This is a genomic window from Massilia sp. Soil_C_3, from assembly GCF_057657035.1.
In genome coordinates this window covers 171670-228465 of record NZ_JBDGJG010000004.1, presented here as the reverse complement: position 1 = coordinate 228465, position 56796 = coordinate 171670, and the positions used below count along the sequence as shown (strand labels likewise).

At 64.1% G+C, this 56796-nt stretch carries 50 protein-coding genes and 2 pseudogenes (1 of these 52 only partly in view); 20 read left to right on the top strand and 32 right to left on the bottom strand.

The window, feature by feature from the left end; genetic code table 11:
* Nucleotides 1-123: 123 nt before the first annotated feature.
* The gene (gene pdxR, locus AC3A6F_RS09215) at nucleotides 124-1560 is read right to left on the bottom strand and encodes a MocR-like pyridoxine biosynthesis transcription factor PdxR (protein WP_487680000.1); all 1437 of its coding nucleotides are present in this window, start codon (nucleotides 1558-1560) and stop codon (nucleotides 124-126) included.
* Between the two features lie 241 nt (nucleotides 1561-1801).
* Here pdxR and AC3A6F_RS09210 point away from each other — a divergent pair, with 241 nt between their 5' ends.
* Both AC3A6F_RS09210 and AC3A6F_RS09205 read left to right on the top strand, forming a co-directional pair.
* A complete protein-coding gene (locus AC3A6F_RS09210; RefSeq protein WP_487679998.1) occupies nucleotides 1802-2362 on the top strand; it encodes an EF-hand domain-containing protein in 561 nt (186 codons plus the stop codon).
* Nucleotides 2363-2406: 44 nt separating this feature from the next.
* Nucleotides 2407-2727: pseudogene (locus AC3A6F_RS09205) on the top strand (winged helix-turn-helix domain-containing protein); the annotation flags it as partial.
* A 48-nt stretch (nucleotides 2728-2775) separates the two neighbouring features.
* On the opposite strand, the gene AC3A6F_RS09200 reads toward AC3A6F_RS09205, so the two are convergent.
* Complete coding sequence (locus AC3A6F_RS09200; RefSeq protein ID WP_487679996.1) at nucleotides 2776-4308, bottom strand: HD domain-containing phosphohydrolase; 1533 nt, start codon at nucleotides 4306-4308, stop codon at nucleotides 2776-2778.
* Nucleotides 4309-4318: 10 nt separating this feature from the next.
* Nucleotides 4319-4777, bottom strand: coding sequence for a carboxymuconolactone decarboxylase family protein (locus AC3A6F_RS09195; RefSeq protein ID WP_487679994.1), 459 nt, complete (start codon nucleotides 4775-4777; stop codon nucleotides 4319-4321).
* A 244-nt stretch (nucleotides 4778-5021) separates the two neighbouring features.
* Between AC3A6F_RS09195 and AC3A6F_RS09190 the strand changes: the two genes are divergently transcribed.
* Nucleotides 5022-5834, top strand: coding sequence for an SDR family NAD(P)-dependent oxidoreductase (locus tag AC3A6F_RS09190; protein WP_487679992.1), 813 nt, complete (start codon nucleotides 5022-5024; stop codon nucleotides 5832-5834).
* 15 nt (nucleotides 5835-5849) lie between these two features.
* Here AC3A6F_RS09190 and AC3A6F_RS09185 read toward each other — a convergent pair whose 3' ends face one another.
* From AC3A6F_RS09185 to AC3A6F_RS09130, 12 genes are all read right to left on the bottom strand, one after another.
* Entirely contained in the window at nucleotides 5850-6599 is a 750-nt protein-coding gene (locus AC3A6F_RS09185) for a flagellar brake protein (RefSeq protein ID WP_487679990.1), read from the bottom strand.
* Nucleotides 6592-6951, bottom strand: coding sequence for an EscU/YscU/HrcU family type III secretion system export apparatus switch protein (locus AC3A6F_RS09180; protein WP_487679988.1), 360 nt, complete (start codon nucleotides 6949-6951; stop codon nucleotides 6592-6594). Before AC3A6F_RS09180 ends, AC3A6F_RS09185 begins: the two co-directional genes overlap by 8 nt.
* Nucleotides 6944-8077 (bottom strand): flagellar hook-length control protein FliK, encoded by a 1134-nt coding sequence (gene fliK, locus AC3A6F_RS09175; protein ID WP_487679986.1) that lies wholly within the window; start codon nucleotides 8075-8077, stop codon nucleotides 6944-6946. The genes AC3A6F_RS09180 and fliK overlap by 8 nt, the downstream gene beginning before the upstream one ends.
* A 15-nt stretch (nucleotides 8078-8092) precedes the next feature.
* Nucleotides 8093-8422: a flagellar protein FliT gene (locus tag AC3A6F_RS09170; RefSeq protein WP_123069766.1), complete on the bottom strand. Its 330-nt coding sequence runs from the start codon at nucleotides 8420-8422 to the stop codon at nucleotides 8093-8095.
* A 14-nt stretch (nucleotides 8423-8436) separates the two neighbouring features.
* Nucleotides 8437-8889, bottom strand: coding sequence for a flagellar export chaperone FliS (gene fliS / locus AC3A6F_RS09165; RefSeq protein WP_487679984.1), 453 nt, complete (start codon nucleotides 8887-8889; stop codon nucleotides 8437-8439).
* 22 nt (nucleotides 8890-8911) lie between these two features.
* Nucleotides 8912-11536 carry a flagellar filament capping protein FliD gene (fliD, locus tag AC3A6F_RS09160; RefSeq protein ID WP_487679982.1) on the bottom strand — a complete coding sequence of 875 codons (2625 nt, stop codon included), beginning with the start codon at nucleotides 11534-11536 and terminating at the stop codon, nucleotides 8912-8914.
* Between the two features lie 179 nt (nucleotides 11537-11715).
* Nucleotides 11716-12072: a flagellar protein FlaG gene (locus AC3A6F_RS09155; protein ID WP_487679980.1), complete on the bottom strand. Its 357-nt coding sequence runs from the start codon at nucleotides 12070-12072 to the stop codon at nucleotides 11716-11718.
* Nucleotides 12073-12159: 87 nt separating this feature from the next.
* A complete protein-coding gene (locus AC3A6F_RS09150) occupies nucleotides 12160-13611 on the bottom strand; it encodes a flagellin N-terminal helical domain-containing protein (RefSeq protein WP_487679978.1) in 1452 nt (483 codons plus the stop codon).
* 242 nt (nucleotides 13612-13853) lie between these two features.
* Complete coding sequence (fliB, locus tag AC3A6F_RS09145) at nucleotides 13854-15083, bottom strand: flagellin lysine-N-methylase (protein ID WP_487679976.1); 1230 nt, start codon at nucleotides 15081-15083, stop codon at nucleotides 13854-13856.
* A gap of 59 nt (nucleotides 15084-15142) precedes the next feature.
* Nucleotides 15143-16723: a GGDEF domain-containing protein gene (locus AC3A6F_RS09140; protein ID WP_487679974.1), complete on the bottom strand. Its 1581-nt coding sequence runs from the start codon at nucleotides 16721-16723 to the stop codon at nucleotides 15143-15145.
* Nucleotides 16724-16856: 133 nt separating this feature from the next.
* A complete protein-coding gene (locus AC3A6F_RS09135) occupies nucleotides 16857-17504 on the bottom strand; it encodes a response regulator transcription factor (protein ID WP_320475992.1) in 648 nt (215 codons plus the stop codon).
* Nucleotides 17501-18607: a sensor histidine kinase gene (locus AC3A6F_RS09130; RefSeq protein ID WP_487679972.1), complete on the bottom strand. Its 1107-nt coding sequence runs from the start codon at nucleotides 18605-18607 to the stop codon at nucleotides 17501-17503. Before AC3A6F_RS09130 ends, AC3A6F_RS09135 begins: the two co-directional genes overlap by 4 nt.
* Nucleotides 18608-18717: 110 nt before the next feature.
* Between AC3A6F_RS09130 and greB the strand changes: the two genes are divergently transcribed.
* Both greB and AC3A6F_RS09120 read left to right on the top strand, forming a co-directional pair.
* Complete coding sequence (gene greB, locus AC3A6F_RS09125) at nucleotides 18718-19284, top strand: transcription elongation factor GreB (protein WP_123069760.1); 567 nt, start codon at nucleotides 18718-18720, stop codon at nucleotides 19282-19284.
* 28 nt (nucleotides 19285-19312) lie between these two features.
* Complete coding sequence (locus AC3A6F_RS09120) at nucleotides 19313-19912, top strand: biliverdin-producing heme oxygenase (RefSeq protein WP_487679970.1); 600 nt, start codon at nucleotides 19313-19315, stop codon at nucleotides 19910-19912.
* A 142-nt stretch (nucleotides 19913-20054) separates the two neighbouring features.
* Here the strand turns inward: AC3A6F_RS09120 and AC3A6F_RS09115 are convergent, their stop codons facing one another.
* The 4 genes from AC3A6F_RS09115 to AC3A6F_RS09100 all read right to left on the bottom strand — a co-directional run bounded on the left by AC3A6F_RS09115 (nucleotide 20055) and on the right by AC3A6F_RS09100 (nucleotide 24409).
* A complete protein-coding gene (locus AC3A6F_RS09115; RefSeq protein WP_487679969.1) occupies nucleotides 20055-22301 on the bottom strand; it encodes a RelA/SpoT family protein in 2247 nt (748 codons plus the stop codon).
* A 78-nt stretch (nucleotides 22302-22379) separates the two neighbouring features.
* Complete coding sequence (rpoZ, locus tag AC3A6F_RS09110) at nucleotides 22380-22583, bottom strand: DNA-directed RNA polymerase subunit omega (protein ID WP_123069763.1); 204 nt, start codon at nucleotides 22581-22583, stop codon at nucleotides 22380-22382.
* A 77-nt stretch (nucleotides 22584-22660) separates the two neighbouring features.
* Nucleotides 22661-23308, bottom strand: coding sequence for a guanylate kinase (gmk, locus tag AC3A6F_RS09105; RefSeq protein ID WP_487679966.1), 648 nt, complete (start codon nucleotides 23306-23308; stop codon nucleotides 22661-22663).
* 213 nt (nucleotides 23309-23521) lie between these two features.
* Nucleotides 23522-24409 carry a YicC/YloC family endoribonuclease gene (locus AC3A6F_RS09100; protein ID WP_487679964.1) on the bottom strand — a complete coding sequence of 296 codons (888 nt, stop codon included), beginning with the start codon at nucleotides 24407-24409 and terminating at the stop codon, nucleotides 23522-23524.
* A gap of 94 nt (nucleotides 24410-24503) precedes the next feature.
* Between AC3A6F_RS09100 and AC3A6F_RS09095 the strand changes: the two genes are divergently transcribed.
* From AC3A6F_RS09095 to hemW, 5 genes are all read left to right on the top strand, one after another.
* Nucleotides 24504-25511 (top strand): serine/threonine protein kinase, encoded by a 1008-nt coding sequence (locus tag AC3A6F_RS09095; protein ID WP_487679962.1) that lies wholly within the window; start codon nucleotides 24504-24506, stop codon nucleotides 25509-25511.
* 2 nt (nucleotides 25512-25513) lie between these two features.
* On the top strand, nucleotides 25514-26440 hold the full coding sequence (locus AC3A6F_RS09090) for a PP2C family protein-serine/threonine phosphatase (RefSeq protein WP_487679960.1): 927 nt from the start codon (nucleotides 25514-25516) through the stop codon (nucleotides 26438-26440).
* A gap of 13 nt (nucleotides 26441-26453) precedes the next feature.
* Complete coding sequence (rph, locus tag AC3A6F_RS09085; protein ID WP_487679958.1) at nucleotides 26454-27185, top strand: ribonuclease PH; 732 nt, start codon at nucleotides 26454-26456, stop codon at nucleotides 27183-27185.
* A gap of 309 nt (nucleotides 27186-27494) precedes the next feature.
* The gene (rdgB, locus tag AC3A6F_RS09080; protein WP_487679956.1) at nucleotides 27495-28085 is read left to right on the top strand and encodes an RdgB/HAM1 family non-canonical purine NTP pyrophosphatase; all 591 of its coding nucleotides are present in this window, start codon (nucleotides 27495-27497) and stop codon (nucleotides 28083-28085) included.
* Between the two features lies 1 nt (nucleotide 28086).
* Complete coding sequence (hemW, locus tag AC3A6F_RS09075; RefSeq protein ID WP_487679954.1) at nucleotides 28087-29322, top strand: radical SAM family heme chaperone HemW; 1236 nt, start codon at nucleotides 28087-28089, stop codon at nucleotides 29320-29322.
* A 3-nt stretch (nucleotides 29323-29325) separates the two neighbouring features.
* Here the strand turns inward: hemW and AC3A6F_RS09070 are convergent, their stop codons facing one another.
* From AC3A6F_RS09070 to AC3A6F_RS09050, 5 genes are all read right to left on the bottom strand, one after another.
* Nucleotides 29326-30168, bottom strand: a complete 843-nt coding sequence (locus AC3A6F_RS09070; RefSeq protein WP_487679952.1) for a zinc-binding metallopeptidase family protein — start codon at nucleotides 30166-30168, stop codon at nucleotides 29326-29328.
* A gap of 97 nt (nucleotides 30169-30265) precedes the next feature.
* The gene (locus AC3A6F_RS09065) at nucleotides 30266-31387 is read right to left on the bottom strand and encodes a PepSY-associated TM helix domain-containing protein (protein ID WP_487679950.1); all 1122 of its coding nucleotides are present in this window, start codon (nucleotides 31385-31387) and stop codon (nucleotides 30266-30268) included.
* Nucleotides 31387-33762 (bottom strand): TonB-dependent siderophore receptor, encoded by a 2376-nt coding sequence (locus AC3A6F_RS09060; RefSeq protein ID WP_487679948.1) that lies wholly within the window; start codon nucleotides 33760-33762, stop codon nucleotides 31387-31389. The genes AC3A6F_RS09065 and AC3A6F_RS09060 overlap by 1 nt, the downstream gene beginning before the upstream one ends.
* A gap of 77 nt (nucleotides 33763-33839) precedes the next feature.
* Entirely contained in the window at nucleotides 33840-34829 is a 990-nt protein-coding gene (locus tag AC3A6F_RS09055) for a DUF4880 domain-containing protein (protein ID WP_487679946.1), read from the bottom strand.
* 6 nt (nucleotides 34830-34835) lie between these two features.
* Nucleotides 34836-35321, bottom strand: coding sequence for a sigma-70 family RNA polymerase sigma factor (locus AC3A6F_RS09050; protein WP_123067730.1), 486 nt, complete (start codon nucleotides 35319-35321; stop codon nucleotides 34836-34838).
* A 234-nt stretch (nucleotides 35322-35555) separates the two neighbouring features.
* Between AC3A6F_RS09050 and AC3A6F_RS09045 the strand changes: the two genes are divergently transcribed.
* From AC3A6F_RS09045 to AC3A6F_RS09025, 5 genes are read left to right on the top strand one after another with little or no spacing between them, the layout of a single operon-like run.
* The gene (locus AC3A6F_RS09045) at nucleotides 35556-36710 is read left to right on the top strand and encodes a type VI secretion system Vgr family protein (protein ID WP_487679944.1); all 1155 of its coding nucleotides are present in this window, start codon (nucleotides 35556-35558) and stop codon (nucleotides 36708-36710) included.
* Nucleotides 36711-36736: 26 nt separating this feature from the next.
* Entirely contained in the window at nucleotides 36737-38299 is a 1563-nt protein-coding gene (locus AC3A6F_RS09040) for a DUF2345 domain-containing protein (protein WP_487679942.1), read from the top strand.
* Between the two features lie 27 nt (nucleotides 38300-38326).
* A complete protein-coding gene (locus AC3A6F_RS09035; protein ID WP_487679940.1) occupies nucleotides 38327-40069 on the top strand; it encodes an esterase/lipase family protein in 1743 nt (580 codons plus the stop codon).
* On the top strand, nucleotides 40066-41457 hold the full coding sequence (locus AC3A6F_RS09030) for a T6SS immunity protein Tli4 family protein (protein WP_487679938.1): 1392 nt from the start codon (nucleotides 40066-40068) through the stop codon (nucleotides 41455-41457). Before AC3A6F_RS09035 ends, AC3A6F_RS09030 begins: the two co-directional genes overlap by 4 nt.
* Nucleotides 41450-41710, top strand: a complete 261-nt coding sequence (locus AC3A6F_RS09025) for a PAAR domain-containing protein (protein WP_487679936.1) — start codon at nucleotides 41450-41452, stop codon at nucleotides 41708-41710. The genes AC3A6F_RS09030 and AC3A6F_RS09025 overlap by 8 nt, the downstream gene beginning before the upstream one ends.
* Before the next feature lie 113 nt (nucleotides 41711-41823).
* Here the strand turns inward: AC3A6F_RS09025 and AC3A6F_RS09020 are convergent, their stop codons facing one another.
* From AC3A6F_RS09020 to AC3A6F_RS09010, 3 genes are read right to left on the bottom strand one after another with little or no spacing between them, the layout of a single operon-like run.
* Complete coding sequence (locus AC3A6F_RS09020; protein WP_487679934.1) at nucleotides 41824-43272, bottom strand: efflux transporter outer membrane subunit; 1449 nt, start codon at nucleotides 43270-43272, stop codon at nucleotides 41824-41826.
* Nucleotides 43269-46427: an efflux RND transporter permease subunit gene (locus AC3A6F_RS09015; RefSeq protein WP_487679932.1), complete on the bottom strand. Its 3159-nt coding sequence runs from the start codon at nucleotides 46425-46427 to the stop codon at nucleotides 43269-43271. The genes AC3A6F_RS09020 and AC3A6F_RS09015 overlap by 4 nt, the downstream gene beginning before the upstream one ends.
* A 22-nt stretch (nucleotides 46428-46449) precedes the next feature.
* Nucleotides 46450-47748 (bottom strand): efflux RND transporter periplasmic adaptor subunit, encoded by a 1299-nt coding sequence (locus AC3A6F_RS09010; RefSeq protein ID WP_487679930.1) that lies wholly within the window; start codon nucleotides 47746-47748, stop codon nucleotides 46450-46452.
* A 193-nt stretch (nucleotides 47749-47941) separates the two neighbouring features.
* Between AC3A6F_RS09010 and AC3A6F_RS09005 the strand changes: the two are divergent.
* Both AC3A6F_RS09005 and AC3A6F_RS09000 read left to right on the top strand, forming a co-directional pair.
* Nucleotides 47942-48115, top strand: a pseudogene (locus AC3A6F_RS09005) (TetR family transcriptional regulator); the annotation flags it as partial.
* A gap of 33 nt (nucleotides 48116-48148) precedes the next feature.
* Complete coding sequence (locus AC3A6F_RS09000) at nucleotides 48149-48559, top strand: TetR family transcriptional regulator C-terminal domain-containing protein (protein WP_487680445.1); 411 nt, start codon at nucleotides 48149-48151, stop codon at nucleotides 48557-48559.
* A 177-nt stretch (nucleotides 48560-48736) separates the two neighbouring features.
* On the opposite strand, the gene tal is transcribed toward AC3A6F_RS09000, so the two are convergent.
* From tal to zwf, 5 genes are all read right to left on the bottom strand, one after another.
* On the bottom strand, nucleotides 48737-49666 hold the full coding sequence (tal, locus tag AC3A6F_RS08995; protein ID WP_487679928.1) for a transaldolase: 930 nt from the start codon (nucleotides 49664-49666) through the stop codon (nucleotides 48737-48739).
* Nucleotides 49667-49786: 120 nt separating this feature from the next.
* Entirely contained in the window at nucleotides 49787-50287 is a 501-nt protein-coding gene (locus AC3A6F_RS08990) for a GAF domain-containing protein (protein ID WP_487679926.1), read from the bottom strand.
* A 28-nt stretch (nucleotides 50288-50315) separates the two neighbouring features.
* Nucleotides 50316-51290, bottom strand: a complete 975-nt coding sequence (locus tag AC3A6F_RS08985; protein WP_487679924.1) for a hypothetical protein — start codon at nucleotides 51288-51290, stop codon at nucleotides 50316-50318.
* Between the two features lie 110 nt (nucleotides 51291-51400).
* Nucleotides 51401-52255 (bottom strand): SIS domain-containing protein, encoded by an 855-nt coding sequence (locus tag AC3A6F_RS08980; protein WP_123067741.1) that lies wholly within the window; start codon nucleotides 52253-52255, stop codon nucleotides 51401-51403.
* Nucleotides 52256-52274: 19 nt separating this feature from the next.
* Entirely contained in the window at nucleotides 52275-53744 is a 1470-nt protein-coding gene (gene zwf, locus AC3A6F_RS08975; RefSeq protein ID WP_487679922.1) for a glucose-6-phosphate dehydrogenase, read from the bottom strand.
* 455 nt (nucleotides 53745-54199) lie between these two features.
* On the opposite strand from zwf, the gene AC3A6F_RS08970 reads away from it, so the two are divergent.
* From AC3A6F_RS08970 to AC3A6F_RS08960, 3 genes are all read left to right on the top strand, one after another.
* On the top strand, nucleotides 54200-55060 hold the full coding sequence (locus tag AC3A6F_RS08970; RefSeq protein ID WP_487679921.1) for a DUF3667 domain-containing protein: 861 nt from the start codon (nucleotides 54200-54202) through the stop codon (nucleotides 55058-55060).
* Nucleotides 55061-55202: 142 nt separating this feature from the next.
* On the top strand, nucleotides 55203-56654 hold the full coding sequence (locus tag AC3A6F_RS08965; RefSeq protein WP_487679919.1) for a methyl-accepting chemotaxis protein: 1452 nt from the start codon (nucleotides 55203-55205) through the stop codon (nucleotides 56652-56654).
* An 88-nt stretch (nucleotides 56655-56742) separates the two neighbouring features.
* Nucleotides 56743-56796, top strand: partial view of a catalase family peroxidase gene (locus AC3A6F_RS08960; RefSeq protein ID WP_487679917.1) — the 5' end (the start) only. The gene runs 1020 nt beyond the window's last position; 54 of the gene's 1074 nt are visible here — the first part of the coding sequence; the start codon lies at nucleotides 56743-56745; the stop codon falls past the right edge of the window.

Here is a 56796-nt window from a genome sequence, read left to right as displayed (position 1 = left end):
AAGATCGGCCCTGGCGGGAATGCGCAGGCCTTTAAAAAGATGCCTCAAAGATACGAAATAGGAGCGGGGTGCGGCAATACGCCTTTGGGTAGAGCGGCGCGCGCCGCCCCCTGCGCCAAGCACCTAAGGCAGAGGCGCGTCCATCGCCTGCGCCACCCGCCGCGCCAGTTCTTCGGCCTGGGCGCCGCTGGCGACGTTGGCGAAGTTCATCAGGAGCGCGCTGCGCGTGGGCGTGCCGGCATAAAAATCGGCCAGCGCCACGGGCGCCAGGCCGTGCTCGCGCAGGCGCGCGGCGAGCAGGCGATCGGTGCCCGGCGCGACTTCGGCCATCAGGTGCAGGCCGCCGGCCTGGGGCAGGATGTTGGCGCGGGCGCCGAACGCCGGGGCCAGCGCGCGCGCCGTGAGCTCGCAACGCTCGGCATACAGGCGGCGCATGGCCTGGACGTGGCGCACGAAGTGGCCGTCCTGCATGAACTCGCACAGGATGGACTGGGTGAGCGCCGGGCAGCCGTTGCTGAGCAGGCTCGCGGCATCCTCGAAGCGCTCGACCAGCTCGGGCGGCACCACCACGTAGGACAGGCGCAGCCCCGGGAACATCACCTTGCTGAAGCTGCCGCTGTAGATCACACGGCCGGCGCGGTCCATGCTGGCCAGGGCCGGCAGCGGCCGTCCGCTGTGGCGGAACTCGCCGTCGTAATCGTCCTCGACGATCCAGGCATCGTGGGCGCCGGCCCAGTCCAGCAGGGCCTGGCGCCGCGCCGGCGGCATGCTGACCGTGAGCGGGCACTGGTGGCCCGGGGTGACCACCGCCATGCGTGCCCCCGGCGCCAGCAACGCGGCGCGCGCCACGTCCAGGCCGTGCTCGTCGACCGGGGCTGGCCGCGGCACGTAGCCCAGGCCCGCCAGCAGGTGGCGCGTGGGCGGAAAGCCCGGCTCCTCGGTCCACACCATGTCGCCTGGAGACAGCAGGGCGTGTGCAATCAGTCCCAGGACCTCGCGGTAGCCGGCGCTGACGAATACCTGGCATGGCGTGCAGTCGATCCCGCGCGAGAGCTTGAGGTAGCTGGCGATGGCGGTGCGCAGGGCGGGCGCGCCGAAGCTCGATTCCTTCAGCAGGTGGCGCGTCTGCAGCGAGCGCGCGGTGCGCGCGGCCATGCGCGCCCACACCTTGCGCGGAAAGGCGTCCAGCGCCGGCAATCCCATCTGGAACGGCAGCGGCGCCACCGCGCCGCCGACGTCCAGCGGCAGCGGCCGTGCGCGCGGCGCCACCTTGGCGCGCGCCGGCGGGCGGTGCAGGGGATCGCGCCGCGCGACCACCGAGCCGGCCGCGCCGCGCACTTCCAGGTAGCCCTCGGCCGACAGCAGGGCATAGGCGGCGGCCACGGTGCCGCGCGCCAGGCCGAGTTCTTCGGCCAGCACGCGGGTGGCGGGGATGCGGTCGCCCGCCTTGAGGACGCCCGTGTCGACCGCCTCGCGCACGCGCGCGTGGATCTGGCGGTACAGCGGGACCGGGCTGCCGGCGTCGAATCTCAGGTAGTCGCTGACGGACAGGTCTTGCATTGGAAACGTTACCTCCTTGGCAGTATATTATGCACTTGGACCGGTAGTTACGAAAGAGCGGACTGGGCCAAGAATGGTTTGGCTCAGCCTTAAATTCAGATCTTGGTCCAGGATGCCGGTAGCGCGCCATGCGACTTTGCATCGGCGCCGTGATGGCCCCAGTCATTGGCCCGATCTTGGCTCTTTATCCAGCACGCATTCGGCGCGACGATGATAGTCCCTCATCCATGATGGAGCAGCCATGCAGATTTCTTCCAGCCTGTCGTCGGCGCTGTCGTCGGCAATGCCCCGCATCGCCGGTGCGAAGCCGTCGGGCAGCCAGGTCCCGTTTGCGATCGCCCAGGCGCGCGCCGACTCGGCCGAAGACAAGCGCCGCCTCGAAGAGAACGCGGCGCGCCATGCGGGCGCGATCGCCAGTTTCGCCAGCCAGGGCATCACCGTGACCCAGGGCTCGTACACCATGCTGTACAAGCAGGAGGTGGCGAAGTCGATCGACACCGATGGCGACGGCATCATCGGCATCGACGAACTGGCGACCGGGCTTGGCGGCGACGAAGGCATGGAGCGCGCCAGGCAGCTTCACTCGATGCTCGACGTCGACGGCGACGGCCGCCTGGGACTGGAAGAATTCGGCGACAGCGTGCGCGATCCGTTCCGCGATGCGGATTTCCGCCGCCAGCTCGAACAGCGCGGCGCCATGGACCCGGCCGCGATGGGCGCGCTGCACCGGCGCCATGCGGCGCAGTACGACGCCGCGGCGGTGCTGGGGGCGATGGCGCGCGCGATCGATACCGCGGCGTAGCGTGGACGGCTCCGCCGTCCACGCGTTCAGCTTATGGATGCATTGTGGCGGCGCACGCCGAGTTATGCAGGAGAACGATAGTGAAGACAGGTTGGCGCATCGGACCATGCGTGCTGTTCCCGCGGCGGCGCCGGCTGGAAGCCGGCGGGCGCGAAGTGGCGCTGGGCTCGCGCGCCTTCGACCTGCTGGTGTGCCTGGTACGGCGCGCCGGCGAGGTGGTGGGCAAGGATGAACTGCTGCGCCTGGTGTGGCCCGGCTTGGTGGTGGAAGAAGCGAACGTGCGCGTGCACGTCTCGAACCTGCGCAAGGCGCTGGGCGCGGTGGCGCCCGATGCCGGCGCCTGGATCGTGAACGTACCGCTGCGCGGCTATATGTTCCGCGGCCCGCTCGATCCCATCGGCCTGGAAGGGCTTCTAGATCAGGCCCAGGGTCAGGGCCTTGAGGGTGGCGGCGGCGCGGGTCGAGCAATCGAGCTTGCGGAAGATGCTCTCGACGTGGGTGCGGACGGTGCTGGGGCTGATGCGCATGGCGCGCGCGGCCTCCTTGTTGCTCTCCCCGAGGCTGATGCGCTGCAAGACCTCGACTTCGCGCGCCGACAGCGTGGCGCGCGCCGGCGCGCCGGCGCTTCCATTCGCGTTGCCTCCACCAATCGCGCCATTGCCCGACGCGGCGCGAACGCCCGTCGCCGCGGCCAGGACGGCGTCTACCGTGGCGCGGTCGAAGCGGCCGCCCGTCACCTGGGCTTCGAGCAGGGCGCCGGCCGCCGCCGGCTCATGAGCCGCGCGCCATGGCCGCGGCGAGCGCAGCGCCACCCAGGCGGCGGCCACGCCCAGCAGGCGCTGGGGCGCGCCGAGGGCGCTCGCGTCCAGGCTGCGGAAATAGCCGCTGCCATCGAGCCGCTCGTAGACGTGCGACGCCAGTTGCGCGTCCGGCCCCAGGCCGTCGATGCGGCTGCCGGCGCGTGCGGTCCAGTAGGGCACCAGGCGCACCGCTTCCCAGTCGGCGGCGTTCAATTTGCCGTTGCGCTCCCATACCGTGTTGGTCACCGCCGCGCGCCCGATCCCGTGCAGCAGGGCGGCGCGCGCCAGGCTGCGCTGCTGCGCCTCGGGCAGGCCCGCCAGCTGCGCCGCCTCCTGCGCCAGCAGCGCGACGCGGCGCGAATAGCCGGCCAGCCAGGGCAGCTTCAGTTCGATCATGTCGGCCACCAGCGTGAGCGGCACCGATACCGGAAGAAAATCCGGCTGCGACGATGGCGCTTCCGCGGTCTCCAGTTCGTCGAGCCAGGCGCGCGCATGCGGCGCCACGAGCGCCACCAGGCGCGCCGGATATTTGACGTCGCCCAGCTGCGCGATCATCTCCAGCGCGCGCTCGATGCCATGCACGCGCGACAGGATCTCGAGGTCGCCGCCCAGCGCCGCGTGGTACACCACGGTCGGCACTTCGTCGCCGCGCAGGTGGAACGGAAGGCCGCTGCCATCGTAGTTCTCCCACACGTGGCGCAAGCCGCTTTCGACCGCGGCCGGCAAGCCCATCATGGCGGCGATGTCGCCCGCGACTTCGCAGTGGACTTCGGCCAGCTCGGTGGTGTCGGAGAGGCGCGCAATCTGCTGGGCATTGAGGGTGCGGCTCACCAGCGCATGGCGCGCGCCGACGTCGTCGCCCATCATCGCGGCGAAGCCGGCCGCGTTGGCGGTGCAGCCCGACCAGCGCAGCAGCGCGACCATGCGCGCGTGCTCGCAGGCCGCGGCGTCAAAGCCGGCCGCCGCGGCCACCCGCGCGGCCAGGCGCGCGGCGCGCTCCGAACCGTCGATCGGCTGGCCCATGCTCAGGTCGCCGACGATGGCGAGCAGACCCATCGCCTGGGACAGGGTCGCGGTGTCGTGGCCGTGCAGCGATGCTGTGGGAAGCGACAGGGAAGAAGAAGGTTCGCGCGCGGCCGTATCCATCGATCGTCGTTTACATGCCCGGGGCGGGATGCACCGGGATCTGGTTGCGCAGACTCAGGTTAATGACGTTCCAACCACGAATCGCCGCGATAGTATAGCCAAGTTCGGCGATCTCGTTCTCGCTGAAATGCTCGCGCAGTGCCGGCCACGCGGCGTCGGTGTCGTCGCGGTGCGGCAGAGCGTTGACGGCGTCGGCCCAGGCCAGGGCGGCGCGTTCGCGCTCGCTGAAGAACGGCGATTCGCGCCATGCGGCCACGGAGTTCAGGTGGCGTGGATCGGCCCCCTGCTTGATCAGGTCGCGCCAGTGCAAGTCGATGCAGACCCCGCAGCCATTGAGCTGCGAGACGCGTAGCTGCACCAGCTCGAACAGGCGTTCGCCGATCGAGCTCTGGCGGTTGGTCATCGACAGGTTGATCAGGGCTTTCAGGTTGGCGGGGGCCAGGGTGAACAGGTTCAGACGTGCGGACATGATGTGTTCCTTTCAGGGTGGCGAGGGCGCACTGTGCGGCCTTCTTGCAGATAAGACGAGCGGGCGCGCCCGGCTGTGACATGCGGCGCGATTTTTTTCCAAAGCTCTCCCGAAAGGAGGAGCGCGCCGTCCCGGGCCTGCCGATGCGCGATGCCGGCCTCCCTCCGATTAAAGAGGTATCACGATTGCACCTTTATGGGCGGCTCGCTACACTGGTCCCGCCAATTTATGAAAGGGATATCCAATGACGCACGCAAACAAGGGAACCGCCGTGATCACCGGCGCATCGACGGGCATGGGGGCCGTGTACGCGGACCGCCTGGCGCGCCAGGGCTACGACCTGGTGCTGATCGCGCGTGACGAAGAACGCCTGGCGCGCGTGGCGAGTCTGGTGCGCGCCGCCACCGACCGCAAGGTCGAGGTGCTGGCCGCCGACCTGGTCGATCCGCACGCGCTGCGCCGCGTCGAAGCGCTGCTGCGCGTGCGCGGCGACGTCACGCTGTTGGTGAACAACGCCGGCATCGGCTCGGTCGCGCCGCTGCACGGCGACGACGTCGATGCGATGGACCGGATGATCGCGCTGAACGTCACCGCGCTGACCCGCCTGACTTATGCGGTGGCGCCGGGCATGGCGGCGCGCGGCGCCGGCACCATCGTCAACGTGTCGTCAATCGTCGCGGTCGCGACCGAGATGATGAATGGCGTGTATGGCGCCAGCAAATCCTATGTGCTGGCATTTACCCAGGCGCTGCAGCACGAGTTCGGGGCCAAGGGCCTGCGCGTGCAGGCGGTGCTGCCGGGCGTGACCGCCACCGGCTTCTGGGACACGCTGGGCCATCCTTTGGAGCGCTTGCCGGCGGAGGTCGTGATGAGCGTGGACGACCTGGTCGACGCCGCGCTGGCCGGCCTGGCCCAGGGCGAGCAGGTCACCATTCCAGGCCTGCACGATGGAGAAAAATGGACCGCCTACGATGCGGCGCGGCGCGAGCTGGCCGGGATGTTCGGCAATGCCGCGCCGGCGCCACGCTACGCCGTGCAGGCGCGGCAGGCCGCCTGAAGGTTCAGGCCGATTTCAGGCCAGGCCCGCCAGCTTGGCGTTACGCTCGCGTTCGAGCTTGGTGATGTAGCGCTGCACCGCGGCCAGGCCGCCGCGCGAGATGTCGACGAACTGGCAGCCCAGGCGGCGGCTGGTCTTGTGGTTCAGCAGGGTGAGGTCGAGCGAGTTGCGGATCTCGAGCGAGGTCGCGATCGGACCGATCTCGGGCAGCTCGATGCGGCAGCCCTCGATCACGCGGCCGATGCCCGCACCCAGCTGGAGTTTGTTGTCGAGCAGGGCGATGCCGCCGACGCTGATGTCGTGCAGCGGGAACACGCCCATGCCGCCGCCGGCGTCGATCGGCACCGGCACCAGTGCGCGCACCGGATTGCTGACCGGCGTGGGCATGCGGTAGTACTCGCGCCGTTGCAGGCGGATCAGGGTGGGCGGGATGTCGGCGCGCAGCGCGGGCTCGCCGCGCCAGGTGGTGGCGGCCAGGCCGTCGGCGCCGAACAGGATGCGGATCCTGTCGAGCGAGGTTTCGCATTTCACGCGGCCGGCGGCCACGATGCGGTCGTTCTGGGCGCGGTCGACCGAACGGTCCAGCACCACCGTACCGCTGTCTTCGTCGACCGCCAGGATCGAAGTCACACAGACGTCGGCCTCACCCTTGATCAGCATGCGAATCAGCTGGTTCTTTTCTCCGATCTGGCGCAGCAGCGCCACGATCTCGCGGCGCGATCCGACTTCGAAATCGTGCCAGTCTTCCAGTTCTGCTTCATTCATCGCTTGCTTCTGTCCTTGCCGCTGGTTCCATTGGGAGGTGGGGCGTCGGATCGGGCGCGGGAGGCAATAGCTCACCATGTTGTCGAGCCGACTCTATATGATATAGCCATGCCAACAGTTCCGCAATTGCCCGATACAGGGCCGGAGGAATCTCGCGGTCGAGATCGACCTGCATCAGCAGCGACACCAGCTCCTTCGATTCGTGCACGAACACCCCGGCGTCCTGGGCGCGCTGGATGATCTGTTCGGCCACCATGCCCGACCCCTTGGCCACCACGGTCGGGGCGCGCTCGCCGGCGCCATAGGCCAGCGCCACGGCGTTCTGGCGCCGCTTGCCGGCCGATTCAGTCATCGCCTTCCTTCGCTTCGGGCGTGCCGGTGCGCGGGCGCGCATCGAATCCGGCCAGCGGCGTGCCCACCGCATCGAGGGCGCTCGCCAGTTCCGGCATGTGCTCGCGCAGCAGGCCGGCGGTGGCGTCGTCGGCCGCCGCGAACTGCACCTGCAAGGCGCCGTTCACCATGCGCAGCTGTGCCTCGAGTTCGCCCAGCTGCGGAAAGCGCAGGCGCAGGCGCGAGTGCCAGATCGCCTGCTCGCCCTCGCCATCCTTGCCGCCATGGGCTTCGCGCTGCACGTCCCATTCCATCGGCTGGCCCGGCCACAGCTGGCCTTTCCAGGCCAGCTGCGATTGTTCCTGGGCCGCCAGCTGCATGCTGATGAACTGGGCGGTGGCGGGATCTTGCGGATTGGGGCGCACGCCGCCCTGCGCGGCCTGCTGCTGCGGCTCACCAGCCAGTTCGGACATGGGCAGGGCGCCGCGCGCCCATTCGGCCACGTGCGATTCGTAGAACAGGCCGCTCTTGCCGAAGGCCTGCTGCAGGCCGGCCGCCAGCGCCGCCGGATCGGCCCCGGGGCCGCCCACCAGCGGCGCGCGGCCGACGATGGAGGACAGGTGGCTGTCGGCTCTCTGGGCCGCGGCCAGCACGCCGGCCAGGGCCTGGGCAGTGGGACTCAGGGTGGTGTTCTTCGCTTCGGTGCCGCCGGCAAAGGCCTGCGCGGCCATCGCGCCGCTGGAAGCCAGCAGGGCGCTGGCGCGGCCCACGGCGGCGCCTTCGCGATACGACAGCGGCGCATGCGCGCCGTCGGCATCCTCTTGCGGCGCGGGGCCGGCTTCGGCGAAGGCGGTGGTCGTTTGCGAACCGACCTGGAAGGTGGGCCGCGGATGCAGGCCGACCAGGGTCATCGGCACGTCGGCGCCGACCTGGGCGCCGGGTGGCAGCTGCATGCGGGCCTGGGTGTCGGCGAACTTGACGACGAAGGTACCATCTAGCAGGCGGGCCTGGACCGCGCCGTGGATGGCCTTGCCCAGGAACGGCGCGATCTCGCGCGCGAAGGCTTGCTGGCGCGGATCGGCGGCCTGCTCGGCCGGCCGCGCCGGGGTGACAGGCGCGACGCTGCCGACGAGTTCACGCGGCAGCATCGGGCCCTCCCATTATCAGACGCCATAGGCGCGCACGACGCGGCGTTCGGTCGAGGTGCTCTTCATCAGCGACGACAGGTGCGCCATCCATGGCATGGTGAGGTCGCGGATCTGGCGGTCGAAGTCGAGCATGCGGCGGATCGCGTTGACCTTGCGCAGGCGCTCCGGGCCGCCCAGCGGCGCGCCGCCTTCATTCGCTTTCAGGCGGTTGGCATGGCGCGCGCATTCCTGCTCCAGCTCGGCCAGGCGGTCCCACTCATTGGCGCTGGCTGCATCCAGCATGCGCTCGGTGATGCCGACCATGGTTTCGTAGGTGGTCACGACTTCCTGTCCGCTCATCGTCATCGTCATCATCTTCCTCAGGCGCTCATCAGGGTAGGGGCTTGCTGGATCGCCGGCGGCATCGGTTCGGGCGCTTCCTGCTGCTCGCCGATCTGGACCCAGGCGCCGCGCAGGTCGGCCATCAGGCCGTGGATTTCTTCGACGATCGTCGCGTCGTTCTTGATGTTCGCTTCCAGCAGGCGGCGGCTCATGTAGTCGTACAGCGCATCCAGGTTTTGTGCAATTTCGCCACCGGCCTTCTTGTCGAGCGAGGCGCGCAGGCCGTTGTCGATGATGGTGATGGCCTTCGAGATCGAGGCGCCCTTGATGGCGATGTTCGACGACTTGATGCCGTTGATGGCGCTGAGCAGGGCGACGATCACGCCGTCGTACAGCATCACCACCAGCTTGTGCGGCGAAGCGGCGGCGACGCCGGTTTCCAGGCCAACCGTGGCATAGGCGCCGACACCGCGTTTCGGGGTTCCAAACATGTGATTCTCCAGTAATGCTTAATTAACCCCAGTTGGACGACAGGGTCGCCAGCTGCTGGGTGAGATAGTTAGAAGTGTTCTGCATCGAGCTCATCATGGAGTCGAGCGCGACAAACTGCGCGCGGTAGCGCTTTTCGATGCTTTCCAGGCGCGTCTCGAAGCGTTCGCGCTGAGAGGCGATCGACTTGATCGAGACGCTCAGGCCGTCGGTCTTGGTCTGCAGCAGGCTGTCCTTGCCGACGAAGCCCGCGGCCAGGTTGGTCAGCTGGTGGGCGAAGCCCTGCGAGAAGGTGACAGTGCCGCGGTCGCCGATCACGCCGCCGGTCACCGACACCTGGATGCCTTCGGCCGGCGAGCCGGCCGCCGCGGTCAGCGACTGGCCGTTGCCGGTGGCGGCGACGCCGCCGATGGTGCCTTCCACGTCCGTGCCCTTGGTCGGCGCGGCGCCGCCGAAGATGCTGTCGACCGGGCTGCCGCTGACGGCGGCAATCGAGATGTTCGACAATTCGCCATACTTGCTCGACGACAGCTTCAGGCGGCCATCGTCGCCCACCTCGGACTCGACCGTGTCACCGGCGCCGGCGAAGACGGAGTTGCCGTTGATCGCGGAGCGGATCAGGGCGGCTAGATCGTCGTTGCTGTAGGTGCCGGCCTGGAGCTTGATCTCCTGGGTCTTGGTTTCGGTGACCGGGTCGGTCTGGTTCAGCGTAATGCTCCAGACCGTGTTCGGTGCGATCGTGGTCGAACCGCTCAGCGCGGCGCTGCTGGTCAGGTTGCCGCGGGTCGCCAGGTTGGTGATATTGATCGCGTAGGTGCCGGCCTTGGTGGCGGCGCTCGACTGGCCGAACTTGATCATGTTGTCGGTGGTCGAACCCATCGCGGCGAACAGGCCGCCGAAGTCGGCCGCGTTGTCCGTGATCGCCTTGTTGAGCTTGGTCGAATTGACTTGCAGGCTGCCATCCTTCTGGAAGCCGATGCCGATCTGGCTCAGCGAGGTCAGCTTGCTGCCGGTGCCTTCTATGACCGTGCTGATCTGCTTGCGCAGCTGGCTCTGGATTGCGCGCACGCTGGCGTCGCCCTGCAAGACCGCGCCTTTCTGGGTTTCGGTGTTGTACGCGGTCAGGCCGTTGATCGTCTTGTTGAGTTCATTGTAGGCCTTGACGAATTCGTTCACCGAGCTGGTGATGGCCGCCGTGTCCTTCGACACCGTCAGCGTCGAGCTGCCGACGGCCGACACATCCAGGGTCACGCCCTGGATGGCTTCCGAGACCGTGTTGCTGTCGCTCTTGATCTCGATGCCGTTCATGTTCAGCTTGGTGCTCTGGGCGCCGGCCGTCTGGGTCATGCCCTGCGTGCCGGCCGGGTCGTAGCCGAGCATGGCTGCGATGGCCGGGTCGCCCGCCGCGCCGTCCTCGCCGCCGACGGTGATCTTCATCGTCGTCGCTTCGCCGGTCTTGTTCGAGGTCAGCACCAGGTGGTAGGGCTTGGCGCTGCCGTCGGACACGATGGTGGCCGTCACGCCCATATCGCCCTTGTTGATGGCGTCGCGGATGCCTTGCAGCGACTGGTCGCCGGTGCCGAGGGTGATCGTCTTGCTGTTGATGGCGCCGTTGAGCGAAAAGCCCGCGCCCATATGGGTGCCGACGCTGCCGGCGGTGAAGCCGGCGGCGGCCGGGTTGGTGCCGCCGACGGTGATCTGGTTGCCGTCGTTCGAGCTCAGGGTGACGCCGGCGGTCGCCGTCACGGTCGAGCCGGTATTGGCTGCGGTAGCGGCCAGGCCAATGCCGCCACGTACGGTGCCGGTCACGGTTTCGGTCACGTCGATGGTGGAGCCGTCGGACGCGCTGAACTGCAGCGTGCCCGCCGCGGCGCTGCCGCTAACGGTGATATTGGCAGCGGCCAGCGCATTGCGGGCGCCGGCGCCCGCCAGCGCGGTGTCGAGGCCGGCGCCGGTGAGGGGCGCGCTGCCGGGCGTCAGGTTGGCCAGTTGCACGCCGCCGACCGACAGGGCATAGCTGGAACCGGCTTGCACGCTGACCTGGCCGAAGTTGTTGAACAGGCCGGCGGTGGTGCTGGCGGCGCCGGCCGTGGCGACCACGCCGGTCTTGTCGGACTGCGCATTGATCGCCTCGGCCAGGGCGCGCGCGCTGCGCGTGGTCGGGCCGGTGCCGATCGCGACGCCGTTCAGGCTCAGCGAACCGTTGCCGATGCCGCTCGATGCAGCGGCCAGGCCCAGCGCATTGCCGGTGGCGCCGAAGGTGCCGCCGGCTGCGGTGCCGAACTGGAAGGTCAGGGTGGTCGGCGCGCTGCCGCCGATGGTCGAGGTCGTGCTGGCGTAGCCATTGCTCTTGAGGCTCTGGGCCTGCGCCAGCTGGGTGACGTTGATCTTGTACTTGCCCGCGACGGCGTCGGCGCCGGCAGTGGCGGAAAAGACGTCCTTGTTGCTGGCGTTGGCACTCAGGCCCAGGAAGGTGGCGGGAGTGTTCAGCTTGGTCAGGGCGGACTGGAAGGTGCCGACCGCGGCGCTGACCTGGCTGTACGCGGCGCTGCGCGACTGCAGCGCGAGCGTCTTCTTGTCGTAGTTGGCCAGCGGTGCAGCCTCTTGCTGCATCAGCTGTGAAACCAGGCCATTGATGTCGAGTGCCACTTGTATCTCCCGTGAAAGCGATAATGTAAGTGATTATCGGCAGAAACAAACGGTACTTAAGAGCGGTAAATGTGGCTTTATTTTGATTTTGCGAAACAGTTACGATCCCGTTCAGGCCAGAACCATATAAAAAGCGCCACGTCCTCGCGGAGGTGGCGCTTTTTTCACCCAAAAGTGATTCAGGCGGTTTGCCGGATCAGCAATCCCTGCATCTTGTCGATTGCCTTGGCCATTTCCAGTGCTTCCTTGCTGGGCATCTGACGCACCACTTCCCTGGTGCTCTGGTCGATGATCTTGACCACGATTTCCTGGCTGTCCTCGTCGATCTCGAACTCCAGAGACTGGGCCGAGGGCGGCATCGCCTCATTGAGCTTCTTGACCGCTGCCGACACTTCGTCCTTGCCGGGCAGCGCATCGGGCGCATCCGGCGTATCCGGACGCACCTGGCGCGCGTTGACCGCGCCCGCCGCAGTGGCCGCAGCCGGACGTTCCTCGGGCTTGGCGATGGTGGGCGTACCAATTGACTGGATCTGCATGTCGCACTCCCTAATGAAAATTCCCCGGCCAGATTTCTCTGGCCGAGGAACCGCTTACCTCGCGTTGTGACTACCGTTGGCTAGCGATTAGCCACGCAGCAGCGACAGGACGCCGTTCGGCAGCGAGTTGGCCTGGGCCAGCATCGAGGTACCAGCCTGTTGCAGGATCTGACCGCGGGTCATCTTTGCGGTTTCAGCAGCGAAGTCGGTATCGACGATGCGGCTGCGCGATGCCGACAGGTTCTCGGTCGACGAACCCAGGTTCGAGATCGCCGATTCGAAACGCGACTGCAGTGCGCCGTATTCGGCGCGCTGGCTGTTGACCGCTGCCAGTGCGGCATCGGCGGTGCGGATGGCAGCCTGTGCGCCTTCGAAGGTGCCGATGTCGAGGTCGGCTACCGAATCGAGGTCCGAGTTGCCGGTCAGGCCCATCGTGGTGGTCGCATCAACCACCGAGAAGCTCTTTTCCGAGTTCATGGTGATCTTGCCCATCGCGGTGCCGCCGTTCGCGCCCATCGTGTCAACCGCGTCGCCCTTGCCGCCGGTGGCGTTGTACGTGGACAGATTGGCATCGCCGGCGGCGGCGTCGGCGCTCGTGTTCTTCAGCTTGATGTCGTTGCCGTCAGCGTGGGTCAGCTTGATGCCGCCATTCTTGGTGTCGTACGATGCGGTGACGCCGGTCTTGGCCGACTGGGCATTGAAGGCGCTGATGGCGCCGGCATGGCCGTTGGCGTCGTCGGTGCCGACCGAGAACGAGATCGTGACGGCATCGTCGTTATCCGACTCCAGCGTCATCGTGTACGACGAGCTGGCGACCAGGTCCAGGTTGGCGTCGGTTTTCGCAGTTGCAGTAACACCGGTTTCGCCGCTGGCGGTGTTGATCTGGGCCACGGTGTCTTTGGCGGTGGCGCCGGCAGCAACGTTGATGCCCTTCGTGCCCTGCGAACCGTTGATGGTGACGGTGCCGGCAACCACGCCGTTGGTCGCGGCGGAAGATGCGCTCTTGGCGGCGATGTCGGTGGTGTTATTGCCGTAGGTCGAGGTGGTGAAGTTCGAGCCATTCATCGAGATCAGCTGGCCTGCATTGGCGCCGACCTGGAAGTTCGCGGTGCCCATCGTGCCGTCCATCAGCTTCTGGCCGTTGAACTCGGTGGTGTTGGCGATACGGTTCAGTTCCGAGGTCAGTTGGGTAACTTCGGTCTGCAGCGCTTTACGGTCGCTCGACGAGTTCGACGAGTTCGACGACTGCACTGCCAGTTCACGGATACGCTGCAGGATGTCGCCCGAGCTCGACAGTGCGCCTTCGGCGGTCTGGGCCATCGACACGCCATCGTTGGCGTTGCGGGTAGCCTGGGTCATGCCCTTGATCTGCGAGTTCATGCGGTCGGAAATCGCGAGGCCGGCGGCGTCATCCTTGGCGCTGTTGATGCGCATGCCCGACGACAGGCGTTGGATCGAGGTGTTCAGCTGCGACTGCGAGGTCGACAGGTTACGCTGCGAGTTCAGGGAAGGAACGTTGGTATTGATTACGGATGCCATGGTGTCTACTCCAGAGACGTGGTCTTACAGGGTGCAGCGACCGTGCTGCTGTGTACTTTGGTCCGTCGCGCTGTTCCGTGACGTTCAAACCGCTGTTGTTGCTGGTAACGGTGCCCTATGGAAAAAGTTTAGGGCCCCGTTTCGAAATAAATGGCTTGCGACGAGGGCGCTGGCAAAAAGCGCTGGCCTTGGCGGCAGGCAAAAAAGGAACTTGAGGGCAAAAATAATTTTTATTTAGGGGCTCAGGTCTTGAGTAATGTGTACAGTTTGCTAAGTTCCGCCCAGCCGCTGTCATACAGGGAATCGTTGACGCGCTTGGTATAGCCGGGCACATGCTGGAAACGCCGGCAATGCAGCTGCACCGTCGACACCAGGGTGGCGAGCGGCGGCAGCTCGCCTTCGGTATTGCATTGCACGGCAAGAATCAGGCGCAGCAGGCCGAAGCGCGCCATCAGCTGCACATAGCTGTCGTAGGGCGTTGCGCCGTTGAACGGGATGAGTTCGACCAGGACTTCATTGACCAGATAATGTTCGAGCAGCCATGGCGCCTCGGCCAGTGCTTCGTCGAGGCGGCCCAGGCCGTGCCGGTACGCGCCCACCAGGCGCTCGGCGCTGACCTGGCCGTGGGCATCGGCGCCGAACCTGGTAGCGACCTCGTGCATCAAGGCCTGTTCGAGCGTTGAGGTGGATTCGAAGCCCTTGGTGGCCCACAAAGTGGCGAACACCATGGCCTGGGCATCATGGTCGGGCTGGATCAGGTCCAGCGTCGCGACCAGCTCGCCGTTTTCGACCAGGCGCACGAAGTCGTCGATCATGGCGGGAATGGTCTCCTGTCCGCCACTCGCGCATAGCGCGCTCAGGGTGTCGCAGAAGGCGCCCAGCAACACCAGGCGCTGCCACAAGGACAGGTCGCGGGTACGCAGCAGATTCAGGCAAAAGATGCGCGTCTCGGCCATCAGCGCCGGCGATACACCGAAACGCGGCCCGACGCCGAGCATGGCCGCATGCCGGAGCTGGACCGGGGCCTCGACGAAATCGAAGGCGTCTTCGGCCAGCAGGGCCAGGCGCGCGGCTTCGGGACAGGACAAGGTGATCGACTGCTCGACCTGGCCATGCACGCTGCGGTTGGTGCGCGGGTAGGTGTGGCAGGTGTCGGACAGGTAGGATTCGCCAAGGTGGGTTTGCACCGAGCACATGCCATCCTGGAGTGCCGGGCATCGCTGTTCCTGGCCAACCGCCGTGATCGCACCGTAGGCATCCTCGCCGCCACCGTCCAGGCGCGTCATATTGGCCATCATGCGCCCGAGGGCCGGGACCGATTCCTTGCGATAGGCCTTGTAGGTCTTCTTGTCGACATACACCGTCCAGCCGGAGCAGCAGGTGTCTTCGCAACTGGCGCCGATGCAGCGGAACCGCTCGACGAAGCGGGGCATGAGCGCGGACAAGGACTGGGTGCGATGCAGGATGGGCATGGACTGGCTGCTTGAAGATGACTACATTGCAGCCGAGTATAAATCCGGCATGACGCCGGTCAATCCGCGATCACCACCCGATTCTTCCCGCTATTCTTGGCTTGGTACATCGCCTTGTCGGCGCGCGCCATGAGCGACGCCTGCTCTTCGTTGGGCGTGCGCAGCGCGACCCCGCACGAGAACGTGATCAGCATCTTCTCGTTATCGTGCAAGAAGAAATGCTTGGTCAGCTCGCGCTGCACCCGCACCATGGCCGCCGCCGCAGCGTCGACCGTGGTCTCGGGCAGCAGGATCAAAAATTCCTCGCCGCCGAAGCGGGCGATGACGTCCATCGAGCGCAGCGTGTCGCGCACCACCTTCACCAGGTGCTTGAGCGCGGCGTCGCCCGCCATATGCCCATAGGTGTCGTTCAGGCGCTTGAAATTGTCGAGGTCGAGCAGGGCCACGCACAGCGGCGTCTTGCGGCGGTCGGCGCGCGCGCTTTCGCGTTCGAACACATCGTCAAGGCCGCGGCGGTTGAGGCTGCCGGTCAGCTGGTCCTCGCGCACCAGCTCGCTCATATGCTGCAGCTCGGCCTCCAGCTCACGAATGCGCTGCTCGGCCTCCTGCACCTCTTTATGCGCGCCGACCATGCGGTCGCGCGAGGCCAGCGCCTCGTCCTGGGCGCTGCGCATCTCGCGCAGCACTTCGTCGAGCACGCCGTTGATCTCGTTCACGTCGGTGGCACGGCCGATGCGCTCGGAGAAGCCGCCCAGCCTGGCATGGTAGTCGCTGGTCGAGGCGGCGGCCGATCCCAAGCGGTCGATGAAGGTCATCATCATGTTCTTCATGGCCCCCCGCACGTCGTCGATGCCGTGCTTGAGGTGGCCCTGCTTGATGATCACGTCCTTCAGGCCGCGGGTGGCGTCTTCCAGCGCGCGCGTGTCAAGCGGGCCCTTGATCAGGTCCTGCACCACCAGCACCTGGCCGCGCATATAGTTGTCGTCGTCGAGCAGGCCTTCGATATTGTCGAGCAGCAGGCGGAACAGGCGCAGCAGCAGTTCCTGCTGTTCGGCGCCGTCGTCCTTGCGCAGCTCGATCTGGAAGCACAATTGCTTCAGGCGGGCCGCGATGTCCTGCAGTTCCGATTCGCCGACGGCGGTCTTGACCGCCGCGCCCAGCGCCTCGGCCTCGGCCGACAGTTCGGCGTCGCCGCTCAGCAGCGAGGCGCAGGCGAACGACAGGGTGCGCGCCAGCATCTCGCGCAGCAGCACGGTGTCCGGCTCCTCGTCGCCCAGGGCCATCACCGGGGTATTGCGGCGCAGGTGGCGGTCAAGCATCTGTCCCAGCGCCTGGGTGTAGCCAGTCCAGTCTTCGAGCTTGACCGCGCGCGCCATGCGGCGGCCATACTCGGACAGCTCGCCCGGCGTCTCGGCCATGCGGCGCGCGAAGCCGGCCAGGACCTCGACCGCGCCAAGGTCGGGAGTCGATGCGGGAGGCGGCGCCGATGGCGTGCCGGCGATCTCGTCGTAGATGGCGCGGTAATTGTCCGGCGTCGGCGCGAGGCGGCGCGTGGCGAGGCGGCGGAAGGCCTCGCGGGCAATCTCAGCGGGGTTGGCTGGCTGGTTCACGGCGGGCGCGGCAGGAGTTGAGATGGACATGGATTACTGCGCAATGACGAATTCGCGGGATTGGCGACATGATAATCAGCTTTTTTGCCGTGTATCAATTAAAAAACGGTAACACGGCCCTTGAATGCATCGGTTGCCGCCTTATCACAACGGAATGTCACATTCAATCCACCAAACCGTTACGGATGGCGTAGGTCGTCAGCTCGGCGCTGGTCTTGAGTTGCATCTTGACCAACAAGCGAGCGCGGTATTCGCTGATGGTCTTGACCGACAGCGACAGCTCGCGCGCGATCTCGCTGACCGTCATGCCCGAGGCGATCATGGTCAGGGTCTGGTATTCGCGGTCGGACAGGCCTTCGTGCACCGCCGCCTCGTGGTCCGCGCCGATCGAGCTGGCCAGGGTCTGGGCCAGCGCAGCGCTCACGTATTTCTGGCCGCCCGCCACCTGGCGGATCGCCGTCACCAGCTCGCGCGGCGCGCTCTGCTTGGTGAGATAACCGGACGCGCCGGCTTTCAGCGCGCGGATCGCGTACTGGTCTTCGCGGTGCATCGACAGCATCAGCACCGCCAGTTCGGGCCGGTCTTTCTTTATCTGCTTCAACACGTCGATGCCATTGCGGTCGGGCAGCGAGATATCGAGCAGCATCACATTGGCCTTGGACTTGCCCACCAGCCGGGCGGCGTCGACGCCGTTCTCGGCCTCGCCCGCGACATTGATGTCGCGCTGCTCGGCCAGGATCTGCTTCAGGCCCTCGCGCACGATGGCATGGTCGTCGGCAATGAAAACGCGGATGGTTACTTTTTCGGTCATTCTTCTTCTTGTGCTGCCCTGTCTGTCGCCGCCTGCTGCGCGGAGGTCCGGGGTGCCAGCCTGGTCTTGATGGTCACCATCGTGCCACCTCCGGGCGCACACGACAAGGCCAGCGTGCCCCCGAGGGCGCTGGCGCGCTCGCTCATGCCGCGCAGGCCGAACGATTGCGGCTTGAGGCGGTCGGCGGGCTGGATGCCGCGGCCGTTGTCGCAGATCGACAGGGTGAGCAGATTGCGCTGGCGCTGCAGCGACACCGTGACCCGGGTCGCACTGGCATGCTTGGCGATGTTGGTGAGCGCTTCCTGGAAGATGCGGAACAGCGCGGAGGCATGGTCGGGCTCGAGCTCCAGGTCCTTGTCTGGACAGCGCATGATGACGGCGATTCCCATCTGCTTCTCGAACTCGTGCGCCTGCCACTCGAGTGCGGCGACGATGCCGAGGTCGAGCGTGCTCGGGCGCAGGTCGAGCGAGATGCGGTGCACGGCCTCGATGGTGCGGTCGACCAGGTCGTCGACGTAGTTGGCCTTGTCGAGCAGGTCAGGCTGATCCGGCGGCAGGCGCGCCGACAGCATGGCCAGCGCCATCTTGATCGCGGTGAGGTTGCCGCCCAGGTCGTCGTGGATCTCGCGCGCGATGCGGGTGCGCTCGTCTTCCTTGGCCTGTTCGATATGCGCGGTCAGCTCGGCCAGGCGTTCGCGCGAACGGTGCGATTCTTCCTGCTCCTGCTTGCTTGCCGTGATATTGGTCATGATGCCATCCCACTGAACTGCGCCGTCCTCGCGGGTATGCGGGGTGGCGCGCAGGTTGATCCACTTGACGTCGTTCCAGGCCGGAATCCGGATCCGTCCCTCCCAGTTCCAGGCCGCCAGGGCGGCGGCCGACATCTGCATCGCCTCATGGTAGGCGCGCCGGTCTTCCGGCAGGATCAGTCCTTCGAACAGGGCGGGATCGTCCTGCAGCTCGCCGGGCGCCAGGCCGAGCAGCGCGCTGCAGCCATCGTTCAGGCAGGGAAAGCCGATGGCGCCGTCGGGATGCAGGACGAACTGGTAGACCAGGCCGGAAGTGGGAGGATGTTCGGTGTGGAAAGAGGAGGGCAGGCTCATTGTTTGTCTCGTCGCTTCTTTTTTTGCACTGCTTTTGAGTTGTCTGCATCATACGATAAAAGCGCGCGAATCCCGGCGCAGGCAACGCCAAGTCTCGTTACAATAAGGTCATGAATAAGGCATTTGTTAAAGAGTCCGACAACGACGACGACGAAGACGCGTTGGCCCTGGCGCAGGCGATTCCCGCCGGCGCCAAGAACTACATCACCCCGGCCGGCTACCAGCGCATCAAGGATGAGCTGCTGCAGCTGATCGACGTCGACCGTCCAGAGGTGGTGCGCATCGTGCACTGGGCCGCGTCGAACGGCGACCGTTCCGAGAACGGCGACTACATCTATGGCAAGCGCCGCCTGCGCGAGATCGACCGCCGCATCCGCTTTCTCACCAAGCGCATGGATTCGGCCTTCGTGGTCGACCCGACTGTTCACTACGGCAATGACCAGGTCTTTTTCGGGGCCACGGTGGGCTATATCAACAAGGCGGGCGAGGAGCACACCGTCACCATCGTCGGCGTGGACGAGCTCGACCCCTTGAAGGGCAAGATCAGCTGGGTGTCGCCGGTGGCCCGCGCACTCACCAAGTGCCGCGAGGGCGATGTGGTGCCGCTGCAGACCCCGCTCGGCATGGACGAGCTCGAGATTATCTCGGTCGACTACCCCGAACCCGTGGCCGACTGAATGATTGGTTCGCTGCTAAGATAAGGGCATGAACCGACCCCACGATACGGCGCCCGATGTGGACGCCCTGGCCGCGCTGCGCGCCGCCACTTCCGAACGCCACGAGCGCCTCGACAGCGGCCTGCCGCTGTCCGGCCCCGCTCCCGATATGCATGACTATGCCGCGCACCTGACCCTGGTGCGCGACTGGCTGGCGCCGCTGCAGGCCTGGCTGGATGATTTCAACGATGGCCCGCAAACGGTCTTGCCGGAGGTCGGGCGGCTGGCGCTGATCGACGCCGATCTGAACGAACCCGCCATGCCGCCGGTGCGTGTGCCTTCGACACCGCATGCCTGGCCGCGGGATGCCAGCGCCGCCTACCGCTGGGGCGTGGCGTACGTGATCGAAGGTTCGCAGCTGGGCGGGAAGGTGTTGTACGGGAAGCTCTCGGAGCGGCTGGCGCCGCATCCGCTGCGCTACCTGCGCGGGGCCGATGAAGGCCCGGGACCGCGCTGGCGCGCGTTCATGCTGGCGTTGAAAGAGCACGTGAAGTCGCCCGACGAGATTGCCGATGCGTGCGCGGGGGCGTGTGCGGCGTTTGACAGTATTCTGGGGCTGAGCGTCGACAAGGTCGACAAGAACGCCTGATCGGCCGACCGCAGCCCGCACCCTGAACCCGTCGTTCCCGCGAAGGCGGGAACCCAAGGTTGCACGCTGAGTGGCGCTGCTTGATCTAACTCTAAGCGTAAAACTTAGGTTCCCGCCTTCGCGGGAACGATGGCGGGCAAGATCACGATCGCTCGCGCTCCACCCGGTTGACCCCCGCCACCCGGCGCAGATTACGGATCAACTGCGCCAGATGCACCCGGTCCTTGATCTGGATCGTGAAGCGCAATTGCGTCATGCTGTGCTCGTCATCCTCGTCCATGCCCACATACGTGATGTTAGCGTCCGACTCGCCGATCTCGGCGGCCACGCGGGCGAGAATGCCTTTTTCGTTGTTGATCAACAGGCGGATGCGACAGTCGAAGCGGCGGTTGAGCTCGTCACCCCATTGCACGGAGATCCAGCGGTCGGGTTCCTTGGCGCGGACGCGCTTGGCCGGCAGGCAGTCGCAGGTGTGAACCACCAGCGCCTGGTCGCGCCGCAGCTGGCCGGTGATCTCGTCGCCCGGGATCGGCAGGCAGCACGGCGCCAGCTGCACCGCCACGCCTTCGCTGCCGTAGATCGTGACCGGCGCGATCTCGCTGCTGGGGATCGGTTTGTTCGAGGGCAGCAGTTCGGGGTCGCCTTCCATCAGGCCGAAGATGTGGCGGGCCACCAGGGCCGGCATGCGCTTGCCGATGCCGATGTCGGCATACATTTCTTCGAGCGACTTGGCCGAGGTCTCGGCCAGCAGGCGCTCGATGACGGCGTCCGACAGCTCCGGCTTGATATTGCGCACCGCCAGCGCCTGGGCCAGCAGTTCCTGGCCCAGCTCGACCGATTCGTTGACGTCGATTGCACGCAGGTGGTGGCGAATCGCCGAGCGCGCCTTGCCGGTGCGCACGAACGTGAGCCAGGTCGGGCTCGGACGCGATTCCGGGTCGGTGATGATCTCGACGATGTCGCCGTTGTGCAGCTCGGTGCGCAGCGGTTGATCCTCGTTGTTGATCTTGACGCCCACCGTGTGGTCGCCGATGCCGGTGTGGATCGAGTAGGCGAAGTCCAGCGCCGTGGCGCCGCGCGGCAGGGCGATGATCTTTGACTTGGGCGTGAACACATAGACCGAATCCGGGAACAGGTCGACTTTCACGTGTTCGAGGAACTCGGCCGAGTCGCCGGTCTGCTGCTGGATGTCGAGCAGCGACTGCAGCCAGGCATGGGTGCGGTGCTGCAGGTCGGTGATGTTGGAGTCGCCCGTCTTGTACAGCCAGTGCGCCGCCACGCCGCTTTCGGCGGTGCGGTGCATTTCTTGCGTGCGGATCTGGAATTCGACCGGGGTGCCGTAGGGGCCGATCAGGGTGGTGTGCAGCGACTGGTAGCCGTTGATCTTGCCGATCGCGATATAGTCCTTGAACTTGCCGGGCATCGGCTTGTACAGGGCGTGCAGGGTGCCGAGCGCCACATAACAATTGGGCACGCTGTCGACGACGACGCGAAAGCCGTACACGTCCAGCACCTGCGAGAACGACAGGTGCTTGTTGCGCATCTTTTTATAGATGCCGTACAGCGTCTTTTCGCGGCCGTCGACTTCGAACTGCAATCCGCTCGAGGCCAGCTGGTTCTTGACTGCCTCGAGGATCTTCTTGACCACTTCGCGGCGGTTGCCGCGCGCGGCCTTGATCGCCTTCGACAGGGTCTGGTAGCGCAGCGGATACAGGTGCGAGAATGACAGGTCTTGCAGCTCGCGATAGATATTGTTCAGGCCGAGGCGGTGGGCGATGGGCACGTACACTTCCATCGTCTCGCCGGCGATGCGGCGCTTCTTGGCCGGCACCATGACGCCCAGCGTGCGCATATTGTGCAGGCGGTCGGCGAGCTTGATCAGGATCACGCGCACGTCGGACGCCATCGCCAGCAGCATCTTGCGGAAATTCTCGGCCTGCGCTTCTAGCTGGCTCTGGAACTCGATCTTCTCGAGCTTGGACAGGCCGTCGACGAGGTTGGCGACCTGGGCGCCGAAGCGCTCGATCAGCTCGTCCTTTTTGACGTCCTGGTCTTCGATCACGTCGTGCAGCAGGGCGGCCATGATGGCTTGCGCATCGAGTTTCCACTCGGCGCAGATCTCGGCGACGGCGATCGGATGGGAGATATAGGGCTCGCCCGACTTGCGGACCTGGCCCAGGTGCATCTCGTCGGAGAAGCGGTAGGCTTCCTTGACCTTCTTGAGTTCTGCGGGCGTGAGGTATTCGGACAGCTTCGCGATCAGCTGCGTGACCGAGGCCACACCGGGCGCGACCGGCTCGGCAAAGTCCGGCGGACGATTGTCGGCGCGCCGCTCGCGTGGAGCAACGGGGTTGCGTGAATTGGTCGAATCTGGAGGAAACAGGTTCATTACGTTAGTCGTCAAGCCGTAGTAGGTACAGAATAACAGAAGACGGGATGACGCTAATTCAGGCAACCCCGAAGGGAATTACATCGGCACTTTTTTCAGCATTTCGATGCCGACCTTGCCGGCGGCGATTTCGCGCAGGGCGACGACGGTCGGCTTGTCCTTGGCTTCGACCTTCGGGGTGTGGCCTTGCAACAACTGACGAGCACGGTAGGTGGCGGACAGGGTCAGCTGGAAGCGGTTCGGGATGTTCTTGAGGCAGTCTTCGATGGTGATGCGGGCCATGTGTGCTCCTAATGTGCAATAAATTCAAAACGCGAGGGCAACGACAACAGTGAAAGCGCGCCTAAAAGGCGCGCTGATCAGGATTGAGGTTGATGCGCGTGGATTCCCAGTTGGGCAAACAGCGTAGCGTTGCGGGCGGCCTGTTGGGCAAATCGGCAACGTGTCGCTTTGACAATCGCCTGCAGTTCGGCCAGGGCGACGTTAAACTCTTCGTTGATGATAGCATATTCGAACTCTGGAGCGTGAGCGATCTCGCCGCCGGCCGCCAGCAGGCGGCGCGTGATGATGTGCGGCTCGTCGGTGCCACGCTTGTGCAGGCGCTCTTCCAGCGCCTCGATCGACGGCGGCAAAATAAAGATGCCGGCCGCGTCCGGGAACAGTTTCTTCACCTGGCGAGCGCCCTGCCAGTCGATCTCGAGCAGGATGTCGGTGCCGTTCTTCATCTCTTGTTCGACGGTCAGGCGGCTCGTGCCGTAGTAATTGCCGTGCACCTCGGCCCATTCCAGGAATTCGCCGCGTTCGGCGCGGGTGACGAAATCCTCGGCGGTGGTGAAGTGATAGTGCTCGCCATCCAGCTCGCCCGTGCGCGGCTTGCGGGTCGTGGTCGAGATCGACAGCTTGATGCCCGGTTCCTGCGCCAGCAGGGCGTTGACCAGGCTCGACTTGCCGGCGCCGGACGGTGCGGCGACGATGAACAGGCTGCCGGAGAAGGCTTGTGGGAGCATGGGAAATCCTTTGTCAATACGTTTTTTTCGCGAGTTCGTATCGCGATAATAGTGAACAATCACGCTAGCATAAATACGTCGTTCCCGCGAAGGCGGGAACCCAAGTTTTTGGCGTCTCGATAACGCTTGCAAACTTAGGTTCCCGCCTGCGCGGGAACGACGTTTTGGGGCTGGCAAAAAAATAAATGTGCGTGCTGAACAACGTCAGCCGGATCACTCCAGATTCTGCACCTGCTCCCGCATCTGTTCGATGAGCAGCTTCAGTTCCATCGACGCATCGGCCAGCTCCTTGACCGAGGCCTTGGCGCCCAGCGTGTTCGCTTCGCGGTTCAGTTCCTGCATCATGAAGTCGAGGCGCTTGCCGACCTGGCCGCCTTTTTTGAGGATGTGGCGGGTTTCGTTCAGGTGGGCCGACAGGCGCGACAGCTCTTCGGAGACGTCGATGCGGATGCCGTACAGCGTCACTTCTTGCCGGATCCGCTCCAGCACTTCCTGGCGCGTGAGTGTCGACGGATTGCCGTGGCCGGCCAGGCCCAATGCATCCTGCATACGTTCGATGGCCTTGTGCTGGAATTGCGAAATGACTTGCGGGATCAGTGGCGTGATGCGCTTGACGATCGCTTCCATCGATTCGATGCGCGATTGCAGCATCGTTTCGAGCGCCGCGCCTTCGCGCCTGCGGCTGTCGACGAAAGCGGCGATGGTGGTGGCGGTGAGGGCGGCGACATCAAGCTGCAGCGACTCCTGGCCGATCGTCGATTCTTCGATGACGCCGGGCCAGCGCAGCAGCTCGGCCACCGTCATCGGGGTTGCCTGGGCAAAGTGACGCGTCACTTCGCCCTGCAGGCGGGCGAGGTCGGCCAGCAGTTCCTGGTTCAGCGCCGAGGAGCCGCCGCTGACCTTGCGGCCGAACGACAGGCGCACCTCGACCTTGCCGCGCGTGATCGCGGCCATGATTGCCGAACGCAGGTCGGGTTCCAGCGCGCGCAGTTCGTCATTGATGCGGAACTGCAGATCGAGGAAGCGCGAGTTGACGCTCTTGATTTCGATCGTGAGGGTTCCGGCAGCGCCTTCGCTGGTGGCGACCGCATAACCTGTCATGCTTGAAATGCTCAATGGGATCCCCGGTTTTTATTCTTTACAAAGCCGACATTTATCCACACAATCGCCCTGTTTAGCAAGGAAACCCACTTGGATGGCTGCACAGAATAACGCTCCCCTGCCCGATGGGCTGGACATTGCCGGATACCGCATTGTAAAGAAAATTGCGTCCGGTGGGTTCAGTATTGTTTACCTTGCCTATGACAGCGAAGGCAATGCGGTCGCCATCAAGGAGTATTTACCGAGCGCGCTCGCGCTGCGCCAGCCGGGCGAACTGGTGCCCGTCGTCGCCAAGCCGCACCTGGCCGTGTTCCGCATCGGCCTCAAGTGTTTCTTCGAAGAGGGCAGGGCGCTGGCGCGCATCGTGCACCCGAACGTGGTGCGCGTGCTGAACTTTTTCCGCGCCCACGACACCGTGTATATGGTGATGGCCTACGAATCCGGCCACTCGCTGCAAGAGCACATCGCGCGCGCCGCCGCCAAAGGCAGCCGCCCCGGCGAGCAGTTCGTGCGCCAGGTATTTACGGGTGTCTGCGCCGGCCTGCGCGAGGTGCACGCCAACAAGCTGCTGCACCTCGACCTCAAGCCCGCCAACATCTACCTGCGCCTTGATGCCTCTCCCTTGCTGCTCGACTTCGGCGCCGCGCGCCAGACCCTGCACAGCGACGCGCCGATGCTGGCGCCGATGTACACGCCGGGTTTCGCCGCGCCCGAGCTGTCCACACGCGGCGCCAGTCTCGGACCGTGGACCGATATCTACAGCCTGGGCGCCGCCATGCTGGCCTGCATGAGCTGCTCGACCCCGCAGTCGGTTGACGCGCGCCGCGCCGGCGACAAGCTGCTCGAGCAGCTGGATAAACTGGTAGGCCGCTATTCGCCCGAGCTAATCGATCTCGTGCAAGCCTGCCTGGCGCTCGATCCGCTCGCGCGTCCGCAGAGCGTGTTCGCGATCCAGAAAGCGCTGCAGGCCGCACCGGCGAAGCCGCTCGCGGCGGCGTCCGCATCGGCATCGATGAAGGCATCGGCGCAGCAAAGCGAGGCGCGCGGCGGCTGGCGCGCACTTGTCGACCGTCTCGGCGCATTCGGGCGCGGCCAGGGGTAATCATGCAATTTTCCGTCTACCAGCAAAGCCATATCGGCGGCCGCAAGGTCAACCAGGACCGCATGGGCTACTGCTTCACGCGCGACTCGCTGCTGCTCCTGCTGGCCGACGGCATGGGCGGGCACATGAACGGCGAGATCGCCGCGACCATCGCGCTGCAGACGGTGTCGATGATGTTCCGCACGCAGGCGCGTCCCTACGTCAAACGGCCCGAGCGCTTCCTTGAAGAAGCGCTGCTGCAGGCCCACCACGACATCCAGGCCTATGCCGCCACCCACGGCCTGCCCGAGATGCCGCGCACGACGGTCGTGGCCTGCCTGGTGCAGCACAACTGCGCGGTATGGGCCCATGCCGGCGACTCGCGCCTGTACTGGGTGCGGCGCAACCAGGTGCTGGCGCGCACGCGCGACCATTCGCATTTCGAGTACCTGGTCGACCGCGGCCGCGCCGATCCGAACGAGCGCGCGACCCACCCCGACCGCAACAAGCTGTACAACTGCCTGGGCGCCTCGAGCGCGCCCAAGATCGAGCTGTCGCACCAGGTCAGCCTGCAGCCGGGCGACGTGCTGCTGCTGTGCTCCGACGGCTTGTGGTCGATGCTGCCCGAGGCCGAGATCGTGCACCGCCTGGCCACCGGCAGCGTGGTGCAGGCCGTGCCCGGGATGGTGCAGATGGCCGCCGCCGTCGGCGGCGCCCAGGCCGACAACACGACCGCGCTGGCCATCGCCTGGCAGGGCGCCGACACCGCGCATGCCGGCCTGCCCAATGTGATCTCGACCCAGCTGCTGGGCGAGGACATGGTCAGGTCGACCATCGCCCGTGCCGACGCGGCCCCTGGCGGCGCGGACGCCTTCGGCGACGACGATATTGAAAAAGCGATCGCCGAGATCCGTGCGGCGATCGAGAAGTCATCCCAAGTCATCAAATAAGAAAGCAACCGTCATGACATTTGAACAGCGTCCCAGCGGCCGCGCGGTCGACCAGCTGCGTCCCGTCGCCATCACCCGCAACTACACGCGCCACGCCGAAGGCTCGGTGCTGATCGAGTTCGGCGACACCAGGGTGATCTGCACCGCCAGCATCGAAGAGAAGGTGCCGGGCTTCCTGAAGGGGAAGGGCCAGGGCTGGCTGACCGCGGAATACGGCATGCTGCCGCGCTCGACCCACAGCCGCATGGACCGCGAAGCCGCGCGCGGCAAGCAGAGCGGCCGCACCCAGGAAATCCAGCGCCTGATCGGCCGCTCGCTGCGCGCCGCCTTCGACCTGGAAGCCTTCGGCGAGCGCACCCTGCACCTCGATTGCGACGTGATCCAGGCCGACGGCGGCACCCGCACGGCAAGCATCACCGGCGCCATGGTGGCGGCCCATGACGCCTTCGCCAAACTGGTGGCGGCCGGCCTGATCCCGGCGATCCCGGTGCGCCATTTCGTGGCCGCCGTCTCGGTGGGCGTGTACCGCGGGGAGCCGGTGCTCGACCTCGACTATCCCGAGGACTCGGATTGCGATACCGACATGAACGTGGTGATGACCGAAACGGGCCACTTCATCGAAGTGCAGGGCACAGCCGAGGGCGCGGCCTTCGACCGCGCCGGCATGAATCGCCTGCTGGACCTGGCGCAGCAGGGCATCGCCGACCTGATCCACCTGCAGCAGCAGGCCTTGCAGCAACAGTAACAGTAACACCGGGGTCAGGTCTGACAATCAGACACGATCTCAGCCGTAAAAGCGATTATTGCTGAGGCTGTGTCCGAATGTCAGACCTGACCCCGTCGTTTCGCGGGCGCAGCAGGGCATCGCCGACCTGATCCACCTGCAGCAGCAGGCCTTGCAGCAACAGTAACACCGGGGTCAGGTCTGACAATCAGACACGATCTCAGTCGTAAAAGCGATTATTGCTGAGGCTGTGTCCGAATGTCAGACCTGACCCCGCCGTTTCGTGAAGCCGGTAAAATAGCCGGCTCATTCAATCCAACCCGCATAACCATGACCCAACGCCTGATCCTCGCTTCCAACAATGCCGGCAAGCTGAAGGAGTTCGCGCAGCTGCTCGGCCCCATTGGTTTCGAGCTGCATCCGCAGGGCGAATTCGACGTGCCGGAGGCGGAAGAGCCGTTCGGCACCTTCGTCGAGAACGCGCTGGCCAAGGCGCGCCACGCGTCGCGCCTGACCGGCCTGCCGGCGCTGGCCGACGATTCGGGCGTGTGCGTGAACGCGCTCGGCGGTGCGCCGGGCGTGTATTCGGCCCGCTTTGCCGGCGAACCGAAATCGGACGCCCGCAACAACCAGAAGCTCGTCGCCGATCTGGCGGGGCTCGGCGATAAATCTGCCTATTATTATTGTGTGCTGGTCTATGTGCGCCACCCGGACGATCCGCAGCCGGTGATCGCCGACGGCCGTTGGAATGGCGAGATCATCGCCAGCCCGCGTGGCGAGAACGGCTTCGGCTACGATCCCCACTTCCTGATTCCGTCGCTCGGCAAGACTACCGCCGAACTGGCGCCGGATGAAAAGAACGCACTGTCCCACCGCGGCCAGGCGCTGCGCGCGCTGGTCGAGAAACTGAAGTCCGCCTGACATGATCCCGATTAAAGTCGCCGCCCCCGGGCCGAGCGAGCCGCGTTCGCCGGCCAGCGCCGCGCTGCAATACCTGCAGCCGGGCGCGCTCAACCTCTCCGCCTTGCCGCCGCTGTCGCTGTACGTGCACTGGCCCTGGTGCGTGCGCAAATGCCCGTACTGCGATTTTAATTCGCACGAGTCGAAGGGCGAGCTGCCCGAGCAGGCCTACCTGGACGCGCTGCGCCTCGACCTGGAGCAGTCGCTGCCGCTGATCTGGGGCCGCAAGATCCACACCGTCTTCATCGGCGGCGGCACGCCGAGCCTGATGTCGGCCGCAGGCCTGGACCGCCTGATGTCCGACCTGCGCACCCTGCTGCCGCTGGAGCTGGACGCCGAGATCACGATGGAAGCCAATCCCGGCACCTTCGAGGCCGAACGCTTCAAGAGCTACCGCGAGAGCGGCATCAACCGGCTGTCGATCGGCATCCAGAGCTTCAACCCGGCGCACCTGAAGGCGCTGGGCCGCATCCATGACGGTGACGAGGCGCTGCGCGCGGTCGAGATCGCGAAGAACACCTTCGAGAACTTCAACCTCGACCTGATGTATGCGCTGCCGTCGCAGACATTGGAAGAAGCTCGCCGCGATCTGGAAACGGCGCTGTCGTTCGCGCCGCCGCACCTGTCGCTATACCACCTGACGATGGAACCGAACACGGTGTTTGCCAAGTATCCGCCGGCGCTGCCGGACGACGACCTCTCCGCCGACATGCAGGACATGATCGCCGAGGTGACCGGTGCGAGCGGCTACGAGCACTACGAGGTGTCGGCCTATGCCCAGCCGGGCCGGCGTGCGCGCCACAACCTGAACTACTGGAAGTTCGGCGACTACCTCGGCATCGGCGCCGGCGCCCACTCGAAGCTCTCGTTCCCGCACCGCGTGCTGCGCCAGGCGCGCTTCAAGCAGCCGGCGTCCTTCATCGAGGCCGCCAAGCGCGGCAATCCGGTGCAGGAAGAACACGAGATCGGCCGCGCCGACATGGGCTTCGAGTTCATGCTTAACGCGCTGCGCCTGACCGGCGGCTTCGATCCGAACCTGTTCGGCGAGCGCACCGGCATGAACATCAGTGCGATTTCGAAGGCGCTGGGCGAGGCCGAGGCGAAAGGGCTGATCTACCGCGACCACAAGCTGATCAAGCCCACCGAGCTTGGGCAGCGCTTCCTGAACGACCTGCAGGAGATGTTCCTGGTCGAATGACGCCTACGTTTCGACCGCGCCGGCCAGCGCGCCGAGGGTGAGCGACAAGCCGCTGACGATGCGCGCCATGCCGTCGTAGTCGTTGCGGTCCTGCGCTTGGCCGGTTGGCGCCTCGGTGTGGAAATAGGGAAAGCGCAGGAAACCGGCATCGGTGATTACCAGCGCAGGCCCGTCTTGCGGCCCGCTGCCATGTCCCGACAGGGTGAGCCCCATCACGTGGGCCGGCGCTGCCAGCCCCTGGTGGGCCAGCATCGGATCGCTGCGCAAGGCGGCCAGTACCTGGCGCACCTGCGCCGACGATTCACGCGTCCCAATGAAAGCCATGAAGTTGCCGCCATCGTGGCGGCTGGCGCTGGCGCGCCGCTCCGCGCTTGCGGAAGGCGCATCGTTCACGAAAAAGACGAAGCGGATCTCGGTGCCATAAGCGGGACGCAGCGCCTTGGCCGCGCGCGCCAGTTCAAGCACGGCGGCGGCGCCTGCGGCGCCCGCTGCGGCGTCGTGGCCGAGATGGGCGCCGACGATGAAGGTGCGGCTGGGACGTTCGCCGGGCGCCAGCCTGGACACCGTCACCTCGATGCTGCGGCCCGGATGCGCCGCGTCGCCACCTTGCCGGACACGAGGAGAATAACCGTAACGTCGCAGCGAGGTTTCGACGTGGCGCAGCGCGCCCTGTCGTGTGTAATTCGGCGTGCCCGGCGCGACGGCAGCCAGCGCCTGGGTGTGCGCCTGCAGGCGCGCCGCCAGCGGCGGCACGCTCGAACTCGTGTCCATGGTCACCATCGCCAGCACGATGGCCAGCAGGATTGCGAGGATGACTTTCCAGTGCGAGTTGAAAAAATTGCGCATGGCGTCACACTGCGCCGCGGGGCGCATTGGCAGCAGTCGGTGAACCCAGTGTATCCAAATCGCCGCAGATACGCGCCGCCGCACCGGCAATTCCGCGTTACAACTTGGACAAGACGGGCTGCGCCGGCTTGCGGCGGCCGGCGCCCAGGCGCGCGCGGCGGCGCTGCCACCACAGCACCAGGCCGGTGCCGCCGAGCGCGCTCAACACCAGGCCGAGCACGGCCACCGTCGCCTCGCCCGCGACGCCGCCCAGTTCGCCCGTGTGCAGCGGATAGACGATGGAATTCATGCGCGTGCCGGGATCGAGCGTGTCCCAGCGGTGGCGCGCCAGCACCTGGCTGCTGCGCGGGTCGAGCCAGACGACCGAACGCCCGTTGGGATGCGGATCGTCGGGCACGTGCATGCGCACGGCCAGCGGGCGATCCAGGTGCGGCGTGTACAGGAACAGGCCGATGCGGCCATCCGGGAAGGCCGCTTGCGCGGCGGCGGCCAGTGCGTCGAGCGATGCCGCCGGTCCGTCACCAGCGGGCAGCTTCGGGGCCGCGACGACCGGCGCGCCCACGAGCCGGCTGATCCAGCCGCCGATCGGCCGCCAGGCGAGATAGGCGCCGGTCGCGATGCTCACGCCCAGGACTAGCGCGAACACGACGCCGCCGATGCGGTGCAGGTCGAACGAAGCGCGCGTGAATCCCTTGCCCAGTTCGATCCGCAGCGAGGGCGGCCAGCGGCGCGGCCACCACAATACGATGCCGGACACCGCCAGCAGCAGGTACACGGCCGCGGCCAGCGCCAGGATGGCCTTGCCGGTCTGCTCCAGCCATAGAGCGCTGTGCAGGCCGTGCAGCAGCGACACCATGCTTTCATGCTCTCCGCGCCGGCCCTGTTCGGCGCCGGTGGCCGGATGCAGATAGAGCGAGCCGCGCCACTCGCCGCGCACCAGCACCTCCAGCGTGGCGCCGGCGTCGCGCGGCGGACGGAAGGAGAAAGCGGCCTTTGGACCGAATTCCGTTGCCAGGCGTACGCGCAGCGCTTCCAGCGAGACCGCCTGCGCCGCCGGCTGCTGCGCGGCCACGAACCAGGCCGGATGCAGCCAGCGGTCCAGCGGCCGCGCCACGCCCAGCAGCGAGCCGGTCAGCCCGGAGACGATCAGCAGCCATCCGAGCCCGAGCGCGGTCCAGCGGTGGCACTTGAGCCAGAGGCCGCGCAACGATGCCGTCATCAATACGCCAGCCGCAGCTGGACGTAGAGCATGCGCGGTGCGCCGACCATGCGGCCGCCGTTGGTGTCGGTATTGCGCGTGTAGTAGCGGCGGTCGGCCAGGTTGTTGATCCCCAGCTGGAGGTCGGGGCCCTTCTTGCCCGCCATCTTGTAGCTCAGCTGCGCATTGACCACGCCGAAGCCCGCCACCCGGCCGAGCGCGGCGTTGGCCGTCTCGGGCACCGTGTTCGCGGTGTCGGTGTAGTGCTTGCCCTGCGCCGTGGCCGACAGACCGAAGGCCCATGCATCCACCGTATAGCGCGCGCCGAGCGAGCCGGCCTGGCGTGAGTAGAAGGGCACGTCGCGGCCCTCGAACTCGCCCGACCTCTGGAGCGCGCGCACATAGGTATAGTTGGCGTACAGGTTCAGGCCGGCGAGCGGCCCGGCCTTGTCGAAGTCGTAGTCGAGCGCGAGCTCGACGCCGTCGTGGGTGGTCGCGCCCAGGTTGCGGAACACGGCCGGATTGGTGCCGGGGATCGACAGGATCTGGTTATCGAAGCGCAGGTCGAACAGGGTCAATTCGGAACGCAACTGCTGGCCCGCATAGCGCACGCCGGCTTCCCACGTCTTTGCGACTTCCGGGTCGAGCGGATTGGTCTCGGACATCGAATTGAGCTGCGTGTACTGCACGGCGCCGAACGAAGTGCTGTAGGCCGTGTACAGGGTCAGGCGCTCGCTCGGCAGCCAGGAGACGTTCATCGACGGCAGCGCGCGGCTGTTACGCACGTGGAAGGGCGTGTCGTCGGCCGTGCCGCTCGGGTTGCGGTCGCTCTCGATCTTTTCGTAGCGCACGCCCGGCGTGATCCGCCACTTGCCGTAGGCGATGCGGTCGTCGATGTAGACGGCATGCGCGCGTGTGCCGTTCTCGAACACCTGGATGGCGCCAACCTGCTGGCCGGTGGCGGCGATGGTCGGGATGCGCCGGTCCTGGCCGGTTTCGCGGATGTAGCGGTAGCCGACCGTGACGTCGTGGGTGGCCGCTCCCCACGCCAGGCGATGCGTGTAGCGCGGCTCGAATCCGCGCACCTCGTTGTCGCGCGGCTGGTATTCGATGCGGCCCTGGGCGGCATTGGCCAGCGAGCTTTCGCGCGCGCTGTCGTAAGCGTAGGCGCGGACCTCGAATTCACGGGTGGCCGAGAAGGCATTCACATAGCCGACGTCGACCTGGTCGCGCTCGCCTTTCCAGTAGTCGGTGGGATGGGTGTTCTGGAACGGATCGCGCGCGTACTGGGCTGGCGTGAGCCCGCCCGGCGTCATCGACTTGACGTCGTAGTGGGCGATCTTGCCGTAGACCTCGGATGATGGACCGAGCTTCTGGCGCCACTTCAGCGCGATGTCATTGTAGCGGTCGTCGCTGCCGGCGCGCCAATGGTCGCCCTCCATGCCGGAATAGAGCAGGGCGACGCCGAAACCGTTATCGAGTTCGGTGCCGAGATAGGCCGAAACTTGATAGTTCGAGCCGCCGCGTTCATAGCTGTTGTAGCGCGCCGAGGCATCCGCCGTCAGGCCGCCCTGGCTGGGCACCGGACGGGTCTTGAAGTTGATGATCCCGCCGACGTTCTGCGGGCCGTAGCGCACCGCGCCTCCGCCGCGCACGACGTCGATCGAATTGAGGTTGCCGAGACTCGTCGGCGCCAGCACCAGGTTCGGCTGGCCATACGGCGCCATGGCCAGCGGGATCCCGTCGATCAGCATGGTCGAGCGGAAGGAATTGCGCGGGTTCAGGCCGCGGATACCGATGTGCAGGCCGACCGAGCTGCCGGTATTGCTGGTGCTGCCGCTGATCTGCACGCCGGGAATGCCGCGCAAGACGTCGGCGATCGTCGAGGCGCCGCTGTCGACGATCTGTTCGCGCCGCACCAGGGTCCTGGCCCCGCCAAACGCCTGCACGCTGTTTTCCAGGCCCGTACCCAGCCAGTCGCCGACCACCGTTATGGTCTCCAGCATGCCGATGTCGCGTGGCGCGGCGTGGGCCTTCGATGGCGCCGGCCGGCGCCCGATGACGAAGCCCTCGCCGGACTGCGGCGTGGCCCGCGCGCCGGTGTCGGCCAGCAGGGCCGCGAGGCCGTCGGCAACCGTGTAGCGTCCGTCCAGGCCCGGGCTGGCCAGTCCGGCCAGGTCTTCAGGACGAAACGCGACCGTGACCCCGGCTTCGCGGGCGAAGCTGGACAAGCCCTGCGCCAGGGGACCGGCGGCGATCCGGTAGTGCCGCACGTCTGGCGTGGCGGCTTGCGCATGGGCTGCGGGTGCATGCGCGGCTGCACCCAGCGTCATACAGGCGATGAGCGCCGGCAGGGTGAGGTGGGCCAGGGCGGCAGGGATGTGCGGCGACTCCAATTCGATTCCTTTCGTTTGCTTGACGGCGTAGTAGCCGAACGGGCGACGAAAAAGGGACAGGAGAATGCAAAAAAATTTCAGATGGCCTGCGACGTCACCGTGACCCAATAGGCGGTACGCCGGACGACGCGCACCGGCAGGGTCTGGCCGATGACGTCCAGGACATGGTCGGTATCCTCGATCCTGAACACGCCCGAGACGCGCAGCTTCGCCACCTCCGGCGCGCAGCGGATAATCCCCGGACGAAAACGCGACAGCTCCTGCAGGAAGGCGTCGAGCCGCATGGCGTCGGCTTCCAGCATGCCCCTGGTCCAGGCCGGGGCGGACGACGAGGGCAGGCGTGCGGGTTCGATGTCCTCGAATGCACGGGCCGAGAACCGCACGCTGTCGCCGGCCTCCACGATCCGGCGTGCGCCGCTGTCGCGCAGGACGACTTCGACCCGATGTTCCAGCACGTTCAACAGCGTGCGGCCGCCATCGCCATCGAGCGCGCGCACGGTGAAGCGGGTGCCGAGGGCGCGCATCCGTCCGTGGGCGGTATCGACCATGAAGGGCCGCGCCTGGCCGAGCGTATCGCGGGCGGTCTCGATGTAGATTTCGCCCCGCTCGAGTTTGATCAGGCGCGCGCTCTTCGAATAGCCCACCGCGATATCGGTCGCCGTATTGAGCCGCACCGCGCTGCGGTCGGCCAGCACCACGGGACGGTGTTCGCCGACGCCGGCGCGGTAGACGCCATCCGCTTCGCCGCGCGACGCCCGGTAGCCGAACCAGCCGGCCGGCAGCGCGACGCCAAGTGTCGCCAGGGTCTTGAGAATGGCGCGCCGGTTGCCGCGTGGTTGGCGCGTGAGGACGGGCACGCCCAGCTCAGGGGCGACCGCGCCGAATTTTCGGCTGAGCCGTTCGGCGCGCTGCCAGGCCTGTTCGTGTTCGGGACTGGCCTGGCGCCAGCGCGCGAAGGCCAGGTGGTCTGCTTCGCCGGCCGCGCCGGAATGCAGGCGCACCAGCCAGTTCGCCGCTTCCTTGACGACGTCGGGATCGAGCAGCGCGGTGAGGTCAGGGCCGGGCACGATGGTTCAGCCCATCGCGTTCAGGCACAGCTCGAAGCCCTGGGCCATATAGCGCTTGACGGTGCGGTCGCTCAGCCCGGTGCGGGCGGCGATCTGCACATAGGTCAGACCTTCGAGCTGCGACAGCACGAACACTTCGCGCGCCTTCGGCGCCAGCTGGCCCAGCATGGCGTCCAACTGCTGCAGTTCCTGCTGCATGGAGACGAGTTGTTCGGGCGAGAAGGCGACATCCTCGGGAAGGGCGGCGAGCGTTTCCAGCCACGCCTGCTCGAGGGTGCGGCGCCGCCAGTGGTCATTGAGCAGGCCGCGCGCGATGGTGGCCAGGAAGGCGCGCGGTTCGACGATGCCGGGGACCTCGTCCGGCCGGCGCAGCAGGCGCAAGAAGGTGTCATGCGCGAGATCCACCGCGTCATCGGCACTGTCGAGCCGCTGACGCAACCAGCGGCACAGCCAGCCGTGGTTGTCCTTGTACAGAAGTTGGATGGTAGACATGGCGGGTCTTTTCGCGCTGCCTGGTATTTGCCAAGAGAGCAAAGGCCTTGCGGCAAGGATGGTCGGTGTAAATCGCAAATGATATCGATTATTGTTCTCATTTGCAATCGATGTCAGGGAACCACTGTACCCCGTGATGTAGTTGCGCCCGGTCAACCTCGTCGTGATTTGGCATGGCTATGATCGGATTTGCTCATTGGCACTAGCGAAGTGTTCATTCATGAGGTGGCTACCGTGATCATCGATAAGTTTGCCGCCGGTTTTAGTAGTCTAACGGACATGAACCGCGCCATACGGCTGCGTCTGTCTACCCCAAGCGGTATCGTCGACGATCTGCTGTTGGTGAAATATGTCAGCGGTGTGGAGACGATCTGCGGAGGGATTGAATATGCGCTGCAGTGCGTTTCACTCCAGGCGGGCATGGAGCTCAAGCGCTTTATCGCCAATCCGGTCGAGCTTCAGTTCGTGACCGACTCAGGCAAGCTTCGCACTGTGTGCGGGATTATCGGCGGCGTAAGCGAAGGGCAGAGCGATGGGGGGCTTGCAACTTATCAGTTGATGGTTCGAGACGCTTTTTCGCTGCTGGAGCAAACCTGTAATACACGGGTCTTCCGCAATCGCAACGAGATCGACATCACCGAGACTATCTTGCGCGAGTGGCGCCTGGCCAATCCAATCGCGGCGGCCGCGTTTCGTTTCGAGTCGGGCGGGTTAAAGCAGTACCCGCCTCGCGAATTCACGATGCAGTACAACGAATCCAATGCTGCCTTCTTGCGGCGTCTCTGGAAGCGCCGGGGTATCGCATGGTTCATCAAGGCGGGCGCGTCGAATGAGCGGGGAAGCAGCGATGTCCCGGTCCATACGTTGGTCTTATTCGATAATCCGCACGCGCTGGAGCAGAATCCGGCCGGTGCGGCCCGCTACCACCGTGATCACGGTACGGAGCAACGCGACAGCATTACGTCCTGGCATGCGGTACGTAAGCTGACGGCTGGGCGTGTCAACCGCCACAGCTGGGATTATGCTCAGACGTGGTCCATGAGTAGTCAGGAAACGAGTCTGGTCGACCAGGGAACGCTGGGCAACCAGTTCGCGGCCAGTCTCGACGAGTACCTGATCGACTCCCCACATGCGGGTGACAATGCCGACGATTATCGGAGCCTTGGCGTGCTACGCATGCAGCGCAGGGAGTACGAAGCCAAGTTCTTCCAGGGAGAAAGCGGCGATCGGGACATGCGGGTGGGGCAATGGCGTCGCATGGATGGGCATCCGGAGATCGATACCCATCCTGTGGATCAACGGGAATTCGTCTGCACCGAGTTGCGGGTGGAGGCCGAGAACAACCTGCCGAAACGCTCGACGAAAAAGTCGGACGGCTATTTGCCCTGAACCGTTGGAGCAGCGATCGCGCAGCCTTGTTGCAGGCCAGCGCTGAACGCGGCGTGCGTTACACGAACCGGTTTATGTGCGTGCGGCGAGGGATCCCGATCGTTCCCGCCTACGATCCGCGCATCGAGCTTCCGCGCACCGAGGCGCAAACCGCCATCGTGGTTGGACCCGCGAACCAGGAAATCCATTGCGATGAGCATGGTCGGATCAAAGTCCGCTTTCCTGCATGCCGTTCGGAAGACCATGAGCATGCGGATGGAACGGGCGCTTCCGGTAGCGATCGTGACTCGGCCTGGCTGCGCGTGGCGTCAGGGTGGGCGGGAAATCAATATGGGGCGATCTCCCTGCCGCGCGTAGGCGACGAGGTCGTTGTGGTGTTCATGGGCGGTGATCCAGACAAGCCGCTTGTCATCGGAAACGTTCACGGCGCGCGGACGCCGCCGCCTTCGTTCAGCCGTAATAGCGTCCTTCCCGGCGACAAGCACTTGTCTGGAATCGTGAGCAAGGAAGGGCAGGGGACGCGGGCCAATCAGCTTCGCATGGACGACACGCCGGGGCAGATCAGTGCGCAGCTCGGTAGCGAACACGCTCATAGCCAGCTGAATCTCGGTTATCTCACGCATCCAAGGCATGACGGGGCTACAGAGCCACGTGGCGAGGGCGCCGAATTACGCACGGATGCCGCGCTTTCTCTGCGTGGCGGCAAAGGCGTTCTCATCAGTGCCGATGCTTCGCTGCGTGCAGCTGGAAGGATTCTTGATCGAGATGGGATGGCCGGTTTGTCAGAAGTGATGACGAACATACAGCAGCAGTTGGCCGAGTTGGCCGAGGCACACAACACTGATGCGGTCGACAGCGAATCGTTGAAACAATTGAAATCAGATTTCGAACAATGGGAAAACGGCAGCAACACTGCAGGGCAATCGACTTCGGGAGGGGGAGGGAAGCCCATTATTGCCATTGAAGCGCCAGCCGGAGTGCTTATAGGTAGCCATGCTGGCATTGCCATCGGAGCGCAGAACCATGTCGACCTAATTAGCGTGAGAAACATGCAAATGTCAGCTGGTCGAAAGCTTATTCTTCACGCGTTGCGAGGAATTAGCGTCTTCGCTCATACGCTTGGCATGAAATTAATAGCGGCAAGCGGAAAGGTTGAGATTACTGCTCAGGATGAGAACGTCGAGATTACGTCTGCGAAACGCATCATTCTCGCGGCAACTGAAGAAATCATTCTGCAGTCACCTAAGGTAACTGTAGTTAGCCAAGGTGCCAACGTGACGATCGGTGAGGGCGCGATCTCTCACAGTTGCACTGGCGACTTTGTCGTAAAGTCAGCAAGAACAGAATTTCCTGGGGCTGGCGATGGAAGTTTAGCTTCCATGATTATGCCAAAGAGCGCCATTGAACATAATCAGCGCGTACGTCTTGTCGATCTAACGACTGGTGAACCACTTGCTAAGCAACGATATCGCGTAACGATAGAAGACGGGCAGATTATTGATGGAATAACCGGATCGGACGGTATGACTCAAAACTTCAGTTCGGAGATTCCATTCGCCACTTATTCAATTGAGGCACTTTTCGATTGAACTAGATTTAATTCCGAAAGGACTCGTATGGCTACTCCTGCAAACACGCCAGGATACAAACTGCCGGTAAATCCAGAAAAAAATCAGGGGAAGCTTTCGCAAGGCTTCGTCACGCCAAACCAGGACCGAATTCCACAGGTTCACTGTGTTCCGGCGCGCCGTGTTCTTCCAATTATTTTTATTCCAGGGATAATGGGATCAAATCTGAGAGTAAGCGCTGATCGCCAAGCTAAATTAGGGTTGGAGAATAACATAGCTTGGCGCCCAGATAATTCAAGCGTAACTATCGGCCAGTACAACGATAAGCCGCACGAGCGGCAGTTGCGTTTGGATCCCGATGCGACAGAGGTCGATAGCTACGATCCAAAAAACAACCCAACCGGAAACCTGAGCGAAAGTGCTGATCGGCGTAACAAGAATATTATTTATGCGGGTGGATATAGAGGTTGGGGAACTAGTAACGGTCCGTTACTTCAGTCTGACCCACCAGGAGTGAGGAACCGCCGTACACAAAATGAGAAGGCTCGGGAGCGGGGATGGGGCGAGATATTTTATGGAAGTTATGAGGCCATCTTAACCATCTGCGAAAGCAAACTCAACTCGGCCTTTACTGACGGGATAATGGATCTATATTTAAGGCGAAATATAGAAGGGGTTTCGCCTTTAAAGTGGAAAGCTCACCCTGAACCTCCTATGACTGCTCTGGACGAAATAACAATGCGGAAGGCAGTTAAAGGATGTTGGTTTCCTGTTCATGCAATGGGGTACAACTGGCTGAGAGGCAATGCTGAGTCAGCTGTAGTTTTGGCAGAGCGAATAAAAGATTTGATCAATAAATACGTAAGCGAAGGATTTGAATGCGAGAAAGTTATTCTAATTACCCACTCAATGGGAGGGTTGGTTGCGCGAGGAATCGTCCATCCAGAAATAGGGAAGATGGGTGATGAAGTTTTGGGGGTTATTCACGGTGTAATGCCAGCGATGGGAGCTGGAGCTGCATATAAACGAATTCGTTGTGGGGTGGAAGGGTCATATACAGGTATTTCTGGGGAAATTACCGCTGGTGTACTTGGGGATAATGCAGCGGACGTGACTGCCGTTCTTGCAAATTCTCAAGGCGCAATGGAGTTGCTTCCTAGTCAATTCTACGGAAGCCATTGGCTGCAACTGAAGCGAGATGGTGCGATTGTTAAAAGTTGGCCAGAGAAATGTCCCTATGAAGAAATATATAAGGTTCGGGGGAAGTGGTACTCATTGGTGCGCGAGCAGTGGATAAATCCAGCAGGAGCGAAAGATGGAGGGATTTTCAGAACATCCAAGCTTCTAGATGAAGCTAGAAAGTTCCATGAGAAAATCAATGGTACTTATCATATACAGAGCTATGCTCACTACGGGGCTGATGTAAATAGAAGAGCTTGGCATAAAGTGGTCTGGGAAGTCAGTGGGAGCGGAGAATTGCGAGAGCCGGAGTCGCTAAAAACTATCTCTGACAATCGAAAAGGAAGTCTCCAAGTAATGGAGTCACGATTTGAAAAAGGTGATCGTGTTACGCCCCCATATAGCCTTAATATGCTTGATGCAGCTGAGTCCGGAGATCAGACTGTCCCATTACACTCTGCAGATGCACAACTTCGCAGCGGCAAGTTCAAAGGATTGTTCAGACAAGTTGGATATGAACATCAGGCAAGCTATAGCGACCCTGTTGTGCTTGCATCGACAATTTACGTTCTATTTAAAATCATTTCCACCATGAAATGGTCTAAGCCATGAAATGGATTTTATTGAGGAAGTTTATAGTAGCTGCTATTGCCTTAATGATTGCAGTTGTCACTCTTGTTTTTTATTCAGAAATGGTCATCGTAGGAGAGCCAATGGAAGCTCGTAGCCAAAGAGTTGAGGAGATGTTCGAAAAGACGAAAATCGTTTGCTTTGGAAGATTTGTAATGGAAATTCCAGATCGGGTAACTCTAGTGTATGGAGGGGTTACGGTCAATGGAGATATTAATTTTTATCGAGATGAGTCAGAAAAAATAACTGAAATGCTAGCCGCTCGATTGTCTGATATTGAGAAGGAGCGAAAGTTAATTCCAGATTATTCTTTAATCAACTTCCCTCTTGTTGGCAAGGTGATAGATGGCGTCGTGCCAGGTCAGAAAACGGTCTTCGGAATTGCAAATCCCATAAGTTATAAAATTCACTCATACATCCCCGTTGGCAAAGATCTGTTTGTGTATGACTCCAAGGCGTTTCCTGAAAACAATGAAATTCCATTTATAAATACTGTTGCAAATGGCTTGCGTAGCCGTGCTGAGGCGGAAATTCCAGCTGAGCCGGGAATTTGTTTGGATTCGGGGTTTATTTCTGTCGAGCCAACTTTCGAGAAAGTTTCGATCGGTCTGAGATTTCACGATTTTCCAGATGTTCATATCTCAATTGATGCGAGGAAGAATCAGGATTATTTAATGGAAGGCGGTGGACTCAAAGAATCGCGTGAGGCTGCAAGGATACGTGCGGAGGCTCATGGGTTTGGTGGCTTTTTCTCTCGAATTAAAGTTCTGCGCGAGAATCGGCGGCAGTTAGGAACCTGGGAGGGGGAGGAAATTTTGACACGAAGACCAGCATATAAAGACGATACGGATGCTCACGAATTTCGTTTCTTTAGCTTGGGAGAGGTCGATAACGCATCTCACCCGATGCTTGATATTCAATTGGACTCCGGTGTAAAGGGCAACGCTAAAGCTAAGATCAAGCCGAGCATTACCGATGCAGAAGCCCTGGCACTGTGGGACCGAATTTTGCCCACTATCCGCCTACGTCAGCCTAGTGATGCAGCCGAATTCAAACAGGCTTCGAAGGTACCGTTAGGAAGTGTGATGAAATCGGAAGACATCTGTCCTCAATCCGGCTGGTGGGAATGCCTGGAAAAACGGAAAATTGAGGGTGAGCGGCGCCGACTCTTCAAGGCAGGCGACAAGTTGCCACCTGTGTTGGCAGATGGCGCTGCGAGTTTATGGAACACGCCGATCGGTAATACACATCAAATAGCGGCGGTCGAGTGGAAGTTGCTTGAATACGATCCTCCATCTGCATTCTCGGTCGATACAAAAACTGCTGGCATTCCACAAGCTGACAATGATATGAGGGAAAACGGTGCCTAATGTGATTCGCTTGAACGACCCCACCAGCCACGGTGGGAAGGTAAGCAAAGTCGCCGCGACCCATTTCACTGTCGGCGGTGTTGCAGTGGCGTGCGCCGGCGATACATGTACGTGCCCCGTACATGGTTTAGTCACTATTGTGGAAGGAGAGGCAAACCACACCATTGGCGGTCTCGCCGTCGCTTACGACGGCCACAAGACCAGTTGCGGTGCGACGCTGATCTCGACGGTGACGAACTTCGTCCACAATTGAATGGGGACGAAGTCCGGTGACGACGGCAGATCAAACGGTATTCTTCTCTATGGCTGTCCGAAAAAAGAACCGGGCCACATGGGCCCGGTCCGTATAACAACATTTTCAGCGGTTTAGCGCGCCGCCACCGGCGCCCCACCTTCCGCCGGCACGGCAGGTTCCGTCCACCCCCCACCCAGCACGCGATACAACACCACCTGATTCTGCAACCTCAGCAGATTCGCCTGCACCGACAACTGCTGCGACTGGAACAGCGAACGCTGTGCATCGAGCAGGTCGAGCTGGCTGGCCGCACCGCTGCGGTAGCGCAGGTCGGACAGGTTGAAGCGGTCGGCTTCGGCCTCAGTCACCGCGGCTTGCGCGCGCAGCTGTTCGCTGAAGGTCGCCTGGCCGGCCAGCGCGTCCGCCACTTCGCGGAACGCGGTCTGGATCGATTGCTCGTACTGCGCCACCGCGATGTCGCGCTGGGCCCGGGCGCTGCCCAGGGTGGCGCTGTTGCGGCCATAGTCGAAGATCGGCAGGATCGCCTGTGGTGCGAAGGTCCAGCCCCAGGTGCCGCTGTCGAACAGGCCCGACAGCTCGTTGCTGGCGCTGCCGGCGGTGCCGGTCAGCGTGATGCGCGGGAAAAAGTTCGCGCGCGCCGCGCCGATGTTGGCGTTGGCCGCGATCAGCTGCTGCTCGGCCGAACGGATGTCCGGACGGTTGGCCAGCAGGTCCGACGGCAGGCCGGCCGGGATGTCCGGCAACTCGGTCTTGGCAAGCGTGGCGCCTGCGCTCACGTCGGCCGGCAGCGGGCCGCCGACCAGCAGGGTCAGGAGGTTGATGTCCTGGGCCCGCAGGCGCTGCTGCTGGGCCAGGGTGGCGCGGGCCGTCTCGACCAGCGAGCGCGATTGCTGCAGCTCCAGGCGCGACGCCACGCCGTTCTCGAAGCGCAGCTGGAACAGCTTGTCCGATTCCAGGCGGGTGTTGAGCGTGTCTTGCGTGATGCGCAGCAGCTCTTCGTCGGCCAGCAGTTGCAGCCAGGCGCTGGCGACCGACGAGATCAGGCTGATCTGCGTGGTCTTGCGCGCCTCTTCGGTGGCCAGGTATTGCGCCAGCGCGGCATCCGACAGGTTACGCACGCGGCCGAACAGGTCGAGCTCGAACTGCGAAACCGACAGGCCCGACTGGTACACGCTTTCGATCGGCTGGTCTTCGCCCACGGTCTGGCGATTGCCGCTGATGCCCAGGCCCACGGTCGGCAGGCGGTCGGCGCGGGTGATGCGGTATTGCGAGCGCGCCTGCTCGATATTGGCGATCGCCACGCGCAGGTCACGGTTGTTCACCAGGGCGGCGTCGATCAGCGAGCGCAGGCGCGCATCGGCAAAGAACGACTGCCAGGCGACCGTGCTTGGCGCCGCGGCCAGCACCGGGCTGGTCGACTCGGTACCCGCCTTCGGGGTTTCCGGGAAGGCGGCAGCCACCGGAGCCGCCGGACGTTCATAGTCCGGCGCCAGCGAGATGCAGCCGGCCAGCGTCATCGCCAGCGCCAGCGGCGTCACGAGTTTGATGTGCTTGATCATGGTTTGCTTCCTTCTTCTACGTGCTTCTGATGTTGAGTCGCGTACATCTTACTTTGGCGGTCGCTGCCCTTGAAGAGCGTGCGGACCACCACGAAGAAGACCGGCACGAAGATCACACCCAGGACGGTCGCGGTGATCATGCCGCCCATCACGCCTGTACCGATGGCGCGCTGCGATGCCGAGCCGGCGCCGCCCGCGATCACCAGCGGCAGCACGCCGAGGATGAAGGCCAGCGAGGTCATGATGATCGGACGGAAGCGCAGGTGCGCCGCTTCCAGCGCCGCTTCGTACGGCGTCTTGCCCTCGGCCTGCAGGTCCTTGGCGAATTCGACGATCAGAATCGCATTCTTCGCCGCCAGGCCGATGATGGTGATCAGGCCCACCTTGAAGTAGACGTCGTTCGGCAAGCCGCGCATATTGGCCGCGATCAGCGAGCCGAGCACGCCCAGCGGCACCACCAGCATCACCGAGACCGGAATCGTCCAGCTTTCATACAGTGCGGCCAGGGCCAGGAACACCGCCAGCAGCGAGAAGGCGATCAGGATGCCCGCGGTCGAGCCGGACAGGATCTCTTCGCGCGACTGGCCGGTCCATTCGAAGGCAAAGCCGGCCGGCAGTTGGGCCGCCAGGCGCTGCATTTCTTCCAGCGCGTCGCCGCTCGAGTAACCCGGAGCCGGTTCGCCGGTGAGCTTCATCGCCGGATAGCCGTTGTAGCGGTTGGTCTGCATCGGGCCGGTGGTCCATTCGGTGCTCGCGAACGACGACAGCGGCACCGGCTGGCCCTGGGCATTCAGGGCGTTGATGCGCAGCAGGTCGTCCGGCTGCATGCGCTGCGGCGCATCGGCCTGCACGATCACGCGCTGCAGGCGGCCGGCGTTCGGGAAGTCGTTCACATACGACGAACCCAGCGAGGTCGACAGCGCGGTATTGATCGCGCCGAAGGTCACGCCCAGGGCTTGCGCCTTGTCGCGGTCGATGTTCAGCTTGAGCTGCGGTGCGTCTTCCAGGCCTTCCGGACGCATGCCGGTCAGGATCTTGCTCTGCATGGCCATGCCCAGCATCTGGTTACGCGCTGCCAGCAGGGCGTTGTGACCATTGCCGCCACGGTCTTGCAGGCGGAACGAGAAGCCGGTGCCGGTGCCCAGTTCCGGGATCGGCGGAGGGCTCACCACGAAGATGAACGAGTCGCGCACGGCGCCCATGTGGCCGGTGATGCGGCCCGCGAACGATTGCGCGTCCTGGCCTTTTTCCTTGCGGTCGTCCCATGGCTTCATCGGGATGAACGCCAGGCCCATGTTCTGGCCCTGGCCCGAGAACGAGAAGCCGGTCACGGCCACGATGTTGGCGGTCTCTGGCTGCTTCATCACGAACTCTTCCAGCGAACGCAGCACGGTGCCGGTACGCTCGGCGGTCGCGCCTGGCGGCAGCTGGATGTTGGCGATCACATAGCCCTGGTCTTCGTTCGGCAGGAAGGCGTTGGGCATGCGGGTAAACATCAGGGCGACGACGCCGACCAGCAGCAGGAATACGACCATCCAGCGGCCGGCGCGTTTCAGGATCGCACCGATGAAGCCTTCATATTTCTTCGCGCCGGTGGTGAAGTTGCGGTTGAACCAGCCGAAGAAGCCCTTCTTGTCCAGATGATGGCCGGCTTCGACGGGTTTCAGCAGGTGCGCGCACAGCGCCGGGGTCAGGGTCAGCGCCAGGAAGGCCGAGAAGCCGATCGAGGTCACCATCACCACCGAGAACTGGCGGTAGATGTTGCCGACCGCGCCGGCGAAGAAGGCCAGCGGCACGAACACCGCGATCAGCACCACGGTCACGCCGATGATGGCGCCCGAGATCTGGCCCATCGCCTTGCGCGTGGCTTCCAGCGGCGGCAAGCCTTCCTCGCTCATGATGCGTTCGACGTTTTCCACCACCACGATGGCATCGTCGACCACGATACCGATCACCAGCACCATGCCGAACATGGTCAGCACGTTGATCGAGAAGCCCAGCGCCAGCAGGCAGGCGAAGGAACCCAGCAGTGCGATCGGCACCACGATGGTCGGGATCAGGGTGTAGCGGATGTTCTGCAGGAACAGGTACATCACCAGGAACACCAGCACGATCGCTTCGAACAGGGTGTGCACCACTTGTTCGATCGAGATGTCGATGAAGGTCGTCGAATCGTAAGGAATCGAGTACTTCATGCCTTTCGGGAAGTACTTCTGCAGTTCCGCCATGCGTTCCTTGATCATCTCGGCGGTCTGCAGGGCGTTGCCGGACGGCGCCAGCTGCACGCCAATACCGGCCGACGGATTGCCGTTCAGGCGCGCCGTGGTGGCATAGGCCTGGCCGCCGACTTCGATGCGCGCCACGTCCTTCAGGCGCACGGTCGAGCCGTCCGGATTCGCGCGCAGCACGATATTGCCGAACTGTTCGACGTTCGACAGCTGGCCGGTGACGATCACGGTGGCGCTGATCTGCTGGCCCTTGGCGACCGGCAGGTCGCCGATGGTGCCTGAAGCGACCTGGGCATTCTGCTGCGAGATCGCGGCGGTGACGTCGGCCGGCGACAGGTTCAGGCCGACCAGCTTGGTCGGGTCGATCCAGACGCGCATCGCCTTTTCGGTGCCGAACAGCTGGGCCTGGCCAACGCCGGTGATGCGCTGGATTTCCGGCAGCACGTTACGCGAAGCGTAGTCGCCCAGCTCGATGCTGGTGATGTTCGGGTCGTCCGACGACAGGATCGTAAACAGCAGGAAGTTCGAACGTGCCTGGTCGACGCGCACGCCCTGCTGGGTCACCGCCGGTGGCAGGCGCGGGGTGGCGCGCGACAGGCGGTTCTGGACGTCGACTTGCGCCAGGTTCGGATCGGTGCCGGTCTCGAAGGAAACGGTGATCGAGCCGGTGCCGTTGGCCTGGCTGGTCGATTCCATATAGATCATGCCTTGGGCACCGTTCATCTCGCGTTCAATGATCGAGATGACGGAGTCTTCAAGCGTCTGTGCCGACGCGCCCGGATAGGCGACGTTGATGACGATCGAGGGTGGCGCCACGGTCGGGTATTGCGCGATCGGCAGCTGCTTGATGGCAACGCCACCGAGCACCATGATGAACAGCGCGATCACCCATGCAAAAATCGGGCGGTCAATAAAAAAACGTGCCATTGGAAAGTCCTATTCCTTGTTCTTATCGGCTGCTGTTGGCCGGCGTGGTCGCGCCCGCGGCCGGCGAACCGGCATCCGGGGTGCGGGTATCGCCGGCGCCGGTGGTGGCAGCCGCCTTGGCGCCGGCCGCGTTTGGCTGGGCAGCCGGTGCGCCCGCCTGGGCCGGCGCCTGCTGGGCGCCTGCCGGCGTCCACTGCACTGGCTTGACCGCGGTGCCTGGCGGCATCATCTGCAGCTTCTGGAAGCCGTCGACCATCACTTTTTCGCCTTCCTTCAGGCCGCCGGTGACGACCCAGCTCTCGTCCTGCTGCGAAGCGATCTTGACCTGGCGCGGAACCGGCTTGTTGTCGGCGCCGATGACGGTCACGGTGTCGCCGTTCTGGCCGCCGCGGGTGACTGCCTGCTGGGGAATCAGGATGCCGTTCGGCAGCGAAGCCTGCGCCACGCGCACGCGCACATACTGGCCCGGCAGCAGGGCATTGTTCTTGTTGTCCACGGTGGCGCGCAGCGTGATCTGGCCGGTGCCCTGGTCGACGGTCACGTCCGAGAACAGCAGGCGGCCGCGGGTCGGCAGCGCGGTGCCGTCTTCCAGCAGCACGGTCACCGGCACGTTGTCGGCGCCGCCGCCTTGCTTCTTCAGGCGCTGCAGCTCGGTGGCCGACTGGGTGATGTTGAGGTACATGCTGTCGGTCTGCTGGATCAGCGCCAGCTCGGTCGACTGGGTCGCCGACACCAGCGCGCCTTCGGTCACCAGCGCGCGGCCGATGCGGCCCGAGATGGGAGCATTCACATTGGTGTAACCAACATTGATCTGCGCAACTTTCAATTGGGCCTGGGCGGCGGCGACTTCGGCTTCACCCTGCTTTTGGGCGGCGACGGCGTTGTCGAATTCCTGTTTACTGACTGCGTTGGCCTCGACCAGCGGCTTGTAGCGCTCGGCGATGGCACGCGACGCGACCAGGTTGGCTTCGGCGCGCGCGACGTCGGCGCGGGCTGCGGCGAGCTGGGCCTGGTAAGGCGCCGGGTCGATGGTGAACAGCGATTGGCCCTGCTTGACGATGCTGCCCTCGGTGAAGGAGCGCTTGAGCACCACGCCGTCGACACGGGCGCGAACCTGGGCAGTGCGGATCGGTTCCACGCGTGCCGGCAGTTCGCTCTGCAGCGCAACGGTCTGGAAGGCGGCGGTGACGACGCCGACTTCGGGCGCCGGCATCTGCTGGCCGGCGGGGGCGCCGGCCTTGGCCGATTCGTCTTTCTTGCCGCAGGCGGACAGCAGGACCACCGCAGCCATGGTGGCCGCCGCGACCCGGGTGAGGGACATGGATGAGGAGTTGGCAGAGCGCATTACGTGTGCATCCTTCTAGTTAGTAATTCGCGCCAATGTCACACCCCGGTCAACAACATATGCATGGGATGAGAGATCAACGCTGGCTTTTGCAAATAATTTTATATACTATCACGACTGTATGTAAAATGTTTTAAGCACCTATTAATTTGAGGGTTACCCAAAAGAAATGGTTCGCAGGACGAAGGAAGAAGCAGCGGCGACCCGCGACAGCATTCTTGATGCAGCAGAAATCTTGTTCGCAAAACAGGGTGTTTCGCGAACGACATTACAGCATATCGCGACGGCGGCGGGTGTAACACGCGGTGCGATTTATTGGCATTTTGTCGACAAGGGCGCGCTGTTCAGCGCGATGATGGACCGCGCCACGATGCCGATGGACACCGCCATCCAGCAGCTGGGCGAGCGCCAGGTTGCCGACCCGCTGCAGCGCTTGAGCGACGAGCTGATGGCGGTGCTGCACATCGTCGTCAGCGACGAGAAGGCGCGCCGGGTGTTCGAGATCGCTACCCTCAAGACCGAGTTCACCGAAGACGTGGACTCGGCCCGCGTGCGCAAGCGCGAAGCGGTGGCCGAGTGGCGCGCGCGCATGGAAGCGCAGCTGGCCGAGGCGCGCGCCAACGGCCAGCTGCCGGCCAGCATCGACCCGCACAATGCCGCGACCTGCATGTGGATCATGCTCGACGGCCTGCTGCGCAACTGGCTGTTCGACCTGGAATCGTTCGACCTGATGGCGCTGGGCGGGGAGGTGATCGATACCTTCCTGGCGGGGTTGAAGGCGCGGTGAGGGTTATCGACCGTCTCCAGGCACTTGCTGTGCAGCCAGCGTATTTTTCTTCGTTAGCGTAAAAACGTCGTCCCCGCGCAGGCGGGGACCCAAGGTGCAAGCGTCTCGATAACGCATGCGGTACTTGGGTCCCCGCCTGCGCGGGGACGACGTGTATGGGCGGTGCGTTTTTGGCGCTTAACGCATGCCTTCGATCATTTGCTTGAGCTTGAGCGAATCGGCGACGAAGGCGCGGATGCCTTCGGCCAGCTTCTCGGTGCCCATCGCGTCTTCATTCAGCATGAAGCGGAAGGTTTTTTCGTCGATCGCGATCTTCTCGATACTGTTGCTCTCGTCTTTGCTCAGCTTGCGCTCGACCGGCGCGTCGCTGTCGGCCAGCTTTTGCAGCAGGTCGGGCGAGATGGTCAAGAGGTCGCAACCGGCCAGTTCCAGGATCTGCGAGGTATTGCGGAAGCTCGCGCCCATCACTTCGGTGTTGTAGCCGAACTTGCGGTAGTACTGGTAGATGCCCTTGACCGACTGCACGCCCGGATCGTCGGCGCCTTGATAGTCGGTGCCGGTCGATTTCTTGTACCAGTCGTAGATGCGGCCGACGAACGGCGAGATCAGCTTGACGCCGGCTTCGGCGCAGGCCACTGCCTGGCACAGCGAGAACAGCAGGGTCAGGTTGCAGTGTATGCCATCCTTTTCCAGGATCTCGGCGGCGCGGATGCCTTCCCAGGTCGACGCGATCTTGATCAGCACGCGCTCGCGCGACACGCCGTTCTTTTCATACAGTGCGATCAGCTCGCGGCCCTTGGCGACGGTGGCTTCGGTGTCGAACGACAGCGCGGCATCGATCTCGGTCGAGACGCGGCCCGGCACGTACTTCAGGATCTCGACGCCGAAGGCGATCAGGAGGCTGTCGACGATCGCTTCGACCGAGGCGCCCGGCGCATCGGCGATCGCTTTTTCGAGCAGCGGGCGATATTCAGGCTTTTGCACGGCCTTCAGGATCAGCGACGGGTTGGTGGTCGCATCCTGCGGCGCATAGGCCTTGATCGACTGGAAGTCGCCGGTGTCGGCGACCACGGTGGTGTACTGCTTGAGCTGTTCGAGTTGGTTCATGGCGTGGGTGTCAAACGTGGGATGGGTAAGTGGTGTGCGGGCGTTCGTCGAACGCGTCGGCGGGAGACCCGCCAACCCTACATAGGGTTGGCGGCTACGCCGCCGACGCGTCCAACCAGCTCACGCGAAATCGGTACCGGCAACAAACGCCGCAAGCATGGCCTCCAGCCCCGCACGGTCTTCTTCCGAAAAACGGTCCGGTTTCGGGCTGTCGATATCGAACACGCCAATGAGCTTGTCATCCTTGATCACCGGCATGACGATTTCCGAGGCCGACGCCGAATCGCAGGCGATGTGGCCCGGGAAGGCGTGTACGTCCGGCACCACGATGGTCTTGCGTAGGGCGGCGGTGGTGCCGCAGACGCCGCGGCCGAACGGGATGCGGGCGCAGGCGGGCTTGCCCTGGAATGGCCCGACCAGCAGGTCCTGGCCTTCGCCCTTTTTGGACGGCACGGTGAAGTAGAAGCCGGCCCAGTTCAGGTCGGAGATCGTATCGTAGATCAGGGCCGAGAACTGGGATGCATTGGCGGTCAGGTCGCGCTCGCCCTCGAGGACGCTGGTCACTTGACGCACCAGCAGGTCATAGTCGGGACGGTCGCTGCGTTCGGGATTGATATGCATGTCAGGCGAAAATGCTGGTCGAAAACCGCTATTTTACAGCCACCGCTGCCGCAGGCGCTCCAGCGTCAGGCGGTGTCATCGAAATAAGCAGCCTGAACCGCTCGCGCAGCCTCGGCTTGCCGTCGGTGAGCTTGCCAGGACGATAATGCACGTCCGTCTGCAGACGCTCGCCGTTCACCCGCAGGCGTAGCAAGGTCGCCTCGGCGCGCGCGTCGACCGGCATCGCTACCTCGGTCTGGAACAGGTGTTTGCCGGTCGGGTCCAGCAGGTCGAGCAGCAGGCGCGCGCCGTCGCCCGACGCCACCAGGATGAAGTTGCCGGTGCAGGCAAAGCTGTCGACGTCGCTCCGTGGCCGGAACGACCACGCACCGGCATCGAACTGCCGGGGCGACGCTGCCGTCGCGATCCGGTAGGACGGCGGACAGCCATCGCCTCCCTGGACGGGAGGATCGATGCGGCCGGCCCGAAGCGGCGTGTGCGTCACGGGCGCTGCGCCATACGTTGGCGCGTCGGGCTGGCCGCCGGCCGGGTCCGCAGTCCCCAGCACCTTGCGCACGAATGCCATCGCATCTTCGCCAACCCGGCCGCGTAGATACTTCCGGCCGAGCAGTTCTTGACTGTCGAGGTCACGGATGGACAGGCTGGTGATGCGATCGGGCCCGTCGTCGGACCGGTCCGCTTGTTCCTCGACCACGTAGCGCGTGCGGACCTCGCCGCGGGGGTGCACGACGAAGCTGCCCGGCCCGGCACGGCGATAGACCTTGTCAAGATATAGCACGGACGGATAGCCGGCCGACAACACGTCGTCAAGGCCGAACATGGGCTGGAATGGGCCCGCGCCGGGCCGGTCGAAGCCGATGTGGCGCAGTTCGACGCCCTCGACGCCGCTCACGCTACGCATCACGATCGGAGCGGGAAGCTGCAGCTGGGATTTGGCCATGCACATCGTCAGGGCACCGGCCGCAACAAGGGCCGACAGGAGGAGCTTGTAGAACGTTGGCATTGGCTAGTCAGGACCGATCAGCCATTGAGGGATCGATGTCCATGGTTGATCGGCAAGGGTTAGGAACCGCCCATTCTAGACCAAATGCGTTTCTTGCCGTCAACGCACGGTTAGCCGATGAAGGAATCGAACTGCATGTCGAACTCCTGCAGCGCCTTCTGCGCGTTCTGCATCTTCTTGCGGAATTCCGGCCCGCGGCGCAGCGCCAGCCCCACCGCCAGCACGTCGATCACGACCAGGTAGGCCAGCCGCGCCGAGATCGGGGTGTAGGGATCGGTCGCGAACACCAGGTCGATCGGGATCAGCAGGGTCGCCATCTCGGCCAGCGGCGTGCCGGACGGCGCCAGCACGATCACGTCGGCGCCGCCGGCCTTGGCCAGCTTGGCCGAACGGGTCAGCGCCGGGTTGTTGCCGCGCTGCGAGATCGCGACCAGCGCGTCGCCTTCGCGCAGCAGGGCCGCCGCGATCGAGTGGATCGACGGGTCGGTATAGGCCACCGTCGGCACGCCCGAGCGGAAGAATTTGTGCTGGGCGTCGGCGGCCACGAAGCCGGACGTGCCCTGGCCGTAGAACTCGATCTTGTTGGCGCGCGCGAGGATCTCGAGCGCCTGCTGGACGAGTTCCGGCTTGAGGTTGTTGCGCAGGTCGAGCAGGGTATTGATCGAGCGGCTGCAGATCTTGTTGATCAGGTCCGAGGCCAGGTCGTCCTGGTGCGGCGCCTCGCTGGCGCCGGGCAGCGCCAGCGCCAGGCCTTGCGCCAGCTTGAGCTTGAACTCGTGCCAGCCGTCGTAGCCAAGCGTGCGGCAAAAACGCACCACGGTCGGTTCCGACACGCTGGCGCTGCGCGCCAGGGCGGTGATGTTCTGGCTCACGGTCGCGGAAGGGGCGGCCAGCACCGCGAGCGCGACCTTGCGCTCCGATTTGGAGAGCGTGTCGAGCTGGGTGCGGATCGAGTCGAGCAGCATAATATGTCTCGGGCGCCGGTCAGTCTTCCGGCAGCGATTCTTCGCGCCATTGCAGGCCGTCGCGGCCGATCAGGGCGCTGGCGGCGGCCGGGCCCCAGGTGCCGGAGGTGTACGGCGCCGGGGCGCTGTCGTCCTGTTCCCAGTGCTCAAGGATAGGCTCGACCCATTCCCAGGCCGCTTCCAGCTCGTCGCCGCGCATGAACAGGGTCAGCTGGCCGCGCAGTACGTCGAGCAGCAGGCGTTCATACGCCTCCATGCGCGGCGCCTTGAACTGCTCGCGGAAATCGAGTTCGAGCTCGGCCTGCTTCAGGCGCATCGAATCGCCCGGGGTCTTGGCCATCAGGTTCATCGACAGGCCTTCGTCCGGCTGCAGGCGGATCACCAGGCTGTTGGGCTGGAAGCTCGACGTCGGCTGGTTGAAGATCGAGTGCGGGATCGGCTTGAAGCGCACTACGATCTCGGCCAGGCGGTCGGCCATGCGCTTGCCGGTGCGCAGGTAGAACGGCACGCCGGCCCAGCGCCAGGTGTCGATCTCGGCCTTCATCGCCACGAAGGTCTCGGTGCGCGAGCTCTTCGGCGCATTCGGTTCCTCGCGGTAGCCCGGCACCTGCTGGCCGTCGATATAGCCGGCGCGGTACTGGCCGCGGATGATGTTCTGCGACAGCGTGGTCGGGGTAAAGCGTTTTAAAGACCGCAATACCTGCAGCTTGGCGTCGCGTACGGCGTCCGGCGCGATCGAGGTCGGCGGTTCCATCGCCACGATGCACAGCAGCTGCAGCAGGTGGTTCTGCAGCATGTCGCGCAGTGCGCCGGAATTGTCGTAGTAGCCCAGGCGGTTGCCGACGCCGATCTTTTCGGCGATCGTGATCTGCACGTCCGAGATCCATTCGCGCCGCCACAGCGGCTCGAACAGGATGTTCCCGAAGCGCAGCGCCAGCAGGTTCTGCACGGTCTCCTTGCCCAGGTAGTGATCGATGCGGTAGATCTGCGATTCGGCGAACACCTTGCCGACGTCCAGGTTGATCTGCTTGGCCGAGGCCAGGTCGCGGCCCAGCGGCTTTTCGAGCACCACGCGCGAGTTCGGCGTGGCAAGGCCGGTGGCGGCCAGGTTGTCGCAGATCTTGGCGAACAGCTGCGGCGGCGTGGCCAGGTAATAGACGCGGGTGAGCGATGGGTCGTCGCGCAAGGCCTCGACCAGCGCCTGGTAAGTCGACACGTCGGTCGCGTTCAGCGCCACGTAGGTGATACGCTGCAGGAATCGCGTCCAGCTCGGCTCGTGGACCGTGTCCTTGATATGCGGCTTCGAGTTGTTCTCGACCATGCGCAGGAATTCCTCCTGCGTCGCATCGTCACGGCCGACGCAGATGATACGGCTGCTCTCCGGCAGGTCGTTGCAGACGTCGCGCGAGTACATCGCAGGCAGCAGCTTGCGCATCGCAAGGTCGCCGCTGCCGCCAAAGAAAACGAGGTCGAAATCGGAAATAGCCATAGGGAGTAGGTCTGCAGTAGGAACAGGACAATCGGATGTCGATGTAAATTTACTACATAATTTATTCTTAATCAAGTAAATCTACTACAGACGCATCCGTGCGACCAGTGTGCCATATCCAATGACGCCGGGGCGCAGAGCTTGCCGATTCAAGACAATAGGCAGAAGCCGCGGGGTTCCGGCAACTGTGGAAAAGTGCGTATTTTTCCGGGCATTAAGTTGCTAAGCTGATGTTTCACTTGGCTGTCACTTGTCCGCACTGACGATGAGCGCAGCAGCATGTCACTACTCATGATCGGTGGATCTTGAAACCTGTTATTAGGATCGTGCACGACAACGATGCGCCTGGCGAGCCGGCGCCTCGGTGCCCCAGCTGCGGCACCCGGGCGCACGACAAGTATTGCGCGCACTGCGGCGAGGCCATCACGGCCCACTCTCCCTCGGCAGCCGAATTCGTGCACGAATTCGTGGGCCATTACGTGGCGCTGGAAGGCAAGCTCTGGCGTACGCTGCGCTTGCTGGTATCGAGCCCAGGCCGTTTGACGAGCGATTACCTGCGTGGTCGGCGTGTTCCCTATATCAATCCCCTACGCCTGTACCTGACCTTGAGCCTGGTGTTTTTTGCGCTGATCAAACTGGTGGGCGTCAATCTTCCCCAGCTCACCTTGGATGAGGAAGTCGTTGGCATGAGCTATTCGCATACGATTCCTCACCCGGATCGTCGCGGGGAGTCCTTGCCCGTGACGCTGCGTCTCAAGCTGAGCGTGACCGGAAGCGACGACCGTTCCATGATCCCCGATGCGCTGGCATGGCTGGACCAGGTCAATCAGGCGTGGGGAGACAAGGGGCAGCGATTCATGGATGCGCCGCCGACAGAAAAGGCGGCGCTCCTCAACCACGGATTCCTGGCAAACCTGCCTTACATGCTCATCGGTGCGCTGCCGCTATTTGCCTTGTATCTCAAGCTGATGTATTCGCGATCAGGGCGCAATTATGGCGAGCACCTGGTGTTCGCGCTGCATGTGAGTTCATTCGCGTTTCTACTTGCTGTCCTGATGATCGCGATACCGGGCAATTTCGGTTGGTTAATTGCGGCAGTCGCTACCCGACAATTCATGCTCGTGTCGGTGTGGGACTGCCTGCAACTGCTGCCCCTGGCGTGGATCGTGGCCTATCTTCCGGCCGCGCTGCGCCATGTATATGGCGGACGGGCGTCGGCGTCCTGGGGAAGGTCGCTCGTGCTGATGAGCGTGCACATGCTCGTGATAGTCGGTCTGATCGCCATCGCCGAAACCATCGCGATCCTCACGGCATAGTACATGCGGCCCGCCGCACGAAACAAGCGCGGTGGCGCGGATGCCACGCGGGTACGCGCGACGAATGACAGGGTGGGCAAATCACACTATAGTTTCCCCACATAAATATCGTGGCCAGAGCCGCGTAGATGAAGGGGACAATATGACGTGGTTGCAAAGAGTTTCGCGTGTATCGCGCTCGGTGCTGGCTCCATTGGGCGGCCGCAGCGTGGCCGGCAATGTCCGCACGCTGGTGGTCAAGGCGCGCGACGGCAGCATCCGCACGGCCATCAATGCCGCGCGCCTGCGCAAGGAAGTCGACCAGGCCCAGGCCCAGGCGGCCCGCCAGCACCATGCAGCCGATGCGCTGGCGGCCAGCGCGCGCGAAGTGGCCGAGCTGTCGGCCGACGTCAATGCCGGCACGGTGCGCATTGCCGACACCGCTCAGCGTAATCTGGCGGCGGCGCGCGAATCGATGGAAGAACTGGCCAGCCTCGAACGGCGCATGCGCCACATCGAGGAGCAAGTGCAGGGTTTTTCGGATACCGTGACCCTGCTGGTCGGCCACTTGCGCGAGATCGGCGAGTTCGGCACCGTCATCGAGAACGTGGCCAACCAGACCAATCTGCTGGCCATCAATGCCGCGATCGAGGCGGCGCGCGCCGGCCCGGCCGGGCGCGGCTTCGCGGTGGTCGCCTCCGAAGTGCGGCGCCTGTCTCAGGTGGTCAATGCCGAAGCGGTCAAGATCGCGACCGCCAGCGGCGCGATGCGCGAGCTGGTGACCTCGACCTCCGGCGCCACCGCCGGCATCCTCGACGGCGTGAACGTGTCGGCGCGCGAAGCCGGCAGCGCGGCCAGCCACCTCACCGCTTTCGTCGCCGACTTCGAGCGCATGACCGCCACCGTCGACCAGATGGCGGCGGCGATGCAGTCGCTCGACGGCGTCAACCAGCAGATCAATGCGAAGGTGGAAGAGGTGGCGCAGAACGCCTCCAGCTCCGAGGCCACGATGCAGGACGCTTCGCGCCGCGTGGACGAGGTGCGGGTGGCCACCGAGGAGCTGCAGGGTGTGCTGGCGGGCTTCCGCACCGGTGGCACGGCCTTCGACGCGCTGGTGGATACCACCACGACGCTGCGCGACCAGGTGCTGGCCTGCCTGAGCGGCCACGCGGCCGGCGGCGCGAACATCTTCGACCAGCAGTACCGGCCGATCCCGCAATCCGACCCGCCACGGTTCACGACCTCGTACGACCGCGCGGTGGAGCGCGACCTGCAGCAGCTGTTCGACCGCGTGCTGACCGACTTGCCGGGCGCGGCGTACGCGCTGGCGGTCGACAACCGGGGATACGCGCCGACCCACAACACCAAGTTCTCGCGGCCGTCGACCGGGCAGCGCGAGCATGACCTGGTGTACTGCCGCAACAAGCGGATCTTCGACGATCCGGTGGGGATCCGGTTGGCGAAGAATCGCGAGCCGTTCCTGCTGCAGACCTATCTGCGCGATACGGGAGAGGTGATCAATGACTTGTCGATGCCGATCGTGTTCCAGGGGAAGCACTGGGGTGCGGTGCGGATCGGCTACGACTCGGCGCGGATGATGGGGCGTTCCAGCTGACTGCCCATCCGTGGCGAACCGTTCCCGATGTTCATGCGACAATTCGCCGGCCTGTACTGACACCATCAGCCGAAGAAAGCCGTCCACCATGACCAGACCCACGCCGCGCCGCGGTTCCTTTATCCTGTTGCTGCCGATCTTC

Coding starts and splice junctions, on each gene's coding strand:
- pdxR (WP_487680000.1), bottom strand. CDS start 1,560: ATGCAAGACCTGTCCGTCAGCGACTACCTGAGATTCGACGCCGGCAGC.
- AC3A6F_RS09210 (WP_487679998.1), top strand. CDS start 1,802: ATGCAGATTTCTTCCAGCCTGTCGTCGGCGCTGTCGTCGGCAATGCCC.
- AC3A6F_RS09200 (WP_487679996.1), bottom strand. CDS start 4,308: ATGGATACGGCCGCGCGCGAACCTTCTTCTTCCCTGTCGCTTCCCACA.
- AC3A6F_RS09195 (WP_487679994.1), bottom strand. CDS start 4,777: ATGTCCGCACGTCTGAACCTGTTCACCCTGGCCCCCGCCAACCTGAAA.
- AC3A6F_RS09190 (WP_487679992.1), top strand. CDS start 5,022: ATGACGCACGCAAACAAGGGAACCGCCGTGATCACCGGCGCATCGACG.
- AC3A6F_RS09185 (WP_487679990.1), bottom strand. CDS start 6,599: ATGAATGAAGCAGAACTGGAAGACTGGCACGATTTCGAAGTCGGATCG.
- AC3A6F_RS09180 (WP_487679988.1), bottom strand. CDS start 6,951: ATGACTGAATCGGCCGGCAAGCGGCGCCAGAACGCCGTGGCGCTGGCC.
- fliK (WP_487679986.1), bottom strand. CDS start 8,077: ATGCTGCCGCGTGAACTCGTCGGCAGCGTCGCGCCTGTCACCCCGGCG.
- AC3A6F_RS09170 (WP_123069766.1), bottom strand. CDS start 8,422: ATGACGATGAGCGGACAGGAAGTCGTGACCACCTACGAAACCATGGTC.
- fliS (WP_487679984.1), bottom strand. CDS start 8,889: ATGTTTGGAACCCCGAAACGCGGTGTCGGCGCCTATGCCACGGTTGGC.
- AC3A6F_RS09155 (WP_487679980.1), bottom strand. CDS start 12,072: ATGCAGATCCAGTCAATTGGTACGCCCACCATCGCCAAGCCCGAGGAA.
- AC3A6F_RS09150 (WP_487679978.1), bottom strand. CDS start 13,611: ATGGCATCCGTAATCAATACCAACGTTCCTTCCCTGAACTCGCAGCGT.
- fliB (WP_487679976.1), bottom strand. CDS start 15,083: ATGCCCATCCTGCATCGCACCCAGTCCTTGTCCGCGCTCATGCCCCGC.
- AC3A6F_RS09140 (WP_487679974.1), bottom strand. CDS start 16,723: ATGTCCATCTCAACTCCTGCCGCGCCCGCCGTGAACCAGCCAGCCAAC.
- AC3A6F_RS09135 (WP_320475992.1), bottom strand. CDS start 17,504: ATGACCGAAAAAGTAACCATCCGCGTTTTCATTGCCGACGACCATGCC.
- AC3A6F_RS09130 (WP_487679972.1), bottom strand. CDS start 18,607: ATGAGCCTGCCCTCCTCTTTCCACACCGAACATCCTCCCACTTCCGGC.
- greB (WP_123069760.1), top strand. CDS start 18,718: ATGAATAAGGCATTTGTTAAAGAGTCCGACAACGACGACGACGAAGAC.
- AC3A6F_RS09120 (WP_487679970.1), top strand. CDS start 19,313: ATGAACCGACCCCACGATACGGCGCCCGATGTGGACGCCCTGGCCGCG.
- AC3A6F_RS09115 (WP_487679969.1), bottom strand. CDS start 22,301: ATGAACCTGTTTCCTCCAGATTCGACCAATTCACGCAACCCCGTTGCT.
- rpoZ (WP_123069763.1), bottom strand. CDS start 22,583: ATGGCCCGCATCACCATCGAAGACTGCCTCAAGAACATCCCGAACCGC.
- gmk (WP_487679966.1), bottom strand. CDS start 23,308: ATGCTCCCACAAGCCTTCTCCGGCAGCCTGTTCATCGTCGCCGCACCG.
- AC3A6F_RS09100 (WP_487679964.1), bottom strand. CDS start 24,409: ATGACAGGTTATGCGGTCGCCACCAGCGAAGGCGCTGCCGGAACCCTC.
- AC3A6F_RS09095 (WP_487679962.1), top strand. CDS start 24,504: ATGGCTGCACAGAATAACGCTCCCCTGCCCGATGGGCTGGACATTGCC.
- AC3A6F_RS09090 (WP_487679960.1), top strand. CDS start 25,514: ATGCAATTTTCCGTCTACCAGCAAAGCCATATCGGCGGCCGCAAGGTC.
- rph (WP_487679958.1), top strand. CDS start 26,454: ATGACATTTGAACAGCGTCCCAGCGGCCGCGCGGTCGACCAGCTGCGT.
- rdgB (WP_487679956.1), top strand. CDS start 27,495: ATGACCCAACGCCTGATCCTCGCTTCCAACAATGCCGGCAAGCTGAAG.
- hemW (WP_487679954.1), top strand. CDS start 28,087: ATGATCCCGATTAAAGTCGCCGCCCCCGGGCCGAGCGAGCCGCGTTCG.
- AC3A6F_RS09070 (WP_487679952.1), bottom strand. CDS start 30,168: ATGCGCAATTTTTTCAACTCGCACTGGAAAGTCATCCTCGCAATCCTG.
- AC3A6F_RS09065 (WP_487679950.1), bottom strand. CDS start 31,387: ATGACGGCATCGTTGCGCGGCCTCTGGCTCAAGTGCCACCGCTGGACC.
- AC3A6F_RS09050 (WP_123067730.1), bottom strand. CDS start 35,321: ATGTCTACCATCCAACTTCTGTACAAGGACAACCACGGCTGGCTGTGC.
- AC3A6F_RS09035 (WP_487679940.1), top strand. CDS start 38,327: ATGGCTACTCCTGCAAACACGCCAGGATACAAACTGCCGGTAAATCCA.
- AC3A6F_RS09030 (WP_487679938.1), top strand. CDS start 40,066: ATGAAATGGATTTTATTGAGGAAGTTTATAGTAGCTGCTATTGCCTTA.
- AC3A6F_RS09020 (WP_487679934.1), bottom strand. CDS start 43,272: ATGATCAAGCACATCAAACTCGTGACGCCGCTGGCGCTGGCGATGACG.
- AC3A6F_RS09015 (WP_487679932.1), bottom strand. CDS start 46,427: ATGGCACGTTTTTTTATTGACCGCCCGATTTTTGCATGGGTGATCGCG.
- AC3A6F_RS09010 (WP_487679930.1), bottom strand. CDS start 47,748: ATGTCCCTCACCCGGGTCGCGGCGGCCACCATGGCTGCGGTGGTCCTG.
- AC3A6F_RS09000 (WP_487680445.1), top strand. CDS start 48,149: ATGGACACCGCCATCCAGCAGCTGGGCGAGCGCCAGGTTGCCGACCCG.
- tal (WP_487679928.1), bottom strand. CDS start 49,666: ATGAACCAACTCGAACAGCTCAAGCAGTACACCACCGTGGTCGCCGAC.
- AC3A6F_RS08990 (WP_487679926.1), bottom strand. CDS start 50,287: ATGCATATCAATCCCGAACGCAGCGACCGTCCCGACTATGACCTGCTG.
- AC3A6F_RS08985 (WP_487679924.1), bottom strand. CDS start 51,290: ATGCCAACGTTCTACAAGCTCCTCCTGTCGGCCCTTGTTGCGGCCGGT.
- AC3A6F_RS08980 (WP_123067741.1), bottom strand. CDS start 52,255: ATGCTGCTCGACTCGATCCGCACCCAGCTCGACACGCTCTCCAAATCG.
- zwf (WP_487679922.1), bottom strand. CDS start 53,744: ATGGCTATTTCCGATTTCGACCTCGTTTTCTTTGGCGGCAGCGGCGAC.
- AC3A6F_RS08965 (WP_487679919.1), top strand. CDS start 55,203: ATGACGTGGTTGCAAAGAGTTTCGCGTGTATCGCGCTCGGTGCTGGCT.